The organism is Salegentibacter profundi (genome assembly GCF_054121475.1).
In genome coordinates this window covers 1-56,877 of sequence record NZ_JBSYGG010000003.1, presented here as the reverse complement: position 1 = coordinate 56,877, position 56,877 = coordinate 1, and the positions used below count along the sequence as shown (strand labels likewise).

Sequence of the window (56,877 nt, the reverse complement as noted above, 5' to 3'; positions counted from 1 at the left end):
ACTTTAAAGAAATCTCCAAAAACTTCAAATACTGAAGCCTTTATTGAACAAGCCGAAAAGGTCTTTAAAGACCATGGTGTAGCAACTGAAATTATTCGTGTGGTTGATCATGAAGTAGCTTTCGGTAATACCTCAGATGAAGGGGAAGGGGACCAGTGGCCTGGTATTCTTGAAAAGGTAAAACAAGCTGATATTCTTGTAATGGGGACCCCGATCTGGCGTGGTGACCGAAGTGCCGTGGCTAAATTGGTTGTTGAGCGATTTGATGGAATTATGGAGGAAGGAAATGATAGCAACGGGCAATACCCAACCTATAATAAAGTAGCCGGGGTCATGGTAGATGGGAACGAAGACGGGGCTAAAAAGGCAATTTCCAGTATACTTTTTGATCTTTCCGAACAGGGGTTCAGTATTCCGGTGAATGCATTTTGCTATTATGTAGGAAAGGCCGGACCCGGACCCAGTTATATCGAAGCTGAGGGGAATAAACACGAATTTACCAACAACATGATGCTGCTTATGGTAAATAATTTGGTACATCTGGCAAAAACCCTAAAAGAATCACCCTATCCTACCAATGTGAAAGAACTGGAAAACAAAGCAAAAAAAATGAGCAAATAGGTTTTCCTGCAATTAGGGAGGTTTCTTATCTTGCGCTTATGATAAATCTTGATCAGTACATAAGAGATATCCCTGATTTTCCGAAAAAGGGGGTAGTCTATAAAGATATTTCCCCAATGCTACAAAGCCCAAAAGCCATGCGCTTCGCGGTAGCCTCCTTCATTGAAAACTTAAAGGGTGAAAAAATAGATAAAGTAATCGGTGTGGAATCCCGCGGATTTTTTTTCGCAACGCTTTTAGCCGAAAAACTCAATGCTGGATTTATCCCAATCCGAAAACCTGGAAAACTCCCTTATAAAACACATAAAGAGACCTATGAACTGGAATACGGGAGCGATTCATTGGAAATTCATCAGGATGCTATTGCAAAAGGAGAAAGGGTGTTGATTCACGATGATGTACTGGCTACCGGGGGAACAGCATTGGCTGCCTGCAAGCTTGTTGAGAAACTTGGCGGAGAAATAGTGCAGTGTAATTTCCTGGTTGAAATAAGCTTTCTAAGCGGACGCGAAAAATTGAAAAAATATCAGGTGGAATCACTTCTGAGGTATTAATCGAGGGCATTTTTTGTCACCCAGAGTTTCCAACCAATAATTGCCATCTGTAATTTATTGGCTTTCTGCAAATCAAGTTGTTTTTTGGAATAACTCGGCAACACCTTTTTATTGAATTTAGAAAGCATTTTAAAGATTTTCTTTTTCATGAGTCCTGTTAGTTTTTTCCAAAGATATTGAAAATCAAAGAATAGGGAAGGTTTGGATCAGGAGTGTTGAAAGCGGTTTTTTCTTCTTAAGAAACTTTAAAATTTTGTTTTATTCAGGGCCCCAGTTTCTTTTATCTTCGCAAAAAAAATATCAATGAGTGTACTTTTTATTTTAATTGGACTGACGCTTTTAGTAGTTGGAGGAGAATTTTTAGTGAGAGCGGCAGTGGCTTTATCTTTTAAATTAAGGGTTTCCCGTATGGTGATCGGACTTACGGTCGTTTCCTTCGCTACTTCAGCACCTGAATTAATCGTGAGTCTGCAGGCAGCTCTTGATGGGTTTTCGGATATTTCCCTGGGTAATGTGATTGGATCTAATGTGGCCAATATTGGCCTGGTTTTAGGAATTACGGCCATTATTTCTTCTTTGGCTGTGGACAGGGAGTTCTATCGTTTTAACTGGCCTGTTATGATGATTTTCTCCTTGGCCCTTTATTTTTTTCTAAGATCCGGGGAAAACATCTCTCGCCTGGAGGGATTAGCCCTTATTATCGGTTTGGCGATATACCTGGTCTTACTTATTTATCGCTCTAGAAAAAAGGTTGAACTGCCTGTGGAAGGAATTGATGAGTCTTTGAAAGAAACCTCGAATTTCAAAATGATCCTCTGGTTAATAATCGGTGGCCTCACCCTATGGGGCGGATCAGAACTATTGGTTACCGGGGCAGTCGATCTTGCGACAGCTTTAGGGGTAAGCGAACGCGTGATTTCAGTAACCATGATCGCCATTGGAACTAGTGTTCCGGAGCTTGCGGCATCGGTAATTGCAGCTTTGAAGAAGGAGAAAGCAATTTCTCTTGGGAATCTAATTGGTTCGAATATTTTCAATATCGCCTCGGTTTTGGGTATCACAGCACTCATCCAACCTATCTATTTACAATCCGATAAAATCCTCTCCAATGATATTTTTTGGATGATCGCTATTGCTTTTGTGTTAATTCCCCTGGCATTTTTACCTAAACAGTATATTCTAAGCAGGTATAAAGGTGTCATATTGTTTATAGGATATGTAATTTTTGTGGGTCTTGCATTTTTGGGATAAAATTAGGGGGTTATATTAATAAAAGTTAAAAAATTAAATCTTAACCCCTAATTTTTGGAGGGGGTGTCTCAAAAATAGTTACATTTGGTGCGGAAATTAAATCAAACAGCACAATATGTCAACTTTACGATTTGAGGCAATTAAACAGACCTTTAACCGCAAACCGGTACAGGTGGAAGAGCCTCCAAGAAGATCTGAAATCTTCGCGACCAATGTTTTTAATGAAGATGTGATGCGTCAGTTTCTTACCAAGGAAGCTTACCAAAATGTAAAAGACGCTATTGAAACAGGCGCCAAGATTAGCCGCGGTGTTTCCGATCATATTTCAACAGGGATGAAAGAGTGGGCGATCTCCAAAGGCGTTACTCATTATACCCACTGGTTTCAACCTTTAACCGGTACTACAGCCGAGAAGCACGACGCTTTCTTTGAAACTGTTGGACCAACAAGTGCAATTGAAAAATTTGGAGGTGGGCAGCTTGTTCAACAAGAACCAGATGCATCCAGTTTCCCAAGTGGCGGAATAAGAAATACCTTTGAAGCCAGGGGTTATACTGCGTGGGATCCTACATCTCCTGCTTTTATTTGGGGAACCACCCTTTGTATTCCTACCGTTTTTGTGAGTTATACCGGAGAAGCCCTGGATTATAAAACTCCTTTGCTTCGTGCTTTACAGGCCGTGGACCATGCGGCCACCAAAGTGGCGAAGTACTTTGATAAAAATGTAACTAAGGTTCAGGCTACCTTGGGATGGGAACAGGAATATTTTCTTATAGACTCTGCCCTTGCCAGTACACGACCGGACCTGCAGTTGGCAGGACGTACTCTACTAGGTCATTCTCCAGCAAAAGGTCAGCAGCTTGACGACCATTATTTTGGTTCTATACCCACACGGGTGCTTTCCTTTATGAAAGACCTTGAAATAGAATGTATGAAACTGGGAATTCCGGTCAAGACTCGCCATAATGAAGTGGCACCTAACCAGTTTGAGCTTGCCCCTATTTTTGAGGAAGCTAATCTGGCAGTGGATCATAATTCCTTATTGATGGATGTGATGTCTAAGGTGGCCGAGAGGCATAATTTTAAAGTACTCTTCCATGAAAAGCCTTTTGCAGGAATCAATGGAAGTGGGAAACACAACAATTGGTCATTAAGTACTGATACTGGTACAAACCTGTTAGGGCCAGGTTCCACACCGATGAAAAGTCTTCAGTTTTTAACCTTTTTTATCAATACGATAAAAGCGGTTCATGATAACGAAGAATTATTAAGAGCAGCTATAGCCAGTGCTTCAAACGATTACAGGCTTGGGGCTAACGAAGCGCCACCTGCAATTATTTCAACCTTTATAGGATCACAACTTACCAAAGTCCTTGATGAACTGGAAAAAGTAACCGATGGCAAACTCTCGCCACAGGAGAAAACGGACCTGAAACTCAATGTGGTCGGAAAGATCCCGGAGATCCTTCTTGATAATACCGATAGGAACCGTACTTCCCCCTTTGCCTTCACCGGAAATAAATTTGAGTTCAGAGCGGTCGGATCTACTGCGAACTGTGCCAACCCGATGACCGTCCTCAATACGATCGTGGCCAAACAGCTTAAGGACTTTAAAAAAGAAGTTGATGAGCTGATAAAAGGCAAAAAGATGAAAAAGGATGATGCCATTTTTAATGTATTAAGAGAATACATCAAAGAATCCAAGAAAATTCGTTTTGAAGGAGACGGTTATGGACAGGCCTGGGAGGAAGAGGCTGAAAAACGAGGTTTGAGTAATAATCGCTCTACTCCGGAAGCATTAAAAGCCTTGGTTTCCAAAAAGACTATCGATCTTTATAAGGAAATGGGCGTGATGAATAAGGTCGAGATCGAGGCTCGTCATGACATTGAACTGGAGGAGTATTCTATGCGAATTCAGATTGAGGGTAGGATTCTTGGAGATATAGCCAGAAACCATGTGATTCCTACGGCGATTCGATACCAAAATTTGCTTATTGAGAATGTAGAAGGTCTTAAGCATATATACAATGAAGACTTTAAAAAACACTCTAATGAGCAACTGGATATTATAGAGAAGATCTCAGCACATATTGCTAAAATTAATAGTAAAGTAAATGAGATGATTGAGGCTAGGAAAGTCGCCAATAAAATTGAAGATCCAGAAAAACGTGCTTTTGAATATTGTAATGAGATAAAACCATATTTTGATGAAATCCGATACCATTGTGATAAACTTGAGCTTATGGTAGACGATGAACTATGGCCATTGACAAAATACCGGGAACTTCTGTTCACCAGGTAAATTAGATTGGGTTAAATCTGTTATAAACCACGAGCTTTTTGAAGTTCGTGGTTTTTTTGTGCTTAAAATTAGTAGGCTTCTGAGGTATTAAAAATTGGTATTCTCCTTATATTTGAGCCCTCAACAACATAACACAATGAGCCAGCAAACCAGTAAACGTTACGCCCAAAGAGGTGTGTCAGCAGGAAAGGAAGATGTGCATAACGCGATAAAGAATGTAGATAAGGGGTTGTTTCCTCAGGCATTCTGTAAAATAGTACCCGATTATCTTACCGGAGATGAAGAATATTGCCTTATTATGCACGCCGATGGTGCCGGCACAAAATCATCCTTGGCCTATATGTATTGGAAAGAGACCGGTGATCTTTCGGTTTGGAAAGGTATCGCCCAGGATGCCCTTATCATGAATATAGACGATTTACTTTGTGTCGGTGCTACCGATAATATTTTGCTTTCCTCTACTATTGGAAGAAATAAGAACCTGGTTCCGGGAGAAGTGATTTCTGCAATTATCAACGGTACCGAAGAATTGCTTAAGGATCTTAAAGAGTTTGGAGTGGAGATTCATTCCACCGGGGGTGAAACCGCTGATGTTGGTGATTTGGTAAGAACCATTATCGTGGATTCTACTGTAACTGCGCGAATCAAACGAAGTGAAGTGATCGATAATGCCAATATAAAACCGGGAGATGTGATTGTGGGCCTTTCTTCTTTTGGGCAAGCAACTTACGAGAAGGAATATAACGGTGGAATGGGTAGCAATGGCTTAACCTCGGCACGACACGATGTGTTTTCTAAAATTTTAGCGGACAAATATCCCGAAAGTTTTGATAATGGGATACCAGAAGATTTGATCTATTCCGGATCAAAGAAACTTACCGATAGCGTAAAGGATGCTCCGCTTGATGCGGGGAAACTGGTGCTTTCACCCACCCGTACCTATGCTCCAGTAATTAAAAAGATCCTTTCAAAATTCAGCAATAAGGAAATTCACGGAATGGTGCATTGTAGCGGGGGCGCACAAACAAAAATTCTTCATTTTGTAGAGAACCTGCACATTATTAAAGATGACCTCTTTGAAGTTCCTCCCTTGTTTAAGCTTATTCAGCAGGAAAGCAAAACTGACTGGAAAGAGATGTACCAGGTGTTTAATATGGGGCACAGGCTGGAGCTTTATGTAGAAGAGCAGATCGCCTCAGAAATCATTGAAATTTCAAAATCATTTAAAGTCGACGCTCAGATAATAGGAAGGGTAGAAGCTTCCCAGGAAAAGAAATTAAGTATTAAAAGTGAGTTTGGAGAGTTTCAGTATAACTAGAAATTCTAATTAAAATCATCTGGGTTTATATATTCTAATTCTTCTAATTGCCGAGAACTTGTGATAAGTTGGGTACAGCCCTTTTTTAGAAAGTATAAATCATCGGCAATTTCCTGGATTTCCTTATAAAGGTGATCGGTGATCACAAAAGCTGTTTTTAAAGTTATGAAAAAATGGCTGAAGTTGATTTCCGAAATTCAAAAATGACCTGATTTTTGTTAAAAATTCCCATTACCTGAAATCGCCTAAAATATCGTAAATTTGCTATCCTAAAATCAGTGGGATTTATATGATTGAGAAGCTTAACATAGTAAAGCAGCGTTTTGATGAGGTGAATGATCTTATCATTCAACCTGATGTGATTTCAGATCAGAAACGATATATAGAATTAAACAAAGAGTATAAAGACCTTAGGGCGCTTATGGATGAGCGCACTAAGTACCTGGAACTCACCAATAATATTAAAGAGGCCGAAGAGATCATTGCCGATGGCAGTGATGCTGAAATGACCGAAATGGCTAAAATGCAGTTGGAAGAGGCAAAAGAAGAACTCCCCAAACTGGAAGAGAAAATCAGAATGATGCTTGTGCCGAAGGATCCTGATGATGCCAAAAACGTGGTGATGGAGATTCGTGCCGGTACCGGTGGGGATGAGGCCAGTATTTTTGCCGGAGACCTCTACCGCATGTACACTAAATATATTGAAAGCAAAGGTTGGAAAAGTAATATTGTAGATTTTAGCGAAGGTACCAGTGGGGGTTTTAAAGAGATGATCTTTGAAGTTACCGGTGAGGATGTATACGGAACGCTAAAATTTGAAGCTGGAGTTCACCGTGTACAGCGGGTGCCGCAAACTGAAACTCAGGGTCGGGTTCATACTTCTGCTGCTACGGTAATGGTATTGCCAGAAGCCGAGGAATTTGATGTAGAAATAGACCCGAAGGATGTTCGAATAGACTATTTCTGTTCATCGGGGCCGGGCGGCCAATCCGTGAACACTACCTATTCAGCGGTACGGCTAACCCATGAGCCTACCGGGCTTGTGGCTCAGTGTCAAGACCAAAAATCACAACATAAAAATAAAGAAAAGGCTTTTAGGGTACTTCGTTCCCGGTTATACGAAATGGAACTTGCCAAAAAGCAGGAAGCCGATGCTGCCAAAAGAAATTCTATGGTGTCCAGCGGAGACCGAAGCGCCAAAATTCGTACCTATAATTATTCCCAGGGACGGGTTACCGATCACCGTATCAATTTAACCCTTTATGACCTAGGTAATATTATAAATGGTGATATTCAAAAGATCATTGATGAATTGCAACTTGTAGAAAATACTGAAAAGCTCAAGGAAAATTCTGATGTCTTCTAAAACTGTGCCTCTTGCTTTAGTATTCTAGAGTTAAGTTCGCTATAAAAAGTCCAATTCCCAATTAATCTCCCAAAAAACCCGTTTGAATGTCCAATCAAGAACTCACCGAACAAATATTTAAGAAAAAATCTTTTTTATGTGTAGGATTGGATGTGGACCTGGAGAAAATTCCGACCTATCTGCTTTCTGAGGAAGACCCTATTTTTAGTTTTAATAAGGCCATTATCGATGCCACCCATAAATTTTGTGTGGCCTATAAGCCCAACATCGCTTTCTATGAAGCTGAAGGAATAGATGGTTGGAAGGCTTTGGAAAAGACAATAGATTACCTGCATCATCAGTATCCGGAAATTTATACTATTGCTGATGCCAAACGGGGAGATATAGGAAACACTTCCCGAATGTATGCTAAAACCTTTCTAAAGGACTTAGGTTTTGATTCGGTGACTGTGGCGCCTTATATGGGGAAGGATTCTGTGGAACCCTTTCTTGAGTTTGAAAATAAACATGCCATTCTCCTGGCATTAACATCTAACGAAGGTGCTTTTGATTTTCAGACTCAAAAAATAGATGGGGAAGAATTATATAAAAAAGTCATTCGAGTCTCTCAAACCTGGGAAAATGCTGAAAGGCTTATGTATGTAATAGGAGCAACAAAAGCAGAATTCCTCACTGAGATCAGGCAAATCATTCCTGAAAATTTTCTTTTGGTACCTGGGGTAGGTACTCAGGGTGGGAAGCTGGAAGACGTGTGTAAATACGGGTTGAGTAAAAATGTTGGACTTTTGATAAACTCTTCAAGGAAGATTATCTATTCTTCTGAGTCTTCTAATTTTGCAGAAATCGCCGGAGCCAAAGCTGAAATTCTTCAACGACAGATGGCGGAAGAATTACGGCAACTTTAAAAACACTTCCATGGAACTACGGGACCAGCTTCAACGAAAGATCCTAATAGACAGAACTCCGAAGCGGGTGGTATCTTTGGTGCCTAGCCAGACCGAACTTCTCATAGATATGGGTCTGGAAGACAACCTGGTAGGTGTTACCAAATTTTGTGTTCACCCTGAAGCGCTTCGCAGCGTTAAAAAGGTCGTGGGTGGAACCAAGCAGGTCGATATTGAAAAGGTTAAAAATTTAAAGCCTGACCTCATTTTATGCAATAAAGAAGAGAATACAGCTGAAATGGTTGAGGCTCTGGGAAAAATAGCGCCTGTTCATGTTTCGGATATTGTAAAGGTTGGAGATGCCTTTGAGATGATGTTGCAATATGGCCGGATATTTGGAAGAGAAGCATTTGCCAGAACGATGGTAAAATCCATTGAAAGGAAAATTTCAGTTCTGCAGGATATTAATAAAGGAAACCCTGCGAGAAAAGTAGCCTATGTAATTTGGAAAAAACCACTGATGGTTGCAGGGAGAGATACCTTTATAAATACCCTTCTCCACCTGAATAACTTCGAAAACGTCTATCAGGAGGACAGGTATCCAAAGACCAGTCTTGAGGAGCTAAAGGCTAAAAAACCAGATATAATATTATTATCTTCCGAGCCATATCCTTTTTCCGAAAAACATATGGGGTTTTTTGAAGGTGTAGGAACAGAAATAGTTTTGGTAGACGGGGAATATTTCAGTTGGTATGGCTCCCGTTTATTAGAAGCTATGGATTATTTTAAAAGTTTGTCCTTTTAATAATCTATTTTGTCATATTTCATTCGCTGTAATTCATCCAGTATTTTACAAGCCTTCTCATTTAACCGATCACTTTCCTCCTTGTCGGTTAAGGCAAGTTTATAGGCACGATGCATAAGTTGTTTGTATTTATCGCACATGCATTCCTCCTTTGTTCTTGTTTCAAATATCTTAAACATAGCATCTACATTTCGCATGCAAAGATAAATTCAGGCTTGCATAAGTTGTGCTAAGCTTTGGTTAAGCTTATTGTAAAATACCTTTGATAAGCATTTTAGTTGTTAAAAAATTAGGATAAACACGTGAAATCATGGGATCTAAACCTAGTCTTGTAAAGAAAAGACCTTTTTTAATAAAGCTGTTCTTCTGGCTGTAATATTCTCCCTTATTTGCTTCTCTTCTATGGCTATCATAGTAAAAACCCCGTCCAGGGCCTCTGAAGTGACATAGTCAACCAAATCAGGATTAACATTTCCGGTCAAAGGAAGGTTGTTGTATCGGTTGATAATATTTCGCCAGACTTCGGTAGCGCCAACCCTGTCAAGGGATTGTTTAACTACAGGATTAAAGCTAGCGTAGAGTTGTTTTTCGGTTTTATTATTCAGGTAATTCGTAGCTGCAGTCTGACCTCCCATTAGAATATCACGTGCATCTGAGAAGGTAATGTCCTTTACTGCGTTTACAAAGATTGGAGTTGCCTGTTTTACTGCATCCTCCGCAGCACGGTTGAGGACCTTTAAGCCCTCATCGGCAAGAACCTCAAGACCAACATCTCTTAGGGTTTTATCTACCTTTTGGAGTTCTTCTGGTAAGCCGATCTTTACAAGTTCATTGCCGTAAAACCCATTTTCTTCTGTGAGCTTGGTAACTTGTTTATCGATACCATAATCTAAGGCTTCTCGCAGGCCTGAAGCAATTTCGGTGTCCGTGACTCCAACTGGATATTCCTGGGCTATTTGCTGTAATTCTGCACAGGAATAAAAACTGAAAATGCTTAACAGGGCAAAAAACTTTTTCATAACCTTGATTTTGTTCAAAGATATCAATAATATTTCAGTGCAGTAGGCTTTGATCTGGGATCTCCAGGTTACAATTAGCAAGCTTAGGAGTTAGCCTGAAAAATGTTAATCCAACTCTAATTTCTTTGCGATTTTCGTAAATTGCGGAACCTAAAATTCGATATCATTACAAATGGAACAACAGAGCCCATATAAACCTAAAAATAAAATAAGAATTGTAACCGCAGCCTCTCTTTTCGACGGCCACGATGCAGCCATTAATATTATGCGTCGCATCATTCAGGCAACCGGTGTTGAGGTGATCCATCTGGGTCACGATCGAAGTGTTGAAGAGGTGGTGAATTGTGCGATTCAGGAAGATGCCCAGGCCATTGCCATGACTTCCTACCAGGGTGGTCATATAGAATATTTTAAATATATGTATGACCTGCTTGAGGAGAACGGAGCTGGCCATATCAAGATTTTTGGAGGTGGGGGCGGAGTTATCCTTCCCGAGGAGATCAAGGAGTTGATGGATTATGGAATTACACGAATTTATGCTCCCGATGATGGCCGTGAAATGGGGCTACAAGGGATGATTAATGATATGGTGAAATTAGCTGATGAGGCGCACGGCGATATTACCGCCGGGGATTCTATTGCTGACTTATTGAAAGATAAGAACGTTAATATTATTGCCAGGCTCATCTCCCTTGCTGAAAATAAACACGATGCATTTCTTCAACATTTTAATCCTTTAAGAAAGCAGTTGGAAAACTGTCAGATTCCCGTCCTTGGAATAACTGGTACTGGAGGGGCTGGAAAATCAAGTCTCGTGGATGAACTCGTTCGCAGGTTCTTGCTGGATTTTCCAGATAAGCATATCGGGATAATTTCAGTCGATCCCTCAAAAAGAAAGACCGGTGGTGCGCTCCTGGGAGACCGGATCAGGATGAACTCGATCAATAATTCCCGGGTATACATGCGCTCATTGGCCACAAGGCAATCTAATCTGGCACTTTCCAAACACGTGGCGGAAGCCGTGGAAGTTTTAAAAGCTTCAGGATTTGATTTGATCATTCTGGAAACTTCAGGAATTGGGCAGAGCGATACTGAGATTATGGATCATTCTGATGTTTCTTTATATGTAATGACCCCTGAATTTGGGGCAGCCACCCAGCTGGAAAAAATCGATATGCTTGATTTTGCCGACCTGGTGGCTATCAATAAATTCGATAAGCGGGGTGCACAGGATGCTCTTCGGGATGTCAAAAAGCAATACCAGCGTAATCATCAACTCTGGGATGAAAAACCAGGTAATCTTCCTGTGTATGGAACTATTGCATCTCAGTTCAACGATCCTGGGATGAATACGCTTTATCGGGAAGTCATGGACAAAATCGTGGAAAAGACCGATGTTGACCTTAAGTCGAACTTTGAGGTTTCTGCAGAAATGAGTGAGAAAATCTTTGTCATCCCGCCAAAACGCACCCGTTACCTCTCGGAAATTGCTGAAAATAATAGAGCCTATGATGAGAAAGCATCTAGCCAGGCAGAAGTAGCCCAGAAACTCTATGGAATTTTTAAAACCATAGAATCAGTTTCAGGAATTATAATGGATAAAGATCAGGATAATTTCCTGTCTAAACACGGAATTGAACAGGAGGAAATCTTTGAAAATGCTGGGGATGAGCAGAAGAGCCTTATTAAGCTTTTATTTGCCGAATTTGACAGAGTGAAGATGGATCTTGATCCTTATAACTGGGAGATGATCCTGGGATGGCAGGAAAAGGTTACCAAATATAGAGAACCGGTTTACAGTTTTAAGGTTCGTGATAAGGAGATTAAAATAGACACCCATACGGAATCCCTTTCCCATACCCAAATTCCTAAAGTTTCTCTTCCAAAGTATAAAGCGTGGGGTGATATTTTAAAATGGTGTTTACAGGAAAATGTGCCGGGTGAATTTCCATATACTGCAGGGCTTTATCCCTTTAAACGCCAAGGGGAAGATCCCACTCGGATGTTTGCCGGAGAAGGAGGGCCAGAACGTACAAACAGGCGTTTTCATTATGTGAGTTTGGGACTTCCGGCCAAAAGACTATCAACGGCTTTTGATTCGGTAACCCTTTACGGGAACGACCCGGACCATCGGCCTGATATCTATGGGAAGATTGGTAATTCAGGGGTCTCTATCTGTTGTCTTGATGATGCCAAAAAACTTTATTCTGGTTTCGATCTTGCTGATGCTTTTACCTCTGTGAGTATGACCATTAACGGGCCTGCACCAATGCTGCTTGGATTTTTCATGAATGCTGCAATCGATCAGCAATGTGAAAAGTATATAATAGAGAACGGTTTGCAGGATAAGGTGGAATCCAAACTTGAAGAGCTTTACGACAACCGAAATATTGACCGACCCGTCTATAGAGGCGAGCTGCCTGAAGGCAATAATGGTTTAGGTTTGATGTTACTCGGTTTAACGGGTGACCAGGTTCTTCCCACCGATGTTTACTCAGAAATAAAAGATAAGACCATTAGTCTTGTGCGCGGTACGGTTCAGGCCGATATCCTGAAAGAAGATCAGGCACAGAATACCTGTATATTTTCTACAGAATTCGCACTGCGATTGATGGGGGATGTTCAGGAATATTTTATAAGGGAAAAAGTGCGCAATTTCTATTCCGTTTCTATTTCAGGTTATCATATCGCTGAAGCTGGTGCCAACCCAATTACCCAACTCGCCTTTACCCTCGCAAACGGATTCACCTACGTAGAATATTACCTGAGCAGGGGAATGGATATCAATAAATTCGGACCTAACCTATCCTTTTTCTTTTCCAACGGTATTGATCCTGAATATGCCGTGATTGGAAGGGTGGCTAGGAAGATTTGGTCAAAGGCTCTTAAATTAAAATACGGAGCGAATCCTAGGGCTCAGATGTTGAAATATCATATCCAGACCTCAGGTAGGTCACTTCACGCTCAAGAGATCGATTTCAATGACATTAGGACCACCTTGCAGGCCCTTTACGCAATTTATGATAACTGTAATTCCCTTCATACCAATGCTTACGATGAAGCTATTACTACGCCCACAGAGGCATCGGTAAGAAGGGCGATGGCTATACAGCTCATTATTAACAAAGAACTGGGGTTAACCAAAAATGAAAATCCGATCCAGGGAGCTTTCATTATTGAAGAGCTTACCGATCTTGTGGAAGAAGCGGTTTTATTGGAATTTGATCGTATCACTGAAAGGGGAGGGGTCCTTGGTGCCATGGAAACTATGTATCAACGTGGGAAGATCCAGGAAGAAAGTCTTTATTATGAGACTTTGAAGCACAGCGGTGAATTTCCTATTATAGGTGTTAATACGTTTCTGAGTTCTACAGGATCGCCAACAGTTACTCCTGGAGAAGTCATAAGAGCTACCGAAGCGGAAAAACAACACCAGATAAAAACATTGGAAACCCTCCATGAAGCCAAAAAGGATTCGGCCCAGGCCGCTTTAGCTAAAATAAAAGAAGCTGCCGTAAACAATAAAAACCTATTTGAGGTGCTAATGGATGCCACAAAGGTTTGTTCACTTGGGCAGATCAGTCAGGCCATGTTTGAAGTTGGCGGCCAGTACAGAAGAAATATGTAATTCAGTTTTTGTTTTTCGGTGCATTTAGATATTCAGTGACCTGTTTTAAAAGCTGATAATACTTGAAGGCATAATCCCGGTAGATCCTTACCGGGATTTTTTATTGATAGGATACATCTTTGAAGTCTATCCAACCAAGATAGCCGGTAGCTTAGAAAAAACTTTGAACTATCTTATTTTAAAGCATTTGCAGAGATACCATATTTTTTTATAGAGAGTTTTTTAAGAATCTCCTTCTTTTATAAAATTTATTGCTTTTAGTTTGCCACTCTGAATTTTCCTCTTAGTTTTGCGGCTTCTTAAATTTAACCTGTAACTTCGTAAGTGTCAAAAGGATAAAACTATGGAAAATTTCTGGTTGTTTGCCATAGGAGTTTTTACCGCCTTTTTTGCGATCAATAATCCGGTGGGGAATATTCCAATCTTTATGAGCCTTACCAAACAGGCCGACAGGAAGAGGAAAAAGCATATTTCCAAAAAGGCCACCTTCACCGCTTTCATTATAGTTTCCGGGTTTATAATTCTGGGTAAATATATTTTCGAATTTTTCGGACTTACCATTCCTGCCTTTAAAATTACCGGGGGACTTTTGGTATTTTTTGTGGGTTTTGAGATGATAAGGGCGCAGCAGTCCAGTATTGATAACCAAACGGAAATAGATTTTAATGAGGGTATTTCCATTTCACCTTTAGCCATTCCTATATTGGCTGGTCCGGGTACAATTGTGACTGCGATGAACTATACCACCACAGCCAGTTATGTCGATATGGCTATTTTAGTAGTTGTGTTTGGGCTTGTAATGCTTCTGAATCACCTGGCTTTTATTTCCAGTGATTACCTGGTCCGTTTTATAGGTCAAAATAAAATTATCGTAATAGAAAAAATCATGGGATTGATTATTGCGATAATCGGAACCAATATGTTGATTCAGGGAATAAACTTAGCTTTCTTCGAATAAAAATTAAGCCTTGTGGTTTTGAAACCAATCGGAAACCATTTTATCAAAAAGAAGGATTTCTTTACGAAGCAGGGTAAGGAACTCCACTTCTTTAACTCCACAACCCTCCAGCTTCTTACATAGGTGCTTGAGATTTCTGGCGACAGCTTTGATGTTTTTAAGACGCTGTAGTTTTGACTCTGAATTAGGAGCACAGGCCACGGAGGCAATTCCTGGGGCGAGTTGTAGGGATTCCGTCACTAATGATCCAGCCTGAAAATGTTGAGGGTTAGTGGATAGATTCATTTCTATTACATGCTTATCATCAGAAAAATATGAAGCAATTGCTCTGGAAATCTTAAAGATCTCTAAGGCTTTTCTATATACAGGTAAATGATAAGAATTGTTAGGAAATGCCGATTCCATAGTCAGTGTAATTTTTCTTTAAAATTACCATGTTTAAGGCATTTGCAACTTTAGCTTTTAAGCTGAAATATTTGATATATCTTTGAATTTAAGGAAAAATAAAAAAAATCATTAATTATGCAACTTGATGAACTAAGCTGGGCGATCCTGGAAAAACTTCAAAAAAATGCACGTAGATCATTTTCAGAAATTGGTAGAGAAATAGGGCTGAGTTCGCCTGCGGTAGCAGAAAGGGTGAAAAAAATGGAGGATGCCGGGGTTATTTCCGGTTATAAAACCGAAGTTTCATATCACAAAACAGGACATCAGCTAAAAGCAATAATCACCTTACGAGCTTTTATGGGGCGATTAAAACCATTTCTGGAAAAGGTCGTTGAATTTCGGGAAGTGATTAATTGTTACCGAATCACGGGAAACGAGAATATTATTATGGAGGTTGTATTGTATGACCAGGTACATCTCACTGAATTTATTGATAGGTTAATTACGTATGGTGAAATAAAAACTCATATCATCCTTTCCAATGTCATTGAGCACGCCCCAATAAAGAGACGCCTGGGTTAAATGTATTTTAAAAAAGTTTGATTTACAATTGTTAAAATACCTTCTTTTCATGGTAAACCTTAACGTATATTTGGGCCGTATATATACTTTTAGTTAAATCAGGATTAATTGTAATTTTCTTAATATTAATACGACTGATCTGTGCTTAGTTTTGTATGCAACAAAAAAAAATAAGTTATGAGAAAATATAGCCCAGTTTTTTTAATATTAGCCGTAATAACAGGCTTGATTGGCTTTACCGGCCTGAGTTTTTCCGGAATTGAAGTTGTAAGAATAATGTTTTTGATATTTGCCGATTTATTGGTGATATCTCTTCTGGCGAAACTGATTTTTCCTTCTGAAAAACTGAAATTAGAACGAATGAAAACCAAATAAAGGATTTAATTCTGCCCCAAGAAAAAAGCTTTCCTCTAAAATTGATGAAAGCTTTTTTTTTGGGGAAGTGTCCCGTCCCAATAATCCATATCCTTAATTTAGGACTTGACTAAGATTAAATAACAAAATGTGTATCTTTATAATAAAGGATTAATATGAAACGAGGGTTATTATTAGGATTTTTAATAATCAGTCTCTCTTTTGGTTCAATATGGTCCCAGGAGACACGTATAGCCAAGGGAGTGGTTGTTGATACTCTAAAAGTGCAGGATAGTATATCCGAAACCTTTTCCATTTATATTCCGCAGGATTTTGAAAATGGAGAGGCCTGGCCTGTCCTTGTTATTTTTGATCCTCAGGGGCGTGGCAGACTAACTACCCAATTATTTAGAAGTATCTCCGAAGAACAGGGCTATATTATTGCGGCTTCTAATGAAGTTTTAAATAGCAATTCTTTACAGACAAATCTGCAGGTAGCGAATCGCCTTATTACTCGCTTATTGATCTCCGTACCAATAGATCCCAATTTGGTTTATGTTGGCGGGTTGAAGGAAGGAGCTCAACTGGCCTCCGCCTCACCTTTGATTTTCAAGGATGTTCGAGGAGTGCTTGCAGTGGGAGATGCCTGGGGCAGCGTCGAATTAGCAGACAAGATGAAACCATTTTTTTTTAGTGGAGTGGCTGGAGATGAAGATGCGGCTCTTTATAAACTTCAAGCTTTTGCTGATTTTTATAAGGAGAAAAAGTTTCCTACGGAAATGAACTATTTTGATGGCACGAATGAGGAATGGCCCGATACCTTCGTGTTAAACAATGCCGTTTCTGCTTTTAGTTTAGATGCCATGGCAAAAGGCCTCAGGGAAAAAAATCCAGATTTTGTACAGCGGTTATTCGATAAGGAATTCAGATCTGCTCAGATGTTGCGCCGTCAAAGAAATTACCTCAGAGCTTATGAAAAGCTTGAACAAATGGAGGACAAGTACGCCCTATTTAATGTCGATTCCCAGCAGGTAGATAATCTTTTGAAGGCCTTAAAGGGTGATAAAGCATTTAGACAGCAACGTCGGGATTTTAGAAGAGCAGAAAACCTGGAGGCAGAAAAGCAGGAGGAATATCGTTACCTCATGGAAATGGATGTAATAAACAATAATTTTGAGAATATTGGATGGTGGGAATACCAAATGGAAGACCTTGAGAAGTCTTATGTAAAAGGGAATCTCGCTGAAAAGAAAGTATACAACCGGTTACAGGATTATTTAAAGGTACTCTCCCGAAATTATTTTGATATCATGATGAATAGTAAAGCTGGGATCGATACAAAAATTTTTGTTAGTGTATTGCGAACCGCCATTGATAAGGAAGATCCTGAGGCGTACCTGAAGATTATATCCCTTGCTGGACATGATGGTGACCATCAAACAGCCTTAATGTATCTGGAAGACCTTTTGAAAACGGGTTTTGATGATATGGAAGCTTTATATGAGATTGACGGTATCCTGGATTTGAAACTGAGTCGGGAGTATAACGAGTTAATTAAAGAATACATCGGGGAGTCCAAGTACTATAAGGAATCCTGACCATAATGATTGTTGTTTTCTTGCCTCTTTAGGCATTTGAAACCAATAAAAATAGGAGTAAGAGGGAGATTTATGAAGTGAAGATCACTTCCTTTTTAGGCTATACAGCATTTCCTTTTCTTTTATCCCAATCTGTTTAAGCTATTTCAAAATCAGAGCTCGAATTTAAATCGTTCTATAAGGCGAAACCACCTACTCCGGCGGACGGTATTTGATCTTAAGGATACCGGAGGGTGATTCCATTACTTTGATTTTAATAACGCAAGTAATCCTTGTGTCTCTAACGGGTAACTATCTTTTCGTGATCCCAGATTAAGACACAAAATCATTTTAAAAGGCGTAAACGGCGGCCATAACAAAGGATGAAAGATTATCTGTTCTTCTGAGGTGCCTATTAGTAAAAACTGGAGATGGGTTGTGGTTGACTTTATCTAACCGCAATTCAGGTTTTATAATGAGATTCCCAATATAATAATTTCCTGTAAGGGTGAAATTAATGATTTGAGTATCCGGGCCATAAACGGGGCCATCATTTTCCAGTTCTTTAAAATATTCTGCCCTTAGTCCTATAGCAAAGTTGGTGTGAGTTTGAACCTGAGGGTATAGGGCAGCACCGTAAAAACCTTCTCCATCGGTAGCGTTGTACGTCGTATTAAAGCCTAAGAAAAGGCTTTCCGTTAGATCCCATCCTGTAGTTAGATCCGCTTGGAAAGTCGCCTTGTCCGAAAAAGAGGTTTGTTCTCCATATAATAAGTTTAAAAAAGTACTACCGGCCTGCGAAGAATAACCTATCTGGCCACCAATAGAATATTTTCCAATAGTATTGAACTCTGTCCAATCAGTAGGATTTAATACGGCCATCATGACGCTCCAGTTATAATCTATGCTGAGATCGGCTTTTATGCCTGTATGGGAAAACGGACCATAAGAGAACATATATGAAGTAGAATAGTTGAAGTTTGCAGCTGGTGAAATTACTTCATAGCCCAGGAAAGTATTAAAATTTCCTAATGTTAACTTCAGGGTTTCTGAAACATTCCAGTAAGCATACATCTGGTTTACTATATTGCTGGATGGCGAAGAGGCAAAAACTGCATCTTCTCCACGCGGGCCAAAGACAAGATCGGCTACAAACCCAGCTTTCTCCCCCTGATAAGCTAAAATCAGATTGGCCATTCCAAAAGAAAATCCAGGATCATCGGCAAAAGAGGTGAGTGGTGCCTGGGGCTCAAAGGTATATTCCCCGTTATTGTTATAACCATCATATTTATTTAGGCCATTTAAATTAGTCCTGAAGTAGGTATCGATACTCCCGCTGATATTAAAATCAGTTAAGCTTTTCGGAGTAATGCTTTTGTTTTCCTGAGCCTGAAGTTCCAGTCCAAGAGTAATTAGTATCCCTATATAGGATATTTTTTGGATATTTGCCATTGTAAATTTTTTCATGTAAAAAGTCTTGTTTAATAAATTGAAATGTGTTGAGCAATGCTTATTGAAAAGTTTACAGTTAGGGAGCGCTCCGCCAAGCGCTCCTTTTTCTGTAAATTTTTAGATTGTTTTATCGGTGACCATGCCAAATTCGGCATAGGCATCCATTCCGTGTTCGTGCACATCAAGGCCTTCGGTTTCCTCCTTTGTTTCCATTCTTAATCCCATTTTTTCTTTTATTCCATACAGTATGATGAAAGCAGAAACACAGCAGAATACACCAATTATACCTACTCCTGCCAGTTGAATGAGAAATTGTTCCGTACCTGCCAGATTTCCGAAGATACCTACAGCCAAGGTTCCCCAAATTCCCCCGACAAGATGAACGGCTACTGCTCCAACAGGGTCATCCAGTTTTAGTTTTTCTACCATTGCAACCCCTAATACAATAAGAACCCCGGCAATAAGCCCTATTAATATGGCTTCAACTGGACTCATAAGATCAGCTCCAGCAGTAATTCCTACCAGTCCTCCCAGAATACCGTTTAAAAACATGGTAAGATCATAGTTTTTGTATCTGAGGGTGGAGAAAATGAAGGCTGACATCCCTCCGGCAGCTGCAGCCAGGCAGGTAGTGACCAAAGTTATTGAGGTTAATTCAGGGTCAGCGGAAAGAACAGAGCCACCATTAAAACCGAACCAACCTAGCCAAAGTATAAAAACTCCTGCTGTAGCCAGAGGGATATTATGGCCGGGAATGGCGTGAGAAGTCCCCTCTTTACCAAATTTGCCAAGTCTTGCTCCTAAGAGGTAAATCGCGATCAACGCGGCCCAACCCCCCACAGAATGAACAAGGCTAGAACCTGCAAAATCATAAAATCCCAGGTCATCCAGAAAACCGCCACCCCATTTCCAGGAACCTACAATAGGATAAACCAAGGCAAGATAAATTACCGAGAATAACATAAAACTGCCAAGTTTAATCCGTTCAGCAACAGCTCCTGATACAATTGTCGCTGCGGTGGCAGCAAACATTCCCTGGAAGAGAAAGTCCGTCCAAAAAGTATAACCCTCATTGTAACTAAGATCCAGCACGCCTTCAGACATCGGAGCACTTAAACCGAAGAGGTCGAAAAAGTAATCAGGTAGAACACCGGCAATAAAAGAAGCGGGATACATTAGGTTGAAGCCTAATAAGAAATAGATTAATAGTCCCGCACAGATAATAAAGACATTTTTAAAGAGAATATTAATTGCATTTTTTTGCCTGGTAAGCCCAACTTCAAGAAGGGAAAAACCCAGGTGCATAAAGAAAACCAAAGCAGTACACACCATCATCCAGGTATTATTTGTTGTAAGTAAATCCATATTTTTTATTTTAATTTTTTAATGATTTAGGATAAGGAATCGGTTCCTTTTTCTTTGGTTCTAATCCGGTATGCCTGTTGGACCGGAGTTATGAATATTTTTCCATCGCCTATTGCACCAGTGTATGCAGCCTTTAGGATAGTATCAATAGTGTTTTGCACATTTTCATCGGAAACCACCAAGGAGATTATACGTCTTTGAATATCGCTGGTGCTGTAAGACACCCCCCGATATACATGTCCCTGCTTTTCATTTCCGACTCCGGTAACATCCCAATAGGTAAGAAAATTGACCTGGGTTTCATGAAGCGCTTTTTTAACTTCATCAAATCTGGATTTTCTGATAATTGCTTCTATTTTTTTCATAAAATTTGGTTTTGATTCCTCCAAAAGTATTAAAATTATCTATCCAGGTAACAAAAATAGGGGGTGTTAGTTTAATTTTTATTTAAAATTAAAAAATAACCCCTCAAAAATGAGGGGTTAAATAAATAATGTAATATTTTTTGAGTAATGTGTATCTGAAATAAGGGGGGTTATATAGATTTAGATAAAAATAGTCCAGCAGCAATAGCAAGAATGCCCAGGATAAGACTTCCCAGGGTATAGAGTAGAAAATGAAAATAATCTCCGGACTTCAGAAGGCTGTGATTTTCAAAAGCGAAGGTGGAAAAAGTGGTGAAGCCTCCGCAAAAGCCTACAGCTAGAGCAAGGTTAATATTTGAATTCAGACTATTGTTTTTGATGGCCCAGCCAAGGAAAACTCCCAATAAAAGGCTTCCAAGAATATTGACGGTAAAGGTTCCGTATTGGATGTTAAAATGAGTATTGTTTAGGTACTTGGTTAACAAAAACCTTAAAGCACTTCCCAGGCCCCCTCCTAAAAATACCAAGATAATTTGTTTAAACATTTATATTATTTAATAGGAAAATGAACCTGGGTCATCCATTCGGCTGGATTTGGATTATTTTCAGGCCCTGTAATATATACTTCAAAAACATCTTCTTCCTGGTTAATTTCCAGGTTATTCTCTGCTATATAATCATAGGCTGCCGTCCAGACTTCAGGCAGGTTTTTATAATTTCCTTTGAGCGTTGCTCTGAGTACCTTTTGATTTGGAAGATTGCCATTGAGTACTTGACTATTATTTGGAGTAACCACCTGGCTCGGTGTAAAGAGACCAGCAGAAAAAATTGCAGTGCCGGCATTTTCATTCCTTTCATTGTAAAGGGTAAAGGGGTTTCCGCTAATCTCTATATTGTTGTCCTGCATATAAGTCCTTACATCGGCAATCATTTTTTGCACACGTTGATTAACCTGCGAAATTTTACTGGCGGTAGTTGTGTACATGTAATATCCTCCCCCGTGCTGGATAACTCCGTCAATATTGATGGAGAATTTTTCCATATTTTTTAGTATTGAATTTTCCAGATTTTCCAAACCTTTTCTCATCATAGGACGCATCATTTCACTTAAGGTCTCACCACGAAAAGTAAAGGAGAGTTTCTCCATAAAACTCTGGTTTCCTTTCATACCCCAGGTTACCTCGGTGCTATCCTCCATTTTTTGAAATTTCCAGTAAACATCACTACTGGATACTCCAAATGGCAAATCAAAACTTATCTTCTGGTCAATACTTGAAAATGGTCTAGCATCGAGAGTCTTAATGGTACCATCTCCTTTGAGTTCACTCTTCCATGAATAACCGGCACCTTTTCCACGGGTTTTTTCATCATATTCAAGGATCATATCCTCTGTCTCCATAGACCATGGTTCCCAATTTTGCCAGTTGTGGTATTCATTGACCTGGTTGAAAATCAGTTCTTGCGGAGCCGGGATTATTTGGGTTTCTTCAAAATGATACTCCCCGTCCTTGGTGGCGATATAAATTGAGCCCGCGATAACAATAATAAGAAGTAAAAAGAGGAGGTATTTAAATATTTTCATTTTGGCAGTAGTTGATTATACTGCTAAGATAAAGAATTTAACATACCCAAATTACCTATTGGAGATTAGATTAATGACCAAGCCATGATTTCAGAAAAAACAATAGAATTATAAAAGCAATGAAACCGATTAACACATAAATACTCCCTTTGTAATATTTTTTATGAAGCTTTGTATCTTTCCGGTAAGAGAAGATGATTATTGCAATAAAGGTAATAAGAAATAGGGCCGCAAAAATTAATTGTCCTGTGCTAAACATGCTGAGAAATTTGAGGCAAAGTTACATTTTCTGGTTTTATCTTCTCTAATTATTGAAGAACAAAAGAAAATTATTAAATTATATAAGGAGAGTCTTACCATGTAAAGAACCTTTAAAAGTTAATTAAAAAAGAATCATGAAATACTCCATATACATCCTTATGATTTTATTGAGTGTGTGTGCCTGTAAGGAGCATTCCACTCAACAACCAGAAAAAAATACAAAGCGGGAGGCATTGGACTCTTTGAGTAAATATAATTCCCAGGAGTTTCAATTAAACTTTGAATATCCTCCCCATTATAAGGTATGGGAAGATAATCTTGGGGGCCAGGCACCAGTAATAAATGTTTTTCCTAAAGAGGCACTTGAGGATCGACCTTTTGGAATTCATGAGGATTTTAAAAATGCTTATATAGCCTTTCTCCCAGAAGGATACGGGGTAGATGCTCCCGCAGGAACTCAGCGATCTTTGAAAAAATTTGGCAATCCACTACCTCTTTCTTTTGAAGTTGATGAAAAAAGCTCCGTGGTTTACCTGTTAAATAACGGTGAGGTCTGGGGGTTTTATTTAAGGTTTGCAAGGCCTCCTGAGACCTGGAGTAAATATGGCGGAATATTTATTAGGTATAAAGTTTTGGATTTCGAAGCCAAATGTAAAACCTCAGAGGATAAGGAAATTTCTGTCGGACAATGTGATCCGTTAGGTGAAGATAGGATTTTGTATTTCGGTGAAGTGGATACAAAATCCAAACGAGAGCTCGAAGGTATCCTAAGGAGTCTTTGGTTCTCCCGAGAAAATTCCAATCGTAAGAAAATTACTGAGTTAATCAGGGTTGAAATGCCCGTTCGTGGTAAAACCATTGAGTCGCCGCTTCAAATTAAGGGAAAAGCTCGTGGGAATTGGTTCTTTGAAGCTACCGCACCCATCGAGCTTCTTGACGGTGATTTTCATTCCCTGGGAAAAAGTTACATTGAAGTGGCAGAAGCGGATTGGATGACCGAGGATTTTGTAGCATTCCAAGGTGAACTTGATTTTAAAAAACCAAAAACCAAAAATGGGTATTTGCTATTTAAAAAAAACAATGCCTCAGAAAAACCAGAGTTGGACAGAATTCATAGAATGCCGGTTAAATTTCAGGATTAGTCTTAAACTACTTCGTGCCTCCAACCGTACTTGTCCTCTGCCTGATTATATTGGATTTTCATCAGTTTATCTTTAAAGAATCTGGCGTAGGTATCCTCTAATTTTGGAAGTTCAAATCGCTCACCTTTGTGACCAAAACCAACAATTGGGTTGACTACTGCCGCCGTGCCTGCACCAAACATTTCCTTCAGTTCTCCATTTTTGGCAGCTTCTATAATTTCTTTTACACTTACTTTTCTTACTTCAACAGGAATATTAAATTCTTCAGCCAGAGTAAGAATACTTTTTCGAGTAACCCCATCCAGGATTCGATCGCTGGTTGGAGCAGTGAGCAATTTATCCCCGACCCGGAAGAAAATATTCATAGTTCCTGCTTCTTCAAGGTACTGATGGGTGTTGGCATCGGTCCATACTATTTGCTGGAAGCCTTCCTCTTTTGCGAGGTTTGTAGGGTGGAACTGTGCAGCATAGTTTCCAGCGGCCTTGGCATATCCTACCCCGCCATCAGCAGCACGGCTAAAGGTTTCAGAAAATTTCACTCTTACCTCACCGCTGTAATATGCCTGGGCCGGTGAGCAAATAATCATAAATTTATATTTAGTAGAGGGAGAAGCAGAAACACATTCCTCCGTGGCAATCACAAATGGACGAATATATAAGGAATTACCGAATCCCTTTTGAATCCATTCCTTTTCTAATTTTAACAACTCTTCGAGACCATGAAAGAAATATTCTTTCGGGAATTCTGGAATGGCCAGTCTTGCACCGGAAACATTGATGCGTTTAAAATTTTCCTCCGGTCTAAAAAGCCAGATTTTATCATCCTCATCCTTGAAGGCTTTCATGCCTTCGAAAACCGCCTGCCCGTAATGAAAAACCTTAGCCGAAGGCATTAGTTCTATTGGACCATAAGGTTTGATCCTGGGGTTTTTCCACTTCCCATTTTCATAATCACATTCCAGCATATGATCAGTAAATAATTCACCGAAAACAAGCTTGTCCAGTTTGGTTTGATCAAGTTTAGATGTGGAAGATTTTATAATTTCGAGAGAGGAAGTACCGGTTTTCATTGATTTAAATTTAGTTAACAAATTTACCTAAATATTGGTAGAATAAAAATCAAAAGTTTTGGTAAATTAGTTTTTTACTGATTCATTTATACTTGTGGTTAATGAATAAATTATTTCATTTTATCACCTTATTTTTGGCGCTAAATTTCTGATATCGAAATTTTGGTCTCTATTTTTTAATGAGTGTTACCTGTGCTTTTTATGCCGATAAAATTCACTATGAAAGATCATTTTAATCTCTTGAAGTAAAATTACAATTTGCATATTTAAAAGGAAGTAAGGATTTTACCAGATGAAAAAATGAACAATGATAGCTACGGAAATGGGATATTGGAATTTCACTGAAAATCAAATAGAGCCCTCTTTTTAACCAGATTTTTCGGGCGGAAGGGGTATAATTAACAAAGTTTTGGAAAGAAAGATAATAAAGACCGCAGATGGCTCGGTCACCATTCATTTGCCGGATTGGGATGAACAGTACCATTCTAAGCATGGGGCAGTACAGGAGGCCCAGCATGTTTTTATAAAAATGGGCCTGTACGAGTTTTTAAAGCAAAATAAAGCCTCAGAGCTCTCCATATTGGAAATTGGTTTGGGTACTGGTCTTAATGCATTTATAACTTTTCTGGAGGCACGGAAATTCTCTACCCAAATTGCCTACACTGCAGTGGAGGCGTATCCGGTGACCCAGAAGGAAATAGCCGGTTTAAATTTTGTTGAAAAACTTTCTGCAGAAAGTCAGCAATGGGCCTTTGAGAAGATTCATGATGTTCCTTGGGAACAATGGGCTGAAATAAATGATAATTTCAAACTAAAGAAACTACAGCGGAAATTTGATGAGATCACCTCCAAGAATGAGTTTGAAATCATTTATTTTGATGCTTTTGGGGCCAGGGTGCAACCAGAACTCTGGACCCAGGAGATTTTTGAAATTATGCATGCTTCATTAAAAAAGAAAGGAATCCTGGTCACTTATTCTGCTAAAGGCAGTGTTCGGCGAGCTCTGCAAAATGTAGGTTTTATCGTTGAAAGGCTCCCTGGGCCACCAGGTAAACGCGAAATGTTAAGAGCAACTAAAAGTTGATAAGCCAGCTTGTTAAACCTCTAATAAAGTACTGGGTTAGCCCGATTCAAGTACTTAACTTGTAAAATAAAAATGCGTGTATTAATAACCGGAGCTACCGGCCTTATTGGAACGAGAGTGACCGACCTATGTCAGCAGAAAGGGATAAAGGTAAATTATCTTACTACCTCGAAAGGTAAAATTGAAACAAGACCTGATTATAAGGGCTTTTACTGGAATCCAGAAAAAGATGAAATAGATCCTGAAGCTTTTAAAGGAGTTAGTGCAATAATTAACCTTGTTGGAGAGAATATTGCAAAACGCTGGACAAAAGAACAAAAAGATAAAATTGTAAGCAGTAGGGTCGATACGGCAGCATTGCTGTATAAAGAGCTTGAGAATAACAATCATCACATCAACCATTTTATTTCAGCCAGTGCTATCGGGATATATCCAAGCTCCTTAGAAAAGCTATATACTGAAAATAATGAAGCTGTCGATGACTCTTTTGTTGGAAGGGTGGTGGTGCAATGGGAAGAGGCTGCGGATAATTTCAGTGATCTTGGAATGGATGTGGCCAAAATACGAATAGGTCTGGTATTGGCCAGGGAAGGAGGTCTTCTGGAAAAACTCAAGGAACCGGTAAATTTTAACGTGGGCTCTCCCCTTGGCAGTGGTAAGCAATGGCAATCCTGGGTTCATTTAGATGATGTAGCCGGAATCTTTGTGCATGCTCTTGAAAACAAACTGGAAGGAACCTTTAATGCTGTGGCACCAAACCCTGTTACCAATAAGGAATTGGTGAACGAGGTCGCCTCAAAAATGGGGAAATCGGTTTGGTTGCCAAATGTACCGGCAATTGCTATTAAAGCGCTATTAGGAGAGATGTCTCACCTTGTCTTGTCTAGCCAATTGGTGAGTAGTGATAAAATAGAACATACAGGATACGGATTTCAATATACCAATTTGGCCAAAGCCCTGGAAGATCTTATGGAATAAAAAAGTCACCAATCTTGGTGACTTTTTATCAGGTTTGTATTCATTCTAGGATCTCTCGGCCACAAGCTTTATTCTTAAATTGATATCATCGTAAACAAAATTATCTCCGAGCCCGTCAAAAACTGATCTCGATCCAAAGTTAACTTTCCAGTGTGTTCTGTCTATGCTGAATTCATCGCTTAATATCTCTATTTCATCTCCATTATGACTGATATTGATCGGGAAGGTGATGTTTTTTGTTTCCTCTTTGATGGTAAGATTGCCAGAAAGCATTGCTTGCCCGTTTTCGTCTTTTATATCAGTGATTTCGAAGGTGGCTTTCGGAAATTTTTCGGTATTGAAAAAATCCCCTTCCTTCCCTTCGACAGTGCCTTTTAAATGGGCTTCCAGATCAGCACGATCTTTACCTGTTAGGTCGGAGACTTCAATGGATTTCATATCAATGACAAAACTCCCACTTTCGATGGTACTGTCGTTGGCTTTAAATGATCCTTCTTTTATTTTAATAGTACCAGTGTGGGTATCGGTGGGTTTTCGGCCTTTCCAGTGAATTACAGATTCCTCGGTTTTCACATGAAAAATTTCAGCTTCAAGGCTAGCTTCCCGTGCATTTTTAACATCCTCCGTTTTAGCCTTAGTGCTTTCATTTTTGCACCCGGCCACTATGACAAAGAGAAAAACAATAAAAAATGTAGTATTCCAAAGTTTTTTCATTTTAAAGTGGATTTAGTTACAAATTCAAATTTAAGGTTTCTGGAATTTGAAGTTTCCTAAAACAATATTAAAAAGAATTTGTGACATTTTGACATTTGGTAAGAATTGGCAATACTTTTGACCGTTTCTGCCCGTATTTAAATGCTGAAAAAATGAGTAAAAAGAAAACAGATAAAAGTAAAAATCACGATAATCAAGCAAAAGATAATTCGGTAAAGGATAAAGTAGAAGACGCTATTGATCAGGCTATTGAAGATGTTGAAGAGCATGCCGAAGAAAAGCAGGACGGTAAGGAGATTTCTCAAACCGATAGACTATCCGAAGAGCTTCAGAAAGAAAAGGATAAATTTTTACGACTTTTTGCTGAATTTGAAAATTATAAAAGGCGTACCTCTAAGGAAAGACTAGAGTTATTTAAAACTGCCAATCAGGAAGTAATGTCAGCGATGTTACCCGTGCTTGATGATTTTGACAGGGCTTTAAATGAAATTCAAAAAACCGAAGACAAGAACTTACTAAAGGGTGTCGAGCTTATTCATTCCAAATTAAATGAAACCTTAAGGAACAAGGGCTTGGAGCCTATGAATGTTGAAAAAGGTGATGATTTCGATGCGGACATCCATGAAGCTATCACTCAAATTCCAGCACCATCGGATGATCTTAAAGGCAAGATTGTTGATGTGGTGGAGCGTGGTTATAAACTTGGGGAGCGTATTATCCGCTATCCTAAAGTAGTAACCGGAAAATAAAAAGCATTTTTTGAATCGCAAAAACACCAAATGAAAGAAGATTATTACGACATATTAGGAATTAGTAAAGGTGCTTCTACTGCCGAGATAAAAAAAGCATATCGAAAGATGGCCATAAAATATCACCCGGATAAGAATCCGGATGATCCTAAGGCTGAGGAAATGTTTAAAAAATCGGCAGAGGCTTATGAAGTATTGAGTAATGAAGATAAGCGCGCCCGTTACGATAGATTTGGTCACCAGGCTTTTGAAGGCGGCGGCGGCTTTGGCGGCGGCGGTATGAACATGGATGACATCTTCAGCCAATTTGGCGATATTTTTGGCGGAGGCTTCGGCGGTGGAGGTTTCTCTGGATTTGGCGGAGGCTTCGGCGGAGGAAGACGACGTGCCAAAGGTAGTAACCTTCGTATTCGTGTAGCTCTGACCCTGGAAGAAATTGCCCATGGGGCAGAGAAGAAAATCAAAGTTAAGCGTAAAGTCCAGGCTCCTGGTACCACTTATAAAACCTGTAGTACCTGTAATGGTACAGGTCAGGTAACCCGAGTTACTAATACAATTTTGGGAAGAATGCAAACGGCTTCACCCTGTGGCACGTGTAGCGGATCTGGACAGATCATAGATCAGAAACCTGCTGATGCTGATGCCCAGGGACTTAAAATGAAAGAAGAAACTGTTTCGATAAAGATCCCAGCTGGAGTAGAAGAAGGAATGCAGCTGAAAGTTTCGGGTAAAGGTAATGATGCTCCCGGAGATGGTGTGCCTGGAGATCTTCTTGTAGCCATAGAGGAGAAGGAGCATCCAAGTTTACAACGTGAAGGTGATAATCTGCATTATGATCTATACATCAGTCTTTCCGAAGCTGTCTTAGGAACTTCAAAAGAGATTGAAACGGTTAATGGAAAGGTTCGCATCAAAATAGATGAAGGAGTACAATCTGGAAAAATACTGCGCTTACGCGGTAAAGGTATTGGAAACCTTAACGGATATGGTAAGGGAGACCTTTTGGTTCATGTCAATGTTTGGACACCCAAAACCATCAGTAGGGAACAAAAGGATTTCTTCGAACGAATGGCTGACGATGAAAATTTTCAGCCAAATCCGGAAAAATCTGATAAATCCTTCTTTGAAAAGGTTAAAGATATGTTTTCTTAATACTTCCATTTTAAGAAATAATTTATATATTTGATTATCACTAAGTCTTTTGGTGATAATTTTTCTTTTTCATAGCAATTTTTTTCCCATCCTTAATTCTGTTTAAGGGTGGGTTTTGCTTTTTAGACAGGCATGTAAATTATAAATTCTTCTTAATTCAAAATCTCTCTCCTGCCATTTCAATATATTTACCAATAACGAAAACTCATGTATGGATAACCTATTAGTGGCAGAAAATATTTACAAATCCTTTGGAAATCATACTGCGCTAAATAATGTTTCTATAGATGTTCCTCGTGCCAGTGTCTTTGGTCTTTTAGGTCCAAATGGTGCTGGAAAAACTACCTTGTTAAGGATTATCAATCAAATTACGATGCCGGACCGTGGCAAAATCTATTTGGATCATAAAGCCCTGGGTCCTGATGATATTCAATACATTGGTTATCTGCCTGAAGAAAGAGGACTTTATAAATCAATGAAGGTTGGGGAACAGGCATTATACCTGGCACAATTAAAAGGGCTTTCAAGGAATGAAGCTAAACAACGCCTGGAATACTGGTTTGAAAAATTTGAGATTTCTGATTGGTGGAACAAAAAGATCCAAGAGCTTTCAAAAGGGATGGCGCAGAAGGTCCAATTCGTCATTACAGTGCTTCATAAACCAAAATTGCTGATCTTTGATGAACCTTTTAGTGGTTTTGATCCGGTCAATGCAAGACTTATTAAACAGGAAATTCTTCAATTGAAAGAGGAAGGAGCGACCATTCTTTTTTCCACACATCGTATGGAGAGTGTGGAGGAACTTTGCGATTATATAGCACTTATTCATAAATCCAATAAACTTCTGGATGGTCGGGTGTCCGATATAAAAAAAGAATATAAATCAAATACCTTTGAGGTTGGTATGGAAGCTGAAAATCAATCGGCATTGCTTGCGGAGCTGCAGCAAAAATTTATTGTGGGGAATGCCTCTTTTAAAAGTATCCATACTGATTTAAAATTAAAAATTCAACTTCAGGAAAATGAATCAGCCAATGACTTACTGGAATTTCTTTTAAATCGTGCTCAGATAAATCATTTTGTAGAGGTAATCCCTTCAGTCAACGACATTTTTATCCAAACCGTCACCCGAGATGCGTAATTTGAAGTTAATCATAAGACGTGAGTATCTGGCAAGGGTGAGGAATAAGACCTTTATCATCATGACTTTTTTAAGTCCATTGATTTTAGTAGGCATGTTTATGTTGGTGGGGTACTTAAGCATGTTGAATAGTAGTGAACAGCAAATAATCGGTATTTATGACGAAACGGGTTATTTTTCTTCAGATTTTAAAGATAGCAGACAGGTACAATACCTGGATTTCTCGAATATACCTTTTGAGGATGCACTACTAAAGGTGCAGGAACAGGAATACTATGGTTTGATATATATCCCTGAAGATAGGAACGGGGAGGCAGGGCAAATCCAGTTTTTTGGGGTTGATCCCCCTGGCCTGGGTACCGTTCAGGCAGTGGAAAAAACCATTTCCGATAGGCTTACAAAAAGAGAACTGGAAAAACGCGGGATCGATATCAGTGCCATGGAAGCTGCAGAAGTTAGAGCAGATGTGGAAATTCAGAATTTTTCCGGACAGCGAACTTCAAAAATGTCTAATTACATTAAGATGATTTTTGGGGGGATCGCAGGTTATTTGTTAATGATGTTTATTATTATTTATGGTAATATGGTGATGCGTAGTGTGATTGAGGAAAAAACAAATCGTATTATTGAAATTATAGTTTCCTCGGTTAAACCTATCCATCTGATGTTAGGAAAGGTCTTAGGCACCTCCCTGGCCGGTCTTACTCAATTTAGTATATGGGTTATCCTGGGCGGAGTATTATTATGGATAACAAGTTTCACACTTGGTATCGATATTCTATCTACGCAGAGGGAGCAAATGGAGATCATGGGATCAATGGCTCAATCTGATCTTAGCCTCTTTTTAAACGACGTATATAACCTACCATTGCTGAGTTTATTTGTATTCTTTGTAATTTATTTTTTGGGAGGCTATTTTCTCTACAGTTCCATCTATGCGGCAATAGGTGCAGCCGTGGATAGCGAAACCGATACCCAGCAATTTATGTTCCCCGTAATCCTTCCACTGATGTTAGGAATTTACGTTGGTTTTTTTGCTGTGATTGAAAATCCACATGGGAGTATTTCTACTGTTTTTTCTATGATTCCACTTACTTCTCCCATCGTGATGTTAATGCGTATCCCTTTTGGAGTGCCCTGGTATGAACTGGCCATTTCCCTGGGTTTGCTTTTTATTACTAATTTAGGAGTGGTTTGGTTGGCCTCAAAAATTTACAGGGTGGGAATCTTAATGTACGGAAAGAAGGCTACCTATAAAGAATTATTTAAATGGCTAAAATATTAAAATGCAGGATCAAAGTACAGCAGAAAATATTAAGGAAGTAATTAAACAGGACATCTGGGGGCTAATCCAGGATCTTTGGAACCATGTGTTGTTTTCCTATGATCTGGGGGGTGATAAAATATATATTACTGTTGGCCTGATCCTACTAATTATTTTCGCATTTGTGCTGACCAGTGCCATCTTGAGAATTATAAGATCTTTTGTGACAGGAAAGCTTGTAGATGAAGATAAGATGAAGTTTATAAGTATCTTTAAATTTATAAAATACTTCATATATGTTGTTGTAATTTTAATAACTCTAAGCTCTGCAGGAATAGATATAACCATACTTCTAACCGCATCTGCAGCCTTATTTGTTGGTTTGGGATTAGCTTTACAAGAGTTATTTCAGGATGTGATCGGAGGTATATTTATAATATTGGACAAATCACTTCTGGTTGGAGATGTCATTGAAATGAACGGGCGGGTAGGAAGAGTTTTTGAAATTAAGCTCAGAACGACCAGAGCTATTACCCGTGACGATAAAGTGATGATAATTCCAAATCATAAGTTTATGAGTGACGTGGTTTTCAACTATACACAAAACCATAAAATCACGCGTGAAATGGTTAAAGTTGGGGTGGCCTATGGAAGCGATACCCAATTAGTAAAACAAGTTCTCCTTGATTGTGCCCAACAAAATGAGGGGATTTTGAAAACTCCTGACCCATTTGTGCTTTTTGAAGATTTTGGAGATTCCGCCTTGTTGTTTGCGATTCATTTTTATGTGAGCGACAGTTTCGTGGATCCTAAAATCAAAAGCAAGTTGAGATTTAAAATCGATCAGGAATTTAGAAATAATAAGATTACCATTCCGTTTCCACAGCGGGATGTGCATATTTTTAACCAAAACCTATCTGAAAAATAGAAAGAAGATGTGTAGAACTGTAATTTTACTGGGTTTAATCCTGTTATTATTAGGATCGTCAACAGGGGGCTTTGCGCAAACCACTGACCTTGCCAGAATAGAATATACCTATTTTCCGCAATCGAACTCCGATAATTCCTTCAGGAGATTCCGAAGTTTTGTGAACTTTCCTGTCAAGCTTAACAATAAGGGAGCCTATCTTATTCCAGGGGTGGAGTATCGCAATGTAAATTTTAAATATGAAGATTCAGAAAACTTTAATACCCAAAATCTAGATCGATTCCATTCGTTCAAAGGAAATTTGGCCTATACTTTTAAATTAGGTGAATTTTGGCGGTTTGCGGCAGAAGCTGGTTTTAAAATAGCATCAAACTTCACAACCGATAAAGTGATAAATGACGATCTGATCTATATAGGTTCGATTTATTTTGTGAAGATAAAAGAGGAGGAGCGTTACGTGGAACCCTGGAGATTAATTTTAGGACTCAATTATTCGACAACTACTGGATTTCCTTTTCCACTACCTATTGTGAATTATTATAAAAGGTTTCATCCAAAATGGTCTTATACCATAGGTACGCCAAAATCCAATTTGAAGCATTATTTTAACGATAGACATTCTATGCAGACCTTTGTAACCCTGGATGGGTTTTTTGCCAATATCCAGGAGAACTTTAGGGTGCAAACTCCTGATAACGGAATTGCTGAAAGTATTTCAATGACGATTCTTCTAAGTGGAGTGGGTTATGAATATCATTTCACCGATCATATTTCATTTTATACCTATGCCGGATATACCTTGATGAATGATATTCGTTTGAGAGACAAAGATATGGAAGACTTATACACCATTAACAAAACCAATACCTTTTATGCTCGCGGAGGTTTAAAATTTAGTATATTATAACTATGGCAAGAATTTTATTAATAGAAGACGAAGCATCAATAAGAAGGGTCTTGGTAAAGATCCTTACTGAAGAAAATTCAAAATATTCCGTAGTAGAGGCTGAGAATGGTCTTGAGGGTACGGAAAAGATTAAAGATGAGGATTTTGACCTTGTGCTGTGTGATATAAAAATGCCTAAGATGGATGGAGTGGAAGTCCTGGAAGCAATAAAAAAGATAAAACCGGAAGTACCGGTGGTGATGATCTCTGGTCACGGAGACCTGGAAACTGCTGTAAACACAATGAAGCTGGGGGCTTTTGATTATATTTCTAAACCACCAGATCTTAATCGCTTACTCAATACGGTACGCAATGCATTGGATCGAAAGGAACTTGTAGTGGAAAATACGCGGCTAAAAAAGAAAGTAAGTAAAAATTTTGAAATGATTGGGGAGTCTAGGGCCATCCAACATATCAAAGATCTTATTGAGAAAGTGGCACCTACCGATGCTAGGGTATTAATTACTGGCCCCAATGGAAGTGGTAAGGAACTCGTTGCGCATTGGCTGCATCAAAAAAGCGATCGTTCTTCAGGTCCAATGGTAGAAGTTAACTGTGCCGCCATACCTTCAGAATTGATAGAAAGCGAACTTTTTGGTCATGTTAAAGGAGCTTTTACTTCGGCTAATAAAGATCGTGCAGGAAAGTTTGAACAGGCCAACGGGGGTACTATCTTTCTGGATGAAATAGGAGATATGAGTCTTTCAGCACAGGCCAAGGTGTTACGTGCTTTACAGGAGAGCAAAATATCAAGAGTGGGTAGTAGTAAGGATATCAAGGTGGATGTGCGGGTAATTGCAGCTACCAATAAAAACCTGAAAAAAGAAATCGAGGAGAAAAGATTCCGGGAGGACCTTTATCACAGGTTGGCCGTAATCTTGATACAGGTTCCAGCCTTAAACGAAAGGCGTGAAGATATACCCCTTTTAGTAGAATATTTTGGAGAAAAGATCGCCAACGAACACGGTACTAATAAAAAACAGTTTACCACAGAGGCATTAAAGCTTTTGAAGGAATATGACTGGCGGGGTAATATTAGGGAATTGCGCAATGTAGTAGAACGCCTAATAATATTAGGGGGCAACGAGGTGACCGAGGATGATGTAAAGGTTTTCGCCGGGAAGTTATAAGCTCTTATTCTTTAGCAGGGGGATTGTATCTTAAAAAATACATGGTGTCCCCACTGGGGTGTTGCCACTGATGAAAAAGTTCAAATCCAAAGCGCTGGTATACCAGGGCATTCTTTCGCATTCGTGTTTCAGCATAAAGAGGAATTTGAAATTCTTGTGCCTGCCGATAAAATTCATCCTTCATCTCTTTGCCTACCTGGGTGTCTGCTCCGCGAGAATCTGCGAGTATACCCCAGAACCAGCAGTAAAGATAGTCACCTTCAGCGGGGCGTTGTTTTTTGATATAATTCTGATTTTTGATAATCCGGAAAGCATTCTTTATTCCGGTGACGTTAAAAACAAGGCCCAACTGTGTCCGGATGTCTTTCCAGAAATTATCGGCCTTGCTATTGGTTTTAAACAAAATGGCTATTCCTTTCCTGTTTTTTGAAATAATAAGCGCATCTTTTTCTATAGCTTTCTCTACCATATGGGTAGCGAGATATTGAAAGCGCTTATGCCTGTTTCCTCCTTTTTTAACGATATCCATTGAAGAAGGAATCTCTTTTAAAAGGCTGGTGACTTTTTCTATTATTTCCTGTTTTTCTTCCTTTTTCAAGCCAAATTATTTTAGGTGCGAAGATAAAAAAAATGTTTCTTAAAGATTGTATCTTTAGTTACCCAAATAAGCCAGAAACCTTTATAAAGGCTCTTTTTGATCTTTTTAATGAACATTGCAAGTATTCCTTCCGAGGATATCAAAATCCGCTTAGCATCATAGTCCTTGTTAATATTCTTTGCTTATGGTAACCCACGGCACATTATTTGGTTATACCCAGGACTAGACAAGTATTGAGAAGGATATAAAGCCTCATTAAATACGAAAATTTTCCAGAAATTGGAGGAATATATCGAGAAGCTTAAAAAGGATTAGTTATTTTCGTCATCAAAATAAATTATATTTTATCAATGAAAAGATTACTTAGCTTAATTTTTATCAGTTCAGTATTTTTAAATGCCAGTTCTCAGGAAACCACTTCCAAAGAAGATTCCTTGCAACTAAGAAAAATATATGATTACGCCCTTTTGGATGGAAAAAGTTATGAGTGGCTTGATCATTTATCAAATGATATTGGAGGAAGACTTTCGGGATCTTTAAACGCCCAGAAGGCTGTGGATTACACCAAAGCTGAATTAGAGAAGCTTGGCTTGGATAAGGTTTGGTTGCAACCGGTAATGGTGCCAAAATGGACCAGGGGAGCTAGGGAATTTTCGTATTTGCAGACCGCTCCTGGAGAAACCAGGGAATTAAATATTACTGCCCTTGGCGGGTCTGTGTCCACCCCAGAAGGTGGAACCAAAGCCGAGGTGATTGAGGTAAAAGGCCTAGAGGAACTTGCAGAGCTTGGCCGCGATAAAATTGCGGGTAAGATCGTATTCTATAACCGACCGATGCGTCCTGAATTAATTCATACTTTTGAAGCCTATGGAGGATGTGTTGATCAGCGCTATTCGGGAGCAGCCGAAGCAGCAAAATATGGAGCAGTAGGTGTAATTGTTCGCTCTCTTAGTTTAAAACAGGACGATTACCCGCATACAGGATCTATGAGTTATGGAAATACACCCGTTTCTCAACGAATTCCTGCAGCAGCGATAAGCACTAACGACGCTGATTATGTAAGTGGGATGTTAAAAATATCTCCTGATCTTAAACTTTATTTTAAGCTTAATTCTGAGCAACACGAGGATGTACTTTCCTATAATGTGATCGGTGAGATCACGGGAGAGGAATATCCCGATGAAATAATGGTTGTCGGGGGGCATTTGGATTCCTGGGATATAGGCGATGGCGCACATGATGATGGGGCCGGGGTAGTTCAATCTATGGAGGTGTTAAGGCTTTTTAAGGAGATGAACTATCAGCCAAAGCGAACTATCCGGGTAGTGCTTTTTATGAATGAGGAAAACGGTCTTCGTGGCGGGAATAAATATGCAGAAGTGGCCCGGGAAAAAGGAGAAAACCATATTTTCGCTTTAGAAAGCGATTCGGGTGGGTTTACTCCTCGGGGTTTTTCTTTTGATGCTGATGAGGCGCAGTTTGCCCAGATTAGAAGCTGGCAAGCTTTATTCAAACCTTATCTTATTCATTATTTTGAGTTAGGTGGAAGCGGTGCAGATATCGGCCCGTTAAAAGATGGGGATATGGTTCTTGCTGGTCTTCGTCCGGATTCCCAACGCTACTTTGATCATCACCATGCTGCCACAGACACCTTTGAACATGTCAACAAGAGGGAATTGGAACTCGGCGCGGCAACTATGACCTCATTGATATACCTTGTGGATAAATATGGCATTAAGCAAATCAATACCCAATCTCAGGAAAAATTCTAAAGTAATCAAAATTTAAATACACGCTACCGGACTTTTAGGGTCCGGTTTTTTGTAACCAACGTAGTAGGCTGAAATTTCCTCAGCTTTCAATTTTTATGGTAATAAAACATGCTATCTTTGCAGCCTAAAAAATTAAGCTTGCAGTTATCAGCCTACACAAAAGAATTCAACCGAAACCTTTCTATAGCTTTTCCGGTAATGCTTGGGCAACTAGGTCATGTGTTGGTGGGACTGGTGGATAATCTTATGATAGGAAGATTGGGTGCTGCTCCTCTGGCTGCGGTTTCCCTGGGAAACGGGTTGGTCTTTATTGCTCTTTCCCTAGGAATAGGGTTTTCCTTTGCCATTACGCCTCTTATTGCGGAAGCAGATGGCTCCAAAGACATAGAAAAAGGACGAAGTTACTTTCATCACGGGGTGATTTTATGCGCTATTAACGGCGCCTTTTTATTCCTAGCCCTTTTATTAGCCAAACCCGTTCTAAATCATATGAATCAACCTCCAGAAGTAGTGGCTCTGGCAATTCCCTACCTGGAAATTGTTGCCTTTTCTATGATTCCGCTAATGATATTTCAGGCCTTTAAACAGTTTGCAGATGGGCTCTCGCAAACCAAATATGCCATGTACGCCACACTCATTGCCAATGTGGTTAATGTGGTATTCAATTATTTACTTATTTATGGTATCTGGATCTTTCCTCGTCTAGAACTGGAGGGAGCAGCGATTGGTACTTTAATCTCCCGCTTTTTTATGCTTTGGTTTGTATGGGAGATCTTAAGGAGAAAGAAAAAATTTGCTGAATATTTCAAGTGGAGCAGAAAGGAACTTGTAAAACCTGATATTTTTAAGAGGCTTCTTGCTCTTGGGTTTCCAACGGCCTTACAAATGCTGTTCGAGATGGCAATTTTTACCGCCACTGTTTTTCTTGCTGGGACTTTGGGAACTAATCCCCAAGCAGCCAACCAGATTGCACTTAACCTGGCTTCGATGACTTTTATGATTGCAGTAGGTCTAGGTGTTACTGCTACAATAAGGGTAGGCAATCAAAAGGGACTTGAACATTATAAGGATCTCAGAAGAATAGCTTTTTCCACTTTTTTACTGGTTTTCCTTATAGAAGCTGTATTTGCCGTTGGTTTTATTTTACTCAAAGACTGGTTACCCACCTTTTATATCGATAATACAGAGGTGATCTTACTTGCAGCTCAATTGCTAATAGTAGCTGCGCTTTTTCAACTCAGCGATGGGTTACAGGTTGTAATTCTTGGGGCCCTTCGGGGGCTCCAGGATGTAAAGATCCCCACTCTTATTTGTTTTATCGCATACTGGATTATAGGATTTCCAGTTTCCTGGTATTATGGGAAAGCGGAGCAATTGGGAAGTATGGGAATCTGGCTAGGCTTGCTTGCTGGCCTTACGGCTTCAGCATTAATGTTGTATCTTCGATTCAACTTTTTAAGTAAACGTTTAATTGAAAAAAAGGTCGTACTGGCCTAAAATGAAATTTTTTTATTATGGATTTTCCCAAATTTCTTCTTGGTGATAATACAGATTATCCCAATGCGGTCTTCGTTGTTCATACTGAGTTTCCCCGATTTATCATCAATTTAGAAAATGATGAGGTGGAATGGCTTGAGGAATTCGATACATCTGACCAGGAAGAACTTGCCAATCAAACCGAATCCTTAATCAATGAAGCTTCCGAATTTTATGATCGTGAGGTTTCCCGTTACAAAGAAGATTAAGCAATGGAGCGTCTAATTGAATTAGATCACAAACTTTTTCTTTTCCTCAATAACCTTGGAAGCGATCAGTGGGACTGGTTTTGGTTACTGGTTACCGATAAATGGACGGCCATTCCTCTCTACGCTATCCTTGTTTATTTGTTATTTAAGGTCTTTGGATGGAAGGTTACCTTACTTTATTTGATTTTGGTTACCCTTTTGATTACCACCACCGATCAATTGGCCAATGTCTTCAAAGATGGTTTCCAACGCTTAAGACCCTGTGGCCAGGAAGGAATAAGAGAGTATGCCCGTTTTGTAGCCGTGAGATGTGGAAAGTATGGATATTTCTCAGCTCATGCTGCAAATTCTTTTGGTGTGGCGGTTTTCCTGGGACTTCTTTTTAAAAAGAAGTTTCCCACCCTCCTCTATTTTTTACTTCTATGGGCTGGATTGGTGGCTTATAGTCGGGTATACCTGGGAGTACATTATCCTGGAGATATATTAACCGGTGCCGTTATAGGAGTCTTCTTTGGATTTGTATATTATTTGATCCAGAAATATCTACTGAAATTATTTAAGCTTTAATCTGTTTTTTCTAAAAGATAAAATGCCCTTATGAGCCGATCCTTATAGCGGCCTGTTTCTGGGTTTACATAGTTTAGGTCGTAACGTTCGCGTTGCTTAATTTCAAAATTTTCAAAGAAGGTTTTTACCTGAAGACTGTCTTTTTCCATAAATAAAATTCCAAAGGATTCTTTCTTTTCCAGGGTCTTGAGATTCTCAATAAGAGGGATGGAACTTCCATATTCCCAAATTAATTCGGGGGTGAAAGTTTTATATTCATAGACCTCAATTCTTTTTTCTTCGGCTAATACTTTCAGGTTATGAATATTGTTGAAATCTGGGTTGTTTAAAAATGAATACATTAAGGGAAAAGCAAAAACAATTATTCCGGGAATAAAGCTTACCGTTAAATAGAAGACAGGCGGGTAATTCTTTTTCCAAAGGAAATATAAGATCATTAAACCAAAACCAAACAACGTTACTGAGGCCGCCATATACCAGATCCAATATCCGTCCAGATCTAAATAAAATAAAGCGGCAAGAGGAAAAAGTAATCCTATAAAAGCAATAAGCATATGGTTCAAATACACTATCCAGCTTTCAGATTTAGAAAGAGCTGGGAAGTTCCGGAATAGATACTCAATATAAAAGCCAGTATTTATGGCCATTGGAATAAGTACGGGCAGTAAGTACCTTGATTTTTTTTCCGGAATAACTGAGAGTAGAATAACTGCTGTAATGGTCCATAAAAAGGAGAATTTATAAGCTTTGGGATTGGAAACTTTATTCTTTAAATAAGGGTAAAGAAGGGCGACAAAAGATGGGATAGTCCAGATACCACTCTGAACAAAAAAGCTCCAGTAATAATAAAAAGGCCTTATATTATAATTGGCCCAGTTCGAAGTTTCCTTAGCGGCGATCTTTAAAAAGCTCTCTGGATCGGCCAGTCTAACATAGATGAACCACCAGGTTCCCAGAGCAATTCCAAGAAATATAAAAACAAAAATAGCAAGTCGCTTTCCTTTGAATCCTCTGTAATTATAACTTAGACCATAGGCGATTAAAAATGGGAGGAAGAGCGCGTAAAGCGATATAGGACCTTTACTTAACAAGGACGCCGCAAAGAAAAACGCAGCTATGATAGCATTACGATAAAGGTTTTTATAATTCTGGAAAATTTTAACCAGAAAAAAAATACAACCCATCATAAAAGAATGGGTGAAAATATCCCATTGTCCATCACGTCCAGAAAATACGATATAAAATGAGGTGGCTAAGATTAATGAACTTAGAAAAGCCTGTTTTTTTGAAATCTTGATTAAGCTCTGGAAACCATAAAAAATAAAAATGAGGATGAGCGTGGTAATAGCAGCCGGTAGACGCATAAAATAGCGCTCATAGCTCTGAAAAATTCCGGCACTCAGAGCAGTGAGCCAGGTGGGTAAAGGGGGTTTTTGATACCGAGGGAGATCATTGAGGGTTGTAAGAAGCCAGTTATTTTTTTCCAACATCTCCCGGGCTGTAATAAAATTACGGGCTTCCATTATATTGATATACAGAACATCGAGCTGTGTTAAAAATATGAGAGCCCCAAGTAGGAAAAGTATGAAGCGGTATTTATCTGTAAATTTTAGTAGTTTAGGCATAAGCTTTCAAACTTAAAACAATGTTTCTTACGTAAATGATGCTTCCGAGAATATGGCCTATAAACAATACGGGATCCTTTCTTAGAATGGCATACATTAGTATAAGGCCGGCACCAAAAAGACTTAACATCCAAAAACCGAGGGGTAGAACAGACCTATTTATTTTTTCAGAAAAAAACCACTGGTAAATAAATCGAAAATTAAAAATTATCTGTGCCGAAGTGCCCATAGCCAATAACCAGAATGGAATATCTTCATTAAAGAATAATTTATCGATATGGAAACTTTTAAAAGTAAAAAAGAAACCGATAACCCCTAGTGGGAATAGATATAAGAGCCATTGAAACCATGTGGGTAAACGCTGCCAGGTGCCCTGCAGGTATAGGTTTCGGATGTATATAAAATAGGTTAAACCCTGCCCGAACATAATGGCAAAGTCATCTCGAAAATAACCGTAGATAAACAATAGGAATGATGCAAATAAGCTAAGTTTCCAAAACAATCCGGGAGTAACTACCTTTTTCTGATTCTCAGAGAGGATCCATTGGTGAAGTAACCTGCTTGAGAAAAGTATTTGTGCAGCAAAACCAATAGCATAAATTTGCCAATTTTCCATCTATCCTCTTTTCTCGATCCTGTAGTTGATGTATTTTTTTTTCATCCACAAATAGGCAAAACAATCCACCAGCGGTCCTCCGAGTCTATTCCATACATGAAATTTAGGAGTTCCGGCTAGTCTAGGATAATGCCTTACCGGTACTTGTTTAACCGCACCTTCCTGTAAAAGGACCATGGCCGGTAAAAATCGATGTAAACCATGAAACATTGGGATATTCCGAGCATAGTCGGCTTTGATAACCTTTAAGGGACAACCGGTATCCTCCATTCCATCTTTTGTAAAACTACGTCTGATATTATTAGCGATCTTTGAGGAAATATTCTTGACGAATTTATCCTTTCGATTGGCTCTGACTCCTGTAACCAGATCGTAATCTCCTATTTCTGCCAAAAGAAGATCAAAATCTTCTGGATCCGTTTGAAGATCAGAATCTATATATCCGATTAAAGGGGACTCAGCGTGGTCAAATCCGGCTTTGATAGCTGCACTTAAACCCCTATTTTTATCAAATGAAATATATCTGAAGTGCTCCTGTCTGCTGCAAATTTCTTCAATAAGGTCAAGGCTTTTGTCCACAGATCCATCGTTGATAAGGAGTACGCTGCTCCTTCTTTTAGTTTTGTCTAAATAATTACTTAGGGCCTGTTCAACTCTTAACAGGTTTTCTTCCTCGTTAAAGAGCGGAACAATAATAGTGAATTCGTATTGCATATAAAGGATCACGCTAGGGGACAAAGGTATTAATAAAAAACAGTAGATTTAAAATTTCTACAAAGGCCTTGGGAACTATTTGAATTAAGATTGTAATTTGCATTTTATAATACCAATTCGTTTAAATGAAAGTTTTACTAACTGGGGCTGCAGGTTTCATAGGTTCCCATATGGCCGAAAAACTTGTGGAACAGGGGTATAAAGTTATTGGGATTGATAATTTTTCTGATTATTATAACCCCTCCCTAAAAAGGCAAAATGCGGCAATTCTTCAAGGGAAAGGCATAGAAGTTCTGAAAAAGGATCTACGTAATCCTGAAGATTTTCAGAACCTCCCCCGTGATTTTGATTTTGTTTTTCATTTTGCCGGTCGCCCAGGAATATCATCACGCAGTAACTTTGATGATTATTTTTCAAATAATGTTTATGCCACAGAACTCTTGCTGAATTTCTCTCTCGAGAATAAAAACCTGAAACATTTTTTTAATATCGGGACTTCTTCCATTTACGGAAGAGAAGCCACTTTTAATGAAACCGAAGTGCCACGGCCGGTTTCCAATTATGGGGTTAGTAAATTGGCAGCGGAACAGCAGGTTCTGGCCTTGGCTCGAAGTGCAAAGATAAAAGCTTCTTCTTTGAGATTGTATTCGGTTTATGGACCCCGGGAGCGACCTGATAAGTTATACACAAAGCTAATTCAATGCGCTAGTAGGGATGAGAAGTTTCCGTTATTCGAAGGCAGTGAGGAGCATTTAAGGAGTTTTACCTATGTTGGAGATATCGTAAATGGAATTAGCCAAGCCCTGGAGAACCATGAAAAGCTCAATACCCAAATTATTAACCTGGGCAGTGAAGAAGAATTTTCCACTCGTCAGGGAATCCAGTTTATTGAAGAGATCCTTGGAAAGAAGGTGAGAATAAAAAATCTGCCAAGGCGTCCAGGTGACCAGTTACGTACTAGGGCTAAAATTGAAAAGGCTCGTGAGATAATTGGTTACGACCCGAAAATATCACTTTTTGAAGGCCTGGAAAGACAGGTTCATTGGTACAAAGAATTTATGTCTCCTCAAATTTCCTGATCAGCTCATTGGCTGCTGCAAATGCAGTGATCTGATTATTTTCTATGGCCTTAAGTTGAAGTTTTAAGGCTTTCTGAATGCTTTGATTCCTGTAGAATCGATTTTTAAGGTGTTCATCGATAGTCTGGAACATCCAGAACTTATTCTGTTCCCTTCGATGATGTTCAAAATAACCATTGGCATGGGTTTGATTTTTAAATTTTAATATTAAATTCCAAATATCGGAAATTCCAGTATTCTCCAGAGCACTACATAAGGTGACTTTTGGTTTCCATCCACTTTCTTTGGCAGGATAGAGATTTAATGCTCTTCGGAATTCCAATTTTGCTTCACGGGCCGCTTTAAGATTATCACCATCTGCTTTATTTATCACTATGGCATCGGCCATTTCTATGATGCCGCGCTTAATTCCCTGTAACTCATCTCCGGCACCGGCAAGTTTGAGAAGTAAAAAGAAATCTGTCATACTATGCACGGTAGTTTCGCTCTGACCAACTCCTACGGTTTCAATTAAAATAATGTCAAAACCCGCAGCTTCACACAACAATATACTCTCCCGGGATTTACGTGCCACTCCACCCAGGGATTTTCCTGAAGGAGAAGGTCTTACAAATGCGTTCTCCTCCTTTACCAGGTTTTCCATTCTGGTTTTATCGCCAAGAATGCTTCCTTTGGATAAGGTACTGCTTGGGTCTACTGCCAGTACAGCCACTTTTTTGCCTTGTTTTATCAGGTGGGTTCCTAAACGTTCTATAAAGGTGCTTTTCCCCACTCCCGGAACCCCGGTGATCCCTATGCGTATGGATTTCTGGGCGTGGGGTAGCGCCCCTTCAATCAAAATTTCTGCTTTATCTGTATGTTTTGGTTGGTTGCTTTCGACCAGCGTAATGGCTCGACCCAGGGCAACTTTATTACCATTTAGTAATTGGGTCAGTAAATCTTTCTCTGAGAGTGAGTTTTTTCGTCGAGCCTTGAATTTTTCAGCAGCACCCTCATTCACGTTTACAGCAGACCTATTGGAATCTGATTCTTTTAGAGCGGATGGATTTTTTTTTGGGGTCAAGCTGAGTTATTTATGACAAATTTATGAATTCATTCTTTGCTTCGGTATTTTATGCTTGTTATATTGAAGCAGACAATAAAGTTAATTAAAAACAATAAGATGAAAACATTGTACACAGCCACTGTAACAACTAAAGGAGCCAGACATGGGCATACTACCAGTGATGATGGCGTTTTAGATATGAAATTAAGTATACCAAAAAGCCTTGGTGGCGAAGGCGGAAAATACAGTAATCCCGAACAACTCTTTGCAGCCGGGTATTCTGCCTGTTTCGGAAGTGCTTTGGAGGCCGTTGCAAAAGACCACAAAGTAGATCTTGGCGATTTCAGCGTAACGGCAATAATAGACCTCGGTAAAACGGAGGATGACGATCTTCAGCTTGCGGCGATCCTGGACTGCTATATTCCCGGTGTTGATGTGGAAACAGGAGAGAAACTTATTAATGAGGCACATGAGATTTGCCCATATTCTCGGGCAACCCGTGATAATATTGATGTCACCCTTAATTTATTGGTTGACGAAGATTGATAAACATTCTGTTATAGGAAAATTAGGAGCCGTTGGAAGACGGCTCTTTTTCTTTTAAAGGTACTACGATTCTGGTTTTATCCCATGATAAAACCATAAAGATAAGGTCGTTTGCCTCCTCAAAGAGAATCGTAAACTGTTCAATACTGGTTTTGGAAAGCCTTACCGGAACTTCGAGCACTAGCTCATCATATTGGGGATCCCTATAGGCTTTTTCCTCAAGATTAATTCCCCAGGGATACATCTTTGAATTGAATATTACTTTCCAGGATTCTTCCATAGGAATTGTCCAGAGTGTATATTTTCCGGAATCCAATTCCGAACCATCAACCAGAATATCTTGATTAGTGCTGAACGTTGTAGCTTCATTGGCTCCAGTTCGCCATACCTCATTATAAGGAACAAGTTCTCCGAATATCACCCTGTCTTTTTTGTATGGCCTGTTATAAAATACTTCCAGTTCCAGATTTCCTTTCGAAAAAGTGACAGTCTCCTCAGGGCTATGCGTTTTTGTAGTGGTCCGAAGGAAATAAATAATTCCGGCTGATAATACCAGAATTATACCAACGATCTTTAAGGTGGTTTTAAGGGTTGAATTCATTGCCATTATTTTTCTAAAGAACTTTAGTTCAGTTTATAATACCATCTGGTTTTTTACTTACCATAATAAATTTAGGCATTATAAGTTGATTTTAATTAATTTCAAAAAAATAACCAGGTGTGCAACATTGCAAAATGCCTATCGTCTTTATAGTAACCAATCAGTTTAAATTTTGATACAACACCAATTAATAGAGGCTTGTAAACAGAAGGACCGGAGGGCCCAACTTAAGCTTTACAACAAGTACAGTGAAGGGATGTATTATGTAGCCTTTCGCTTTATGAAAGACCGTTTTGAAGCCGAAGACGCTATGCAGGAAGCATTTATTAAAGCATTCACCAAACTTGATCAGTTCACTGGGGAAGTAAGCTTTGGCGCCTGGCTTAAGAAAATTGTGATCAATAAATGCATAGATAAATTAAAGGCCAAGAAACTGGAATTGGTGGCAATAAATGAACAGGTGTTAAGCTCGGTGGATGAAAATGAAAATTGGAAAGTGGAGGAAGGAGTGAGTCTGGAACAAATTAAAAAATGCATGGAAAATCTCCCTGAAAAGTATAGATATCCTTTAATGTTGTTTTTGATGGAAGGATATGATCACGAGGAGATCTCAGAAATATTAGAAATAAGCCAGGTTGCCTCTAGAACATTGGTACACCGAGGAAAGAAAAAATTGCAGGAAGAATTAAAAATACAAAGACATGGAACAGGATATTAGGGAAATGTTTAAAAACGAAGCCCCCCATACTCCCGAAAAATTACCCAAGGGGCATAAAAAAAGATTTGAAGCGAGACTGGATGAAACATTTCCGGAAAGCTCAAAACATAATCAGCTTTATTTCTTTATGAAAATAGCAGCTGTTTTGGTAGTAGCCCTGGCGATTGGTTTTTACCTGCTCCAGCCAAATGGATTAACCAGTCAACCTGTTGTTGAAACCGATTCAGAGGAACTTGAAGAGGAGTCTACTTTTGAAACTCCTCAAGAGAAACAATTTCAACTCAGTGAAGTTTCTCCAGAATTCAAGAAAATTGAAAATTTTTATCTGGCGAGTTTGAATATGGAACTGGCGAAAATAGATATTAATGATGACAACCGGGACCTGATCAATTCTTTTATGGAACAACTGGCAGATCTGGATGAAGAATATCAGCGACTGAATTTGGAAATAAGTAAGAATGGGCCTAATGAACAAAGTATCGATGCTATGATCGGGAACCTTCAACTACGCCTGGAACTGCTTTATAAATTAAAGAATAAATTAAAGGAAATCAATCAATCAAAAGACGAACAATATGAAAACTATCAGGTATAATCTATTGGCGATACTGGCACTGATCAGTGCCACCGCGATTGCCCAAACCAAAACCTTGGATAAAAGTTACAAGGTTGACAATGATGTCGAAATAAGAATAAATAGCAGCCATACCAATATTGTAATCGACTATTGGGATAAGAATGAGGTTAAGGTGGAGTCGCTTTTGGACACCAAAGGAATGGATGAAGAAGCCCGAAAAAAGCTTACCGAGGATTGGAAACCTGAAATTAAAGCTTCGGCAGGTGAAATCGAGATCAACTCAGGACCTGTTGCGATGAATTGGGAAAAGAGTATGGAAGGCCTAGAAGAACCTTTGGCGCAATTACCCGAGATGCTTGGTCCGCTGATGGAAAATCTTGGGCCTCTTTTAGAAAGCATTACCAACAACCCGCTCCCGCCAGAATTTGCTGAGAGTATGGGAAACATAAAATTTGATTACGAAGCTTACCGCAAAGACGGTGATAAATATCTCGAAAGATTTGAGAAGGAAATGGAAGGTAATTTTGGGGAAGACTTTGAAAAGGCTATGGAAAAATGGGCAGAAGAATTTGAAAACAATCCGAACATGAAGAAGTTTGAGATGGATATGGAGGCCTGGGGAGAGAGCTTTGGGGAAGATATGGAAGCCTGGGGAGAAGAATTTGGTAAGAAAATGGAAGCCTGGGGGGAGAACTTTGGCCAGGATATGGAGAAATGGGCTGAACAGTTCGAGGCAGATATGGAAAATAGCAATGGCGATCTCGGCAAGATCAGAGTGCTAAAAAGTAAAGATGGAAGTGCTAAAAAAACCCTTAAACTAAATATTCCTCGAAAATCCAGTTTGAATCTGGAAGTGCGTCATGGAGATGTTCAACTTAGCGGTACAACGACTAATTTAAAGGCAGATCTTTCACATAGTCGTTTTACGGCAACTACCATTGGCGGTAAAAAGACCGAGGTGAAAGCAGCTTATACTCCTGTAAAGGTTAAAAACTGGAATTACGGGGTGCTCAGCGCAAGTTATGTAAAGGAATTTGAGATTGACAAAGCTCTTAGTATTAAACTTGATTCCAAATCCAGCGATATTGTTTTCCATGAAATAGGGGAGACCGGAATTCTTAGTGGAAGTTTTGGTAAGCTGTCCATTGGCAAGCTTGATGCAGGATTTAAAAACCTGGATGTAAGCTTACAAAACAGTGATATGGAGTTGTCTTTGCCAGATACCGCCTTTAATTTTAGTTATAATGGAACAAAAAGCAAGATTAAAACCCCATCAGCCTTGAAGCTAACCAGCAGTAAATCCTATGATAACGAAAGTCTTAATGGGTATAATAAAACCCGTGATGCTAATGCTTCAGTGACGATTAAAGCTAGTTTTAGTGATGTCTTGCTAAATTAAAAATCAGCGCTTATTTTTGGAGAATAAAAACCTGCAGCCTTTGTTGCGGGTTTTTGTTTTAAAAACTAAAAAGATGGAAAGATCAGGATTTGAAAAGTTTATATGGAATCTAACTCAGCGGTTTACCAGTGTTTTAGATACCAGTTTCGGGCCCGAAGATTATATCGGTATAGATCTTTCTGAAACCAATAAAGAGCTGGATAAAATCGATATATCTTCTGCGAAAGCCTTTTCGGCATTTATTGATAATTACCTTAAAAACACTGGTAAAAAGGTGGCTTTCGGGGGTTATTCTGAAATCAGAAAACTCTATAGGCGTAGTGAGCTTTTCAGCCATATGGAGGATGAACGAGATATTCATTTGGGAATGGATTTCTGGGCTCCAGCTAATACAGCTGTTTTGGCGGTTTTAGACGGGAAAATCCATAGTTTTAAGGATAATGCAAACTTCGGAGATTATGGTCCTACCATTATTCTTGAGCATAACCTCAATAGTGATAAGTTCTTTTCTCTTTATGGCCATCTGAGCAGGAAATCACTGGAAAATTTAGAAATCGGCCGGGAGGTCAAAAAAGGGGAAAGAATCGGAGAGTTGGGTACAAAGGAAGAAAACGGAGATTACGCACCCCATCTGCATTTTCAGATCATCGGTCACCTGGAAGATAAGATTGGAGATTTCCCGGGGGTGGCCTCAAGACGAGATCTTGATTTTTATCTTCGTAACTGTCCAGACCCCGATTTATTACTCAAGTTAAGGCACTAGGTTATTTGCGTTTTAAAATAAGTCCGACGATAGCCGAAGTAACCACCCCCATCATTAAGGCTCCTGCTACTGATTGAATGATGTAGGATTGCAGATTGAAATAGGCCTGAGCTTCTTCTTTATTCATTCTACCGTTCTGCGTTGTATAGCTTATCATATTATCCAAATAATCAGGGGTAATGAATTTGTGGGTAATGTATTGTCCCAGGGGAGAAAGGATTGTGACTACTATAGTTAAGATAACCCCTGAAACGAAACCCTGTTTCCAGGTCATTTTACCCTGAAAATAATTCTTTCTTTTATCATAAATGGCAAACAAGTAGATCGCCAGTGCGAACAGGCCGAAAAAGTTGGTGTAAATGGCATGGTCAGAAATCAAAGTATCATGCCATCCCATGGCTTTTTCAAAATACATCCATAGCAGGGAAACGGTAAAAAAGATGATTCCCCATTTAATCTCAATGATATAGTTCTTCATATCTCAGAATTGGTAAGTCGTGTTAAAAATACGTAAAAAATCACTTTCCAGTAAAAACAAAAATCCCGAAGCATCAACCTCGGGATTTATCAATTTTTATTATTAGGATAATCACTTTTCAACAAGGACCCAATCCCCTTTATCCAAGAGTGGAATAGCTTGTTTGAATTTCATGGTCTTGTTCTCTCCGCTCATCACGTTTTTGATAGTTACCTTATCGTTCCGACCTATTTTGGGCTGGTCTCTGGTAATGGTTTCGGTAACTTGGGGACGACGTTGGGTTTGACCGGCGGCCCTATTTTGAGCTGCTCGTTCATCCATATTAGGAATTTCATCCTTCTGAGTCTCCAGGTTTTCTTTTTTCCTTGGTTGTCTTGCCTCCGAAATATTAGACACATTTCCTTCTGGAATTTCTCCCTTGAATAAAAAGGAGATAACATCTCGGTTCACCTGATCGATCATTGCTTTGAATAATTCGAAAGCTTCGAATTTATAGATGAGAAGAGGATCTTTTTGTTCATGAACCGCCAATTGGACACTCTGTTTTAGCTCGTCCATCTTTCGAAGATGCGTTTTCCAGGCGTCGTCGATAATGGCCAAAGTAATATTTTTCTCAAAATCCTTGACCAGTTGAGCGCCTTCAGTTTCATAAGCTTTCTCAAGGTTAGTGACTACCTGAAGGGTCTTCTGTCCATCGGTAAAAGGCACGGAAATTCTCTCGAATTTGTTATCCCCTTCATATACCTGTTTAATTACAGGGAATGCCTTTTCGGCACTGTTTTCCATTTTTTCCTGGTAATGTTTATAGGCGCTTTTATAAACTTCACCAGCGATCTTCTGAACCCCCATTTTCTCAAACTCCTCCTCGGTAACCGGTGAGCTCATAGAGAAATAGCGGATGAGTTCAAACTCAAAGTTTTTGAAATCCTGGGCAATTTTATTTCCTTCAGTGATAGCCTCGGAGGTATCGAAAATCATATTGGCGATATCCACGCGTAGACGTTCCCCAAATAGCGCATGATAACGACGCTTATAAATCACTTCCCGCTGGGCATTCATCACATCATCATATTCCAGCAAACGCTTACGGATTCCGAAATTATTTTCCTCTACTTTTTTCTGTGCCCGTTCAATGGATTTTGAGATCATGGAGTGCTGAATTACCTCGCCTTCTTCAAGTCCCATTTTGTCCATTAATTTTGCAATCCTTTCCGAACCAAATAACCGCATAAGGTTGTCCTCAAGGGAAACATAGAATTGGGAGCTGCCTGGATCTCCCTGTCTACCAGCTCGACCTCTTAACTGCCTGTCTACCCGTCTAGAATCATGTCTTTCGGTTCCAACTATAGCTAAACCACCTGCTTCTTTAACCTCTGGGCTAAGTTTAATATCCGTACCCCTTCCGGCCATATTCGTGGCAATAGTTACGATACCTGATTTACCAGCTTCTGCAACAATATCGGCCTCTTTTTTATGCAATTTGGCGTTAAGTACATTGTGCGGTACGTTGCGCAGTTTTAGCATACGGCTTAATAATTCCGAAATCTCTACCGAGGTTGTACCAATCAATACTGGTCTCCCGGCTCGCGATAGTTCAGTTACATGGTCAATGACCGCGTTGTATTTTTCCCGTTTGGTTTTGTAAACCAAATCTTCTTTGTCAATTCTGGCTATAGGACGGTTGGTTGGAATTTCAACAACATCCAGTTTGTAAATCTCCCATAGTTCCCCGGCCTCGGTTACAGCTGTACCTGTCATACCAGAAAGTTTCCGGTACATCCTAAAATAATTCTGTAGGGTTACCGTGGCGAAGGTTTGAGTAGCATCTTCGATCTTTACATTTTCCTTGGCTTCAATAGCCTGGTGAAGCCCATCGCTGTAACGCCGGCCCTCCATGATACGGCCAGTTTGTTCATCTACGATCTTTACTTTATTATCTATCACTACATACTCCGTATCTTTCTCAAATAGGGTATATGCTTTAAGCAATTGCCGAAGGGTATGGATGCGCTCGCTCTTTACACTATATTCACGAAATAGCTCTTCTTTTTTCTCAGCTTCTTCTTCCTTGGGAAGCTCCTCTTTTTCAATTTTGGCGATTTCCATTCCGATCTCGGGCATCACGAAGAAATCCGGTTCATCTTTTCCGGAAAGGAATTCTATACCTTTATCGGTAAGGTCTATCTGGTTGTTTTTTTCCTCAATGGTAAAGTACAGGTCTTCATCAACTTTGGGCATTTCCCTGTTGTTGTCCTGCATATAATGATTTTCCGTCTTTTGCAGTAATTGCTTTATCCCTTCTTCACTGAGAAACTTGATCAGCGCCTTATTTTTGGGCAATCCTCGGTAAACCCTAAGCAATAAAAAAGCACCCTCTTTGGTGTCGCCTTCCTTTATAAGTTTTTTAGCCTCAGCCAGCACTTTGGTAAGGTGACTGCGTTGCTTTTCAACGATGGTGGCTATAGCGGGTTTTAGTTCATCGAATTCGTGAACATTTCCTTTGGGAATTGGTCCGGAAATAATTAGCGGAGTTCGCGCATCATCCACAAGTACAGAATCCACCTCATCTACAATAGCGTAATTATGGGGGCGTTGCACAAGATCATCGGGAGAATGAGACATATTATCCCTCAAATAATCAAAACCGAACTCATTATTGGTTCCATAAGTAATATCGGCATTATACGCTTTTCTCCTTGCCGCAGAATTAGGTCGGTGGTAGTCAATACAATCGACACTAAGGCCGTGAAATTGGAAAATCGGAGCCATCCATGCGCTGTCACGTTTGGCTAGGTAATCATTAACCGTTACCAGATGGACTCCTTTACCCGTAAGGGCATTAAGGTACATCGGAAGGGTAGCTACAAGAGTTTTACCTTCCCCGGTTTGCATCTCTGCAATTTTTCCCTGGTGCATGGCAACTCCACCGATGAGCTGAACATCATAATGGATCATATCCCAGGTAATAGGTTTGCCAGCGGCATCCCAGGAATTACTCCAAATAGCATGTTCCTCTTCAAGATTAATATAATCTTTCTCCGCTGAAAGCTCCCGGTCATATTCTGTAGCGGCAACCTTGAGTTCAGTATTATGGAAGAATCGTTTTGCTGTTTCCTTTACCGTGGCAAAAGCCTCAGGAAGTATGTCATTGAGAACCTTCTCTGAAATTTCATAGGCCTTATCTTTTAATGAGTCAATTTCCGCATAAATATCCTCTTTTCTGGTAATATCGTCAGACTCATCAGCTTCTTTCTCCAAATCAGCAATCTGGGTATTCACCTCTTTTAAAGCTTCAGAAATTTGGTTTTTAAAAGTGGTGGTTTTTCCTCTTAATTCATCAAGGCTCAATTTTTCAAAATCAGGTTCAAGGGCCTTGATCTTATCTACTATAGGTGTTATTTCCTTGACGTCTTTTTTGGATTTATCGCCTACAAATACTTTTAATACAGAATCTAAAAAACTCATAATAGTTTTTACGTTTAATAAGGTTCAAATGTACGCAAAAAAAAAGCCTCGCTTTGGAGACTTTTTTCTATTTTTTTGCGTGATTTCTAATATTCATCCTCATTCCAAAGATAATCTTCGTCAGTGGGATAGTCGGGCCATATTTCTTCAATAGAATCGTATGAATCTCCTTCATCTTCAATAGCCTGCAGGTTTTCCACAACCTCCAAGGGGGCTCCGGTCCTGATTGCATAATCAATTAACTCATCTTTGGTTGCCGGCCATGGTGCATCGCTTAAATATGATGCTAATTCTAAAGTCCAGTACATTGGTTAATCGGGTTTTTTATTTTTGCAAAAATAAATTTTTTGCTGATATAGCAAAGAAAAAAATCTATTATTTTCTCAATAAAATAAGAACTTTTTCTAAAATTATAAATTTCAGTGAAAATTATTATTTTAAAAATCCGCTTTAGGCTTTTTATGAGGATTTTGGAGGAATCCATTCTATCTCATCGGCCTGTAATTCGTGGCTCAACTTCCGTGCCAGCACAAAGAGATAGTCAGAAAGTCGGTTAAGGTATTGCAATAGTCTCTGATCAAGTTTTTCAATTTCATTTAACGCCGTTACCATCCGCTCCGCACGGCGGCATACACAGCGAGCTATGTGACAGAATGACACGCTTTGATGACCTCCCGGAAGCACAAAATGGGTCATCTCAGGCAATTCCTCGTTCATTCTATCCATTTTCTTTTCAAGTAGTTCTATATCCTCTGCAGTGATTTTAGGGATATTCAACCTTTCTTTTCCACTTTTCAGGGTTGCTTTTTTAGGATCGGTGGCTAGCATAGATCCAATAGTAAAGAGACGATCCTGAATTTTTATTAGAACTTTATAGGTGTTTTTGTCTATTTCCTGATCACGAACCAAACCTATATAGGAGTTCAATTCATCTATAGTGCCGTAACTTTCTATACGAATATGATGTTTGGGAACTCGTGTACCTCCAAAAAGTGCCGTAGTTCCTTGATCACCTGTTTTTGTGTAAATTTTCATAAATGATATTTCCCTCAAAGGTACAAAAGGAAGTGAAAAGAGTCTGCCGCATATGATTTATTGAAAGCTTAAATATGATTTTCTGCTTCAGATTGCTGTTTTTTCCGACGTGCTAGATAACGTCTTCGGAAGTTTTCATTTTTGCGGGCTTTCCTGTTTTGTTTCGCGCGGCGTGAATTCCACATAAAAATAACGAGAAAAACCACGATAATAGCGAGATAAATCCAGGTTTCCTGGTCGAAATCGATCATTGTTATCTTGATAATTTTTTACAAGGTAATAAATAATTATAATTTGTCATACCTTGACTATCAATAGATTGATGATAATATGGAAAATATAAACCCCAAAAGACGGGGTTTATATTAAGATTGTAAATCCATTATTCTTCGGTGTCAGTGGCTTTATCTACGACTAAGCGCTCATCGCGATTGGCGATTTCCCAGGCTGTGAGAAAAATCAATTGAGCCCGCTTTTTTAAGGCTTCATATTCAATTTTTTCGGCAGTATCGGTAGGTTGGTGATAATCCGGGTGAACTCCGTTAAAGTAAAAGATCACTGGAATATTATTTTTGGCAAAATTGTAATGATCACTTCTGTAATAAAAACGGTTGGGATCATTTTCATCATTATATGTATAATCCAGCTCCATGTTCATAAACTCAGAATTTACATCTTCACTAAGTTCATGTAGATCTGTGCTTAGTTTATCACTTCCAATTAAATATACATAGTTATCGTTACCTTCGTGCTCTTGGTCAATACGACCAATCATATCAGCATTTAGGTTAGCCACGGTATTTTCAAGAGGGAAAACAGGATTTTCGGTGTAATATTTTGAACCTAATAGCCCTTTTTCCTCTCCGGTGAGTAGCATAAAAAGAATTGAGCGTTTAGGGGTGTACCCATCTCTTCTGGCTTCCGCAAAAGCTTCAGCAATTTCAATTACTCCCATTGGCCCTGAACCACCATCATCGGCACCATTATATATGTTTCCTTCCTCATCAATTCCCACGTGGTCATAATGCGAAGTAATAATGAGCACCTCTCCTGGAAACTCACTTCCTTCAATATATCCCAGCACATTCTCTGAGGCTTTAAGTTTTTCATCAAAAAATTCTGTTGGAATGACCTGGTAATGGTTTTCTACTCCTTCAGGTGAAGGGATATTTAAATTAATGAATTCGGCCCGAAGGTATTCGGCAGCTTTCTTTTGACCAGGTTCACCAGTGTCCCGACCTTCAAATTCATCACTAGCAAAAACATTCAGGTGATCTTTTAGTTCCTGAGTAGTAATCGTATTTGCATACTCCATCGGATCAGCATTTTCAATATTTTTGTGATGAACCCCGCAACTAAAAAAGCCCGCGGTAAGGGCAATTAAGAATATCTTTTTCATAATTTAATAATTGATTTAAAAAAGCCCCAAGATAGGGTTTTTCAGTATTAATAATCAAGTGCCGCAGCTGAAAACAAGCTTTATTCATCAGTATTTTTCCATTTCAGAGCTTTCTCTATGGCTTCAAGGACAAGAGGCTCCATAACCGAATAAGCTTTTTTTGTAGGATGGACGCCATCTTCAGCATATTCGGCTTTCATTCCCCTCTTTTTATTGGCTAAAGCAGGAAAATAATCGAGATAGATATGGTCATTAGTACGGGCATAATCTTTCAGCCAGTTATTTACAGCTGTAATTTTTTCAACTGGTTTAATTTCTGGTTTCCAGGGATATTGGTATACAGGAAGAATGGAACTTATAACCACTTTAATCCCGTTGGCTTTGGCAAGCTGAGCCATAGCTTTGATATTGTCCGTTATCATTTTTACTGTAGAAGCACCAGTATTTCCGGCAATATCATTGGTGCCGGCCAAAATCACCACAACTTTAGGTTCCAGATCAATTACATCGGGAGTAAAACGTATTAACATTTGAGGTGTGGTTTGACCTCCTATCCCGCGTCCAATGATGTTATTTTTAGTAAAAAATTCGGAATTTGTGTTGACCCAGCCTTCAGTTATGGAGTTTCCCATAAAAACAGCAAGTGGTTTTTTATCTGAATTTATGATCTTTTGATTCTCCTCTTGGTATTTTTGGAGATTAGACCAATCCTGTTCCATTCGATCTTGATTTTGAGCACTTAATGTGAATATACCAAAGACTAATATAATAAAGACATAAATATTTTTCATCGGGTTTTGATTTAAGGCTAAAGTTATGAAAGCCCGTGGAACTATTAAAAAAATTATCGTTTATAAGCTGAAAATTAATTACCTACAGAAAGGTCTGAAAAACTTAAAGTTTTTATTGTGTGTAATTGAAAAAGCTTATTATATTTGCATCCGCTAAGGAGGAATGGCAGAGTGGTCGAATGCGGCAGTCTTGAAAACTGTTGAGGGTCACACCTCCGGGGGTTCGAATCCCTCTTCCTCCGCCACTAAAAACCGTAACACGCTGATAATACAGTAGTTACGGTTTTTTTGTTTCCTATTTGTCCGTAATTTGTACCGGCTTGATTGGGGATCAAGGAGGATCAAGCCTAATAGTTGTGTTTAAGCAAAGATTGTGGTTAATCTGTATAGAAAGAATTCTACATTTTTCACTCCT

59 protein-coding genes and 1 tRNA gene (1 of these 60 only partly in view) are annotated in these 56,877 nt (G+C 39.2%); 34 read left to right on the top strand and 26 right to left on the bottom strand.

Translation table 11 applies throughout. The features are described 5' to 3' along the window. Nucleotides 1-621, top strand: partial view of a flavodoxin family protein gene (locus ACW6NC_RS05360; RefSeq protein ID WP_457864176.1) — the 3' portion only. The gene continues 30 nt to the left of window position 1, outside the view; the window shows 621 of its 651 coding nt (coding positions 31-651); the start codon falls outside the window, past its left edge; its stop codon occupies nt 619-621. Between the two features lie 38 nt (nt 622-659). Beyond that, nucleotides 660-1,175: an adenine phosphoribosyltransferase gene (locus tag ACW6NC_RS05355; RefSeq protein ID WP_457864175.1), complete on the top strand. Its 516-nt coding sequence runs from the start codon at nt 660-662 to the stop codon at nt 1,173-1,175. On the opposite strand, the gene ACW6NC_RS05350 is transcribed toward ACW6NC_RS05355, so the two are convergent. Next, nucleotides 1,172-1,324, bottom strand: coding sequence for an SsrA-binding protein (locus ACW6NC_RS05350; RefSeq protein WP_457864173.1), 153 nt, complete (start codon nt 1,322-1,324; stop codon nt 1,172-1,174). The genes ACW6NC_RS05355 and ACW6NC_RS05350 overlap by 4 nt on opposite strands. 154 nt (nt 1,325-1,478) lie before the next feature. Here ACW6NC_RS05350 and ACW6NC_RS05345 point away from each other — a divergent pair, with 154 nt between their 5' ends. From ACW6NC_RS05345 to ACW6NC_RS05335, 3 genes are all read left to right on the top strand, one after another. After that, complete coding sequence (locus ACW6NC_RS05345) at nt 1,479-2,426, top strand: calcium/sodium antiporter (protein WP_457864172.1); 948 nt, start codon at nt 1,479-1,481, stop codon at nt 2,424-2,426. A 115-nt stretch (nt 2,427-2,541) separates the two neighbouring features. After that, the gene (locus ACW6NC_RS05340; protein WP_457864170.1) at nt 2,542-4,728 is read left to right on the top strand and encodes a glutamine synthetase III family protein; all 2,187 of its coding nucleotides are present in this window, start codon (nt 2,542-2,544) and stop codon (nt 4,726-4,728) included. A 136-nt stretch (nt 4,729-4,864) separates the two neighbouring features. Next, on the top strand, nt 4,865-6,046 hold the full coding sequence (locus ACW6NC_RS05335) for an AIR synthase related protein (RefSeq protein ID WP_457864169.1): 1,182 nt from the start codon (nt 4,865-4,867) through the stop codon (nt 6,044-6,046). Between the two features lie 5 nt (nt 6,047-6,051). On the opposite strand, the gene ACW6NC_RS05330 is transcribed toward ACW6NC_RS05335, so the two are convergent. After that, a complete protein-coding gene (locus ACW6NC_RS05330; RefSeq protein WP_457864167.1) occupies nt 6,052-6,192 on the bottom strand; it encodes a hypothetical protein in 141 nt (46 codons plus the stop codon). Between the two features lie 143 nt (nt 6,193-6,335). On the opposite strand from ACW6NC_RS05330, the gene prfA reads away from it, so the two are divergent. From prfA to ACW6NC_RS05315, 3 genes are all read left to right on the top strand, one after another. Next, entirely contained in the window at nt 6,336-7,412 is a 1,077-nt protein-coding gene (gene prfA / locus ACW6NC_RS05325) for a peptide chain release factor 1 (protein WP_457864166.1), read from the top strand. Between the two features lie 86 nt (nt 7,413-7,498). Beyond that, nucleotides 7,499-8,317: an orotidine-5'-phosphate decarboxylase gene (gene pyrF, locus ACW6NC_RS05320; protein WP_457864164.1), complete on the top strand. Its 819-nt coding sequence runs from the start codon at nt 7,499-7,501 to the stop codon at nt 8,315-8,317. 10 nt (nt 8,318-8,327) lie between these two features. Then, a complete protein-coding gene (locus ACW6NC_RS05315) occupies nt 8,328-9,101 on the top strand; it encodes an ABC transporter substrate-binding protein (protein ID WP_457864163.1) in 774 nt (257 codons plus the stop codon). Here ACW6NC_RS05315 and ACW6NC_RS05310 read toward each other — a convergent pair. Continuing rightward, nucleotides 9,098-9,280 carry a Lacal_2735 family protein gene (locus ACW6NC_RS05310; protein WP_457864162.1) on the bottom strand — a complete coding sequence of 61 codons (183 nt, stop codon included), beginning with the start codon at nt 9,278-9,280 and terminating at the stop codon, nt 9,098-9,100. The two genes, ACW6NC_RS05315 and ACW6NC_RS05310, sit on opposite strands and share 4 nt — an antisense overlap. 144 nt (nt 9,281-9,424) lie before the next feature. Then, nucleotides 9,425-10,120 (bottom strand): DUF4197 domain-containing protein, encoded by a 696-nt coding sequence (locus ACW6NC_RS05305; RefSeq protein ID WP_457864161.1) that lies wholly within the window; start codon nt 10,118-10,120, stop codon nt 9,425-9,427. A 172-nt stretch (nt 10,121-10,292) separates the two neighbouring features. Here ACW6NC_RS05305 and ACW6NC_RS05300 point away from each other — a divergent pair, with 172 nt between their 5' ends. Continuing rightward, nucleotides 10,293-13,748, top strand: a complete 3,456-nt coding sequence (locus tag ACW6NC_RS05300) for a methylmalonyl-CoA mutase family protein (protein WP_457864160.1) — start codon at nt 10,293-10,295, stop codon at nt 13,746-13,748. A 343-nt stretch (nt 13,749-14,091) separates the two neighbouring features. Continuing rightward, nucleotides 14,092-14,706: a MarC family protein gene (locus ACW6NC_RS05295; protein ID WP_457864158.1), complete on the top strand. Its 615-nt coding sequence runs from the start codon at nt 14,092-14,094 to the stop codon at nt 14,704-14,706. A gap of 3 nt (nt 14,707-14,709) precedes the next feature. On the opposite strand, the gene ACW6NC_RS05290 is transcribed toward ACW6NC_RS05295, so the two are convergent. Further along, nucleotides 14,710-15,111 carry a hypothetical protein gene (locus ACW6NC_RS05290; protein WP_457864156.1) on the bottom strand — a complete coding sequence of 134 codons (402 nt, stop codon included), beginning with the start codon at nt 15,109-15,111 and terminating at the stop codon, nt 14,710-14,712. Nucleotides 15,112-15,228: 117 nt separating this feature from the next. Between ACW6NC_RS05290 and ACW6NC_RS05285 the strand changes: the two genes are divergently transcribed. From ACW6NC_RS05285 to ACW6NC_RS05275, 3 genes are all read left to right on the top strand, one after another. Continuing rightward, nucleotides 15,229-15,675: an Lrp/AsnC family transcriptional regulator gene (locus ACW6NC_RS05285; protein WP_457864154.1), complete on the top strand. Its 447-nt coding sequence runs from the start codon at nt 15,229-15,231 to the stop codon at nt 15,673-15,675. Nucleotides 15,676-15,852: 177 nt separating this feature from the next. Further along, nucleotides 15,853-16,050: a DUF1328 domain-containing protein gene (locus tag ACW6NC_RS05280; protein WP_457864152.1), complete on the top strand. Its 198-nt coding sequence runs from the start codon at nt 15,853-15,855 to the stop codon at nt 16,048-16,050. 155 nt (nt 16,051-16,205) lie between these two features. Beyond that, nucleotides 16,206-17,627, top strand: a complete 1,422-nt coding sequence (locus tag ACW6NC_RS05275; protein ID WP_457864150.1) for a hypothetical protein — start codon at nt 16,206-16,208, stop codon at nt 17,625-17,627. A 330-nt stretch (nt 17,628-17,957) separates the two neighbouring features. Here ACW6NC_RS05275 and ACW6NC_RS05270 read toward each other — a convergent pair whose 3' ends face one another. The 6 genes from ACW6NC_RS05270 to ACW6NC_RS05245 all read right to left on the bottom strand — a co-directional run bounded on the left by ACW6NC_RS05270 (nt 17,958) and on the right by ACW6NC_RS05245 (nt 22,629). Beyond that, nucleotides 17,958-19,073, bottom strand: a complete 1,116-nt coding sequence (locus ACW6NC_RS05270; protein ID WP_457864149.1) for an outer membrane beta-barrel protein — start codon at nt 19,071-19,073, stop codon at nt 17,958-17,960. Nucleotides 19,074-19,175: 102 nt separating this feature from the next. Further along, a complete protein-coding gene (locus tag ACW6NC_RS05265) occupies nt 19,176-20,423 on the bottom strand; it encodes an ammonium transporter (protein ID WP_457864147.1) in 1,248 nt (415 codons plus the stop codon). Between the two features lie 26 nt (nt 20,424-20,449). Then, on the bottom strand, nt 20,450-20,788 hold the full coding sequence (locus ACW6NC_RS05260; RefSeq protein WP_457864145.1) for a P-II family nitrogen regulator: 339 nt from the start codon (nt 20,786-20,788) through the stop codon (nt 20,450-20,452). 170 nt (nt 20,789-20,958) lie between these two features. Next, nucleotides 20,959-21,333 carry a fluoride efflux transporter CrcB gene (crcB, locus tag ACW6NC_RS05255; protein WP_457864143.1) on the bottom strand — a complete coding sequence of 125 codons (375 nt, stop codon included), beginning with the start codon at nt 21,331-21,333 and terminating at the stop codon, nt 20,959-20,961. Between the two features lie 5 nt (nt 21,334-21,338). Continuing rightward, on the bottom strand, nt 21,339-22,370 hold the full coding sequence (locus ACW6NC_RS05250) for an SRPBCC family protein (protein WP_457864141.1): 1,032 nt from the start codon (nt 22,368-22,370) through the stop codon (nt 21,339-21,341). 70 nt (nt 22,371-22,440) lie between these two features. After that, complete coding sequence (locus ACW6NC_RS05245) at nt 22,441-22,629, bottom strand: hypothetical protein (RefSeq protein WP_457864139.1); 189 nt, start codon at nt 22,627-22,629, stop codon at nt 22,441-22,443. A gap of 136 nt (nt 22,630-22,765) precedes the next feature. Here ACW6NC_RS05245 and ACW6NC_RS05240 point away from each other — a divergent pair, with 136 nt between their 5' ends. Further along, nucleotides 22,766-23,773, top strand: coding sequence for a Gmad2 immunoglobulin-like domain-containing protein (locus tag ACW6NC_RS05240; RefSeq protein WP_457864138.1), 1,008 nt, complete (start codon nt 22,766-22,768; stop codon nt 23,771-23,773). Nucleotides 23,774-23,775: 2 nt separating this feature from the next. Here ACW6NC_RS05240 and ACW6NC_RS05235 read toward each other — a convergent pair whose 3' ends face one another. Beyond that, nucleotides 23,776-24,843 (bottom strand): branched-chain amino acid aminotransferase, encoded by a 1,068-nt coding sequence (locus ACW6NC_RS05235; RefSeq protein WP_457864136.1) that lies wholly within the window; start codon nt 24,841-24,843, stop codon nt 23,776-23,778. 409 nt (nt 24,844-25,252) lie between these two features. On the opposite strand from ACW6NC_RS05235, the gene mnmD reads away from it, so the two are divergent. Beyond that, the gene (gene mnmD, locus ACW6NC_RS05230; protein WP_457864135.1) at nt 25,253-25,927 is read left to right on the top strand and encodes a tRNA (5-methylaminomethyl-2-thiouridine)(34)-methyltransferase MnmD; all 675 of its coding nucleotides are present in this window, start codon (nt 25,253-25,255) and stop codon (nt 25,925-25,927) included. 72 nt (nt 25,928-25,999) lie between these two features. Continuing rightward, entirely contained in the window at nt 26,000-26,905 is a 906-nt protein-coding gene (locus ACW6NC_RS05225) for a TIGR01777 family oxidoreductase (protein WP_457864133.1), read from the top strand. A 45-nt stretch (nt 26,906-26,950) separates the two neighbouring features. On the opposite strand, the gene ACW6NC_RS05220 is transcribed toward ACW6NC_RS05225, so the two are convergent. After that, entirely contained in the window at nt 26,951-27,619 is a 669-nt protein-coding gene (locus tag ACW6NC_RS05220; RefSeq protein WP_457864131.1) for a YceI family protein, read from the bottom strand. Between the two features lie 152 nt (nt 27,620-27,771). Between ACW6NC_RS05220 and ACW6NC_RS05215 the strand changes: the two genes are divergently transcribed. The 7 genes from ACW6NC_RS05215 (at nt 27,772) to ACW6NC_RS05185 (ending at nt 34,929) form a co-directional block, all read left to right on the top strand. Next, on the top strand, nt 27,772-28,368 hold the full coding sequence (locus ACW6NC_RS05215; RefSeq protein WP_457864129.1) for a nucleotide exchange factor GrpE: 597 nt from the start codon (nt 27,772-27,774) through the stop codon (nt 28,366-28,368). 30 nt (nt 28,369-28,398) lie between these two features. Continuing rightward, nucleotides 28,399-29,520, top strand: a complete 1,122-nt coding sequence (gene dnaJ / locus ACW6NC_RS05210; RefSeq protein WP_457864128.1) for a molecular chaperone DnaJ — start codon at nt 28,399-28,401, stop codon at nt 29,518-29,520. A 211-nt stretch (nt 29,521-29,731) separates the two neighbouring features. Next, entirely contained in the window at nt 29,732-30,661 is a 930-nt protein-coding gene (locus ACW6NC_RS05205) for an ABC transporter ATP-binding protein (protein WP_457864126.1), read from the top strand. After that, a complete protein-coding gene (locus tag ACW6NC_RS05200; protein WP_457864125.1) occupies nt 30,654-31,946 on the top strand; it encodes an ABC transporter permease in 1,293 nt (430 codons plus the stop codon). Before ACW6NC_RS05205 ends, ACW6NC_RS05200 begins: the two co-directional genes overlap by 8 nt. A gap of 1 nt (nt 31,947) precedes the next feature. Next, nucleotides 31,948-32,853 (top strand): mechanosensitive ion channel family protein, encoded by a 906-nt coding sequence (locus ACW6NC_RS05195; RefSeq protein WP_457864123.1) that lies wholly within the window; start codon nt 31,948-31,950, stop codon nt 32,851-32,853. 7 nt (nt 32,854-32,860) lie between these two features. Then, a complete protein-coding gene (locus ACW6NC_RS05190) occupies nt 32,861-33,760 on the top strand; it encodes a DUF6268 family outer membrane beta-barrel protein (protein WP_457864122.1) in 900 nt (299 codons plus the stop codon). 2 nt (nt 33,761-33,762) lie between these two features. Beyond that, nucleotides 33,763-34,929 carry a sigma-54-dependent transcriptional regulator gene (locus tag ACW6NC_RS05185; RefSeq protein ID WP_457864120.1) on the top strand — a complete coding sequence of 389 codons (1,167 nt, stop codon included), beginning with the start codon at nt 33,763-33,765 and terminating at the stop codon, nt 34,927-34,929. 4 nt (nt 34,930-34,933) lie between these two features. Here ACW6NC_RS05185 and ACW6NC_RS05180 read toward each other — a convergent pair whose 3' ends face one another. After that, nucleotides 34,934-35,527 (bottom strand): hypothetical protein, encoded by a 594-nt coding sequence (locus ACW6NC_RS05180; RefSeq protein ID WP_457864119.1) that lies wholly within the window; start codon nt 35,525-35,527, stop codon nt 34,934-34,936. A 350-nt stretch (nt 35,528-35,877) separates the two neighbouring features. On the opposite strand from ACW6NC_RS05180, the gene ACW6NC_RS05175 reads away from it, so the two are divergent. The 4 genes from ACW6NC_RS05175 to ACW6NC_RS05160 all read left to right on the top strand — a co-directional run bounded on the left by ACW6NC_RS05175 (nt 35,878) and on the right by ACW6NC_RS05160 (nt 39,611). Further along, nucleotides 35,878-37,299: a M20/M25/M40 family metallo-hydrolase gene (locus tag ACW6NC_RS05175; RefSeq protein ID WP_457864118.1), complete on the top strand. Its 1,422-nt coding sequence runs from the start codon at nt 35,878-35,880 to the stop codon at nt 37,297-37,299. 138 nt (nt 37,300-37,437) lie between these two features. Further along, nucleotides 37,438-38,796: an MATE family efflux transporter gene (locus ACW6NC_RS05170; RefSeq protein WP_457864613.1), complete on the top strand. Its 1,359-nt coding sequence runs from the start codon at nt 37,438-37,440 to the stop codon at nt 38,794-38,796. Nucleotides 38,797-38,813: 17 nt separating this feature from the next. Then, a complete protein-coding gene (locus ACW6NC_RS05165) occupies nt 38,814-39,044 on the top strand; it encodes a hypothetical protein (protein ID WP_457864117.1) in 231 nt (76 codons plus the stop codon). 3 nt (nt 39,045-39,047) lie between these two features. Next, nucleotides 39,048-39,611 carry a phosphatase PAP2 family protein gene (locus ACW6NC_RS05160; protein ID WP_457864115.1) on the top strand — a complete coding sequence of 188 codons (564 nt, stop codon included), beginning with the start codon at nt 39,048-39,050 and terminating at the stop codon, nt 39,609-39,611. On the opposite strand, the gene ACW6NC_RS05155 is transcribed toward ACW6NC_RS05160, so the two are convergent. Genes ACW6NC_RS05155 through ACW6NC_RS05145 form a run of 3 tightly spaced genes read right to left on the bottom strand, consistent with a single transcriptional unit; the run spans nt 39,608 to nt 42,566 of the window. Further along, the gene (locus ACW6NC_RS05155; RefSeq protein WP_457864114.1) at nt 39,608-41,236 is read right to left on the bottom strand and encodes an ArnT family glycosyltransferase; all 1,629 of its coding nucleotides are present in this window, start codon (nt 41,234-41,236) and stop codon (nt 39,608-39,610) included. The two genes, ACW6NC_RS05160 and ACW6NC_RS05155, sit on opposite strands and share 4 nt — an antisense overlap. Then, nucleotides 41,229-41,852: a lipid-A-disaccharide synthase N-terminal domain-containing protein gene (locus tag ACW6NC_RS05150; protein WP_457864113.1), complete on the bottom strand. Its 624-nt coding sequence runs from the start codon at nt 41,850-41,852 to the stop codon at nt 41,229-41,231. Before ACW6NC_RS05150 ends, ACW6NC_RS05155 begins: the two co-directional genes overlap by 8 nt. Beyond that, entirely contained in the window at nt 41,853-42,566 is a 714-nt protein-coding gene (locus ACW6NC_RS05145) for a glycosyltransferase (protein WP_457864111.1), read from the bottom strand. Nucleotides 42,567-42,691: 125 nt separating this feature from the next. Between ACW6NC_RS05145 and ACW6NC_RS05140 the strand changes: the two genes are divergently transcribed. After that, nucleotides 42,692-43,645 carry an NAD-dependent epimerase/dehydratase family protein gene (locus ACW6NC_RS05140; RefSeq protein ID WP_457864109.1) on the top strand — a complete coding sequence of 318 codons (954 nt, stop codon included), beginning with the start codon at nt 42,692-42,694 and terminating at the stop codon, nt 43,643-43,645. Here the strand turns inward: ACW6NC_RS05140 and meaB are convergent. Further along, the gene (gene meaB / locus ACW6NC_RS05135; RefSeq protein ID WP_457864108.1) at nt 43,623-44,708 is read right to left on the bottom strand and encodes a methylmalonyl Co-A mutase-associated GTPase MeaB; all 1,086 of its coding nucleotides are present in this window, start codon (nt 44,706-44,708) and stop codon (nt 43,623-43,625) included. The two genes, ACW6NC_RS05140 and meaB, sit on opposite strands and share 23 nt — an antisense overlap. Before the next feature lie 99 nt (nt 44,709-44,807). On the opposite strand from meaB, the gene ACW6NC_RS05130 reads away from it, so the two are divergent. After that, the gene (locus ACW6NC_RS05130; protein ID WP_457864106.1) at nt 44,808-45,236 is read left to right on the top strand and encodes an organic hydroperoxide resistance protein; all 429 of its coding nucleotides are present in this window, start codon (nt 44,808-44,810) and stop codon (nt 45,234-45,236) included. Nucleotides 45,237-45,258: 22 nt separating this feature from the next. Here the strand turns inward: ACW6NC_RS05130 and ACW6NC_RS05125 are convergent, their stop codons facing one another. Beyond that, nucleotides 45,259-45,837 carry a DUF2911 domain-containing protein gene (locus ACW6NC_RS05125; protein WP_457864104.1) on the bottom strand — a complete coding sequence of 193 codons (579 nt, stop codon included), beginning with the start codon at nt 45,835-45,837 and terminating at the stop codon, nt 45,259-45,261. A gap of 172 nt (nt 45,838-46,009) precedes the next feature. Between ACW6NC_RS05125 and ACW6NC_RS05120 the strand changes: the two genes are divergently transcribed. From ACW6NC_RS05120 to ACW6NC_RS05105, 4 genes are all read left to right on the top strand, one after another. Beyond that, nucleotides 46,010-46,555 (top strand): RNA polymerase sigma factor, encoded by a 546-nt coding sequence (locus ACW6NC_RS05120; RefSeq protein ID WP_457864103.1) that lies wholly within the window; start codon nt 46,010-46,012, stop codon nt 46,553-46,555. Next, nucleotides 46,539-47,150, top strand: a complete 612-nt coding sequence (locus ACW6NC_RS05115) for a hypothetical protein (RefSeq protein ID WP_457864101.1) — start codon at nt 46,539-46,541, stop codon at nt 47,148-47,150. The genes ACW6NC_RS05120 and ACW6NC_RS05115 overlap by 17 nt, the downstream gene beginning before the upstream one ends. Beyond that, the gene (locus ACW6NC_RS05110) at nt 47,131-48,531 is read left to right on the top strand and encodes a hypothetical protein (protein ID WP_457864099.1); all 1,401 of its coding nucleotides are present in this window, start codon (nt 47,131-47,133) and stop codon (nt 48,529-48,531) included. Before ACW6NC_RS05115 ends, ACW6NC_RS05110 begins: the two co-directional genes overlap by 20 nt. 73 nt (nt 48,532-48,604) lie before the next feature. Then, complete coding sequence (locus ACW6NC_RS05105) at nt 48,605-49,294, top strand: peptidoglycan DD-metalloendopeptidase family protein (protein ID WP_457864097.1); 690 nt, start codon at nt 48,605-48,607, stop codon at nt 49,292-49,294. A 1-nt stretch (nt 49,295) separates the two neighbouring features. Here ACW6NC_RS05105 and ACW6NC_RS05100 read toward each other — a convergent pair whose 3' ends face one another. The 7 genes from ACW6NC_RS05100 to ACW6NC_RS05070 form a co-directional block, all read right to left on the bottom strand. Further along, on the bottom strand, nt 49,296-49,772 hold the full coding sequence (locus tag ACW6NC_RS05100) for a DUF4199 domain-containing protein (protein ID WP_457864096.1): 477 nt from the start codon (nt 49,770-49,772) through the stop codon (nt 49,296-49,298). A 111-nt stretch (nt 49,773-49,883) separates the two neighbouring features. Next, nucleotides 49,884-53,237 carry a preprotein translocase subunit SecA gene (secA, locus tag ACW6NC_RS05095; RefSeq protein ID WP_457864095.1) on the bottom strand — a complete coding sequence of 1,118 codons (3,354 nt, stop codon included), beginning with the start codon at nt 53,235-53,237 and terminating at the stop codon, nt 49,884-49,886. A gap of 86 nt (nt 53,238-53,323) precedes the next feature. After that, the gene (locus ACW6NC_RS05090; protein ID WP_008272287.1) at nt 53,324-53,545 is read right to left on the bottom strand and encodes a DUF2795 domain-containing protein; all 222 of its coding nucleotides are present in this window, start codon (nt 53,543-53,545) and stop codon (nt 53,324-53,326) included. A gap of 151 nt (nt 53,546-53,696) precedes the next feature. Next, on the bottom strand, nt 53,697-54,272 hold the full coding sequence (locus tag ACW6NC_RS05085; RefSeq protein ID WP_457864094.1) for a cob(I)yrinic acid a,c-diamide adenosyltransferase: 576 nt from the start codon (nt 54,270-54,272) through the stop codon (nt 53,697-53,699). Between the two features lie 68 nt (nt 54,273-54,340). Then, nucleotides 54,341-54,523: a hypothetical protein gene (locus ACW6NC_RS05080; protein WP_457864092.1), complete on the bottom strand. Its 183-nt coding sequence runs from the start codon at nt 54,521-54,523 to the stop codon at nt 54,341-54,343. A gap of 131 nt (nt 54,524-54,654) precedes the next feature. Then, nucleotides 54,655-55,671, bottom strand: coding sequence for a M28 family metallopeptidase (locus ACW6NC_RS05075; RefSeq protein ID WP_457864090.1), 1,017 nt, complete (start codon nt 55,669-55,671; stop codon nt 54,655-54,657). A gap of 80 nt (nt 55,672-55,751) precedes the next feature. Beyond that, complete coding sequence (locus ACW6NC_RS05070) at nt 55,752-56,390, bottom strand: SGNH/GDSL hydrolase family protein (RefSeq protein WP_457864088.1); 639 nt, start codon at nt 56,388-56,390, stop codon at nt 55,752-55,754. A 229-nt stretch (nt 56,391-56,619) separates the two neighbouring features. On the opposite strand from ACW6NC_RS05070, the gene ACW6NC_RS05065 reads away from it, so the two are divergent. Next, nucleotides 56,620-56,707, top strand: a tRNA-Ser gene (locus tag ACW6NC_RS05065). The last annotated feature ends 170 nt before the right edge of the window (nt 56,708-56,877 follow it).

Coding starts and splice junctions, on each gene's coding strand:
- ACW6NC_RS05355 (WP_457864175.1), top strand. CDS start 660: ATGATAAATCTTGATCAGTACATAAGAGATATCCCTGATTTTCCGAAA.
- ACW6NC_RS05350 (WP_457864173.1), bottom strand. CDS start 1,324: ATGAAAAAGAAAATCTTTAAAATGCTTTCTAAATTCAATAAAAAGGTG.
- ACW6NC_RS05345 (WP_457864172.1), top strand. CDS start 1,479: ATGAGTGTACTTTTTATTTTAATTGGACTGACGCTTTTAGTAGTTGGA.
- ACW6NC_RS05340 (WP_457864170.1), top strand. CDS start 2,542: ATGTCAACTTTACGATTTGAGGCAATTAAACAGACCTTTAACCGCAAA.
- ACW6NC_RS05335 (WP_457864169.1), top strand. CDS start 4,865: ATGAGCCAGCAAACCAGTAAACGTTACGCCCAAAGAGGTGTGTCAGCA.
- prfA (WP_457864166.1), top strand. CDS start 6,336: ATGATTGAGAAGCTTAACATAGTAAAGCAGCGTTTTGATGAGGTGAAT.
- pyrF (WP_457864164.1), top strand. CDS start 7,499: ATGTCCAATCAAGAACTCACCGAACAAATATTTAAGAAAAAATCTTTT.
- ACW6NC_RS05315 (WP_457864163.1), top strand. CDS start 8,328: ATGGAACTACGGGACCAGCTTCAACGAAAGATCCTAATAGACAGAACT.
- ACW6NC_RS05310 (WP_457864162.1), bottom strand. CDS start 9,280: ATGTTTAAGATATTTGAAACAAGAACAAAGGAGGAATGCATGTGCGAT.
- ACW6NC_RS05305 (WP_457864161.1), bottom strand. CDS start 10,120: ATGAAAAAGTTTTTTGCCCTGTTAAGCATTTTCAGTTTTTATTCCTGT.
- ACW6NC_RS05300 (WP_457864160.1), top strand. CDS start 10,293: ATGGAACAACAGAGCCCATATAAACCTAAAAATAAAATAAGAATTGTA.
- ACW6NC_RS05295 (WP_457864158.1), top strand. CDS start 14,092: ATGGAAAATTTCTGGTTGTTTGCCATAGGAGTTTTTACCGCCTTTTTT.
- ACW6NC_RS05290 (WP_457864156.1), bottom strand. CDS start 15,111: ATGGAATCGGCATTTCCTAACAATTCTTATCATTTACCTGTATATAGA.
- ACW6NC_RS05285 (WP_457864154.1), top strand. CDS start 15,229: ATGCAACTTGATGAACTAAGCTGGGCGATCCTGGAAAAACTTCAAAAA.
- ACW6NC_RS05280 (WP_457864152.1), top strand. CDS start 15,853: ATGAGAAAATATAGCCCAGTTTTTTTAATATTAGCCGTAATAACAGGC.
- ACW6NC_RS05275 (WP_457864150.1), top strand. CDS start 16,206: ATGAAACGAGGGTTATTATTAGGATTTTTAATAATCAGTCTCTCTTTT.
- ACW6NC_RS05270 (WP_457864149.1), bottom strand. CDS start 19,073: ATGAAAAAATTTACAATGGCAAATATCCAAAAAATATCCTATATAGGG.
- ACW6NC_RS05265 (WP_457864147.1), bottom strand. CDS start 20,423: ATGGATTTACTTACAACAAATAATACCTGGATGATGGTGTGTACTGCT.
- ACW6NC_RS05260 (WP_457864145.1), bottom strand. CDS start 20,788: ATGAAAAAAATAGAAGCAATTATCAGAAAATCCAGATTTGATGAAGTT.
- crcB (WP_457864143.1), bottom strand. CDS start 21,333: ATGTTTAAACAAATTATCTTGGTATTTTTAGGAGGGGGCCTGGGAAGT.
- ACW6NC_RS05250 (WP_457864141.1), bottom strand. CDS start 22,370: ATGAAAATATTTAAATACCTCCTCTTTTTACTTCTTATTATTGTTATC.
- ACW6NC_RS05245 (WP_457864139.1), bottom strand. CDS start 22,629: ATGTTTAGCACAGGACAATTAATTTTTGCGGCCCTATTTCTTATTACC.
- ACW6NC_RS05240 (WP_457864138.1), top strand. CDS start 22,766: ATGAAATACTCCATATACATCCTTATGATTTTATTGAGTGTGTGTGCC.
- ACW6NC_RS05235 (WP_457864136.1), bottom strand. CDS start 24,843: ATGAAAACCGGTACTTCCTCTCTCGAAATTATAAAATCTTCCACATCT.
- ACW6NC_RS05225 (WP_457864133.1), top strand. CDS start 26,000: ATGCGTGTATTAATAACCGGAGCTACCGGCCTTATTGGAACGAGAGTG.
- ACW6NC_RS05220 (WP_457864131.1), bottom strand. CDS start 27,619: ATGAAAAAACTTTGGAATACTACATTTTTTATTGTTTTTCTCTTTGTC.
- ACW6NC_RS05215 (WP_457864129.1), top strand. CDS start 27,772: ATGAGTAAAAAGAAAACAGATAAAAGTAAAAATCACGATAATCAAGCA.
- dnaJ (WP_457864128.1), top strand. CDS start 28,399: ATGAAAGAAGATTATTACGACATATTAGGAATTAGTAAAGGTGCTTCT.
- ACW6NC_RS05205 (WP_457864126.1), top strand. CDS start 29,732: ATGGATAACCTATTAGTGGCAGAAAATATTTACAAATCCTTTGGAAAT.
- ACW6NC_RS05200 (WP_457864125.1), top strand. CDS start 30,654: ATGCGTAATTTGAAGTTAATCATAAGACGTGAGTATCTGGCAAGGGTG.
- ACW6NC_RS05195 (WP_457864123.1), top strand. CDS start 31,948: ATGCAGGATCAAAGTACAGCAGAAAATATTAAGGAAGTAATTAAACAG.
- ACW6NC_RS05190 (WP_457864122.1), top strand. CDS start 32,861: ATGTGTAGAACTGTAATTTTACTGGGTTTAATCCTGTTATTATTAGGA.
- ACW6NC_RS05185 (WP_457864120.1), top strand. CDS start 33,763: ATGGCAAGAATTTTATTAATAGAAGACGAAGCATCAATAAGAAGGGTC.
- ACW6NC_RS05175 (WP_457864118.1), top strand. CDS start 35,878: ATGAAAAGATTACTTAGCTTAATTTTTATCAGTTCAGTATTTTTAAAT.
- ACW6NC_RS05165 (WP_457864117.1), top strand. CDS start 38,814: ATGGATTTTCCCAAATTTCTTCTTGGTGATAATACAGATTATCCCAAT.
- ACW6NC_RS05160 (WP_457864115.1), top strand. CDS start 39,048: ATGGAGCGTCTAATTGAATTAGATCACAAACTTTTTCTTTTCCTCAAT.
- ACW6NC_RS05155 (WP_457864114.1), bottom strand. CDS start 41,236: ATGCCTAAACTACTAAAATTTACAGATAAATACCGCTTCATACTTTTC.
- ACW6NC_RS05150 (WP_457864113.1), bottom strand. CDS start 41,852: ATGGAAAATTGGCAAATTTATGCTATTGGTTTTGCTGCACAAATACTT.
- ACW6NC_RS05145 (WP_457864111.1), bottom strand. CDS start 42,566: ATGCAATACGAATTCACTATTATTGTTCCGCTCTTTAACGAGGAAGAA.
- ACW6NC_RS05140 (WP_457864109.1), top strand. CDS start 42,692: ATGAAAGTTTTACTAACTGGGGCTGCAGGTTTCATAGGTTCCCATATG.
- ACW6NC_RS05130 (WP_457864106.1), top strand. CDS start 44,808: ATGAAAACATTGTACACAGCCACTGTAACAACTAAAGGAGCCAGACAT.
- ACW6NC_RS05125 (WP_457864104.1), bottom strand. CDS start 45,837: ATGAATTCAACCCTTAAAACCACCTTAAAGATCGTTGGTATAATTCTG.
- ACW6NC_RS05115 (WP_457864101.1), top strand. CDS start 46,539: ATGGAACAGGATATTAGGGAAATGTTTAAAAACGAAGCCCCCCATACT.
- ACW6NC_RS05110 (WP_457864099.1), top strand. CDS start 47,131: ATGAAAACTATCAGGTATAATCTATTGGCGATACTGGCACTGATCAGT.
- ACW6NC_RS05105 (WP_457864097.1), top strand. CDS start 48,605: ATGGAAAGATCAGGATTTGAAAAGTTTATATGGAATCTAACTCAGCGG.
- ACW6NC_RS05100 (WP_457864096.1), bottom strand. CDS start 49,772: ATGAAGAACTATATCATTGAGATTAAATGGGGAATCATCTTTTTTACC.
- secA (WP_457864095.1), bottom strand. CDS start 53,237: ATGAGTTTTTTAGATTCTGTATTAAAAGTATTTGTAGGCGATAAATCC.
- ACW6NC_RS05090 (WP_008272287.1), bottom strand. CDS start 53,545: ATGTACTGGACTTTAGAATTAGCATCATATTTAAGCGATGCACCATGG.
- ACW6NC_RS05085 (WP_457864094.1), bottom strand. CDS start 54,272: ATGAAAATTTACACAAAAACAGGTGATCAAGGAACTACGGCACTTTTT.
- ACW6NC_RS05080 (WP_457864092.1), bottom strand. CDS start 54,523: ATGATCGATTTCGACCAGGAAACCTGGATTTATCTCGCTATTATCGTG.
- ACW6NC_RS05075 (WP_457864090.1), bottom strand. CDS start 55,671: ATGAAAAAGATATTCTTAATTGCCCTTACCGCGGGCTTTTTTAGTTGC.
- ACW6NC_RS05070 (WP_457864088.1), bottom strand. CDS start 56,390: ATGGAACAGGATTGGTCTAATCTCCAAAAATACCAAGAGGAGAATCAA.